This window comes from Flammeovirga aprica JL-4 (genome assembly GCF_012844305.1).
Taxonomy (GTDB): domain Bacteria; phylum Bacteroidota; class Bacteroidia; order Cytophagales; family Flammeovirgaceae; genus Flammeovirga; species Flammeovirga aprica.
In genome coordinates this window covers 1-50,159 of sequence record NZ_JABANE010000065.1, presented here as the reverse complement: position 1 = coordinate 50,159, position 50,159 = coordinate 1, and the positions used below count along the sequence as shown (strand labels likewise).

At 34.9% G+C, this 50,159-nt stretch carries 34 protein-coding genes; 18 read left to right on the top strand and 16 right to left on the bottom strand.

Going from position 1 to position 50,159, the window contains the following annotated elements; translation table 11 throughout:
- Positions 1-180, bottom strand: a 180-nt coding sequence (locus HHU12_RS21110) for a transposase (protein ID WP_169658724.1), incomplete at its 3' end; no start/stop codon positions are given.
- A gap of 197 nt (positions 181-377) precedes the next feature.
- On the opposite strand from HHU12_RS21110, the gene HHU12_RS21105 reads away from it, so the two are divergent.
- Complete coding sequence (locus HHU12_RS21105) at positions 378-1,238, top strand: Rpn family recombination-promoting nuclease/putative transposase (protein ID WP_169658723.1); 861 nt, start codon at positions 378-380, stop codon at positions 1,236-1,238.
- A gap of 58 nt (positions 1,239-1,296) precedes the next feature.
- Here HHU12_RS21105 and HHU12_RS21100 read toward each other — a convergent pair whose 3' ends face one another.
- The 3 genes from HHU12_RS21100 to HHU12_RS35845 form a co-directional block, all read right to left on the bottom strand.
- The gene (locus tag HHU12_RS21100; protein ID WP_169658722.1) at positions 1,297-5,121 is read right to left on the bottom strand and encodes a DUF3859 domain-containing protein; all 3,825 of its coding nucleotides are present in this window, start codon (positions 5,119-5,121) and stop codon (positions 1,297-1,299) included.
- 90 nt (positions 5,122-5,211) lie between these two features.
- Entirely contained in the window at positions 5,212-5,658 is a 447-nt protein-coding gene (locus HHU12_RS21095) for a hypothetical protein (RefSeq protein ID WP_169658721.1), read from the bottom strand.
- A gap of 8 nt (positions 5,659-5,666) precedes the next feature.
- On the bottom strand, positions 5,667-9,818 hold the full coding sequence (locus HHU12_RS35845) for a DUF3859 domain-containing protein (RefSeq protein ID WP_169658720.1): 4,152 nt from the start codon (positions 9,816-9,818) through the stop codon (positions 5,667-5,669).
- Between the two features lie 247 nt (positions 9,819-10,065).
- Here HHU12_RS35845 and HHU12_RS21085 point away from each other — a divergent pair, with 247 nt between their 5' ends.
- From HHU12_RS21085 to HHU12_RS21070, 4 genes are all read left to right on the top strand, one after another.
- On the top strand, positions 10,066-11,910 hold the full coding sequence (locus HHU12_RS21085; protein WP_169658719.1) for a histidine kinase: 1,845 nt from the start codon (positions 10,066-10,068) through the stop codon (positions 11,908-11,910).
- A 5-nt stretch (positions 11,911-11,915) separates the two neighbouring features.
- Positions 11,916-12,650 carry a LytR/AlgR family response regulator transcription factor gene (locus HHU12_RS21080; protein ID WP_169658718.1) on the top strand — a complete coding sequence of 245 codons (735 nt, stop codon included), beginning with the start codon at positions 11,916-11,918 and terminating at the stop codon, positions 12,648-12,650.
- A gap of 199 nt (positions 12,651-12,849) precedes the next feature.
- On the top strand, positions 12,850-14,319 hold the full coding sequence (locus tag HHU12_RS21075; protein ID WP_169658717.1) for a hypothetical protein: 1,470 nt from the start codon (positions 12,850-12,852) through the stop codon (positions 14,317-14,319).
- Positions 14,320-14,528: 209 nt separating this feature from the next.
- Entirely contained in the window at positions 14,529-16,067 is a 1,539-nt protein-coding gene (locus tag HHU12_RS21070) for a hypothetical protein (protein WP_169658716.1), read from the top strand.
- Between the two features lie 112 nt (positions 16,068-16,179).
- Here HHU12_RS21070 and HHU12_RS21065 read toward each other — a convergent pair whose 3' ends face one another.
- The 8 genes from HHU12_RS21065 to HHU12_RS21030 form a co-directional block, all read right to left on the bottom strand.
- On the bottom strand, positions 16,180-17,403 hold the full coding sequence (locus HHU12_RS21065; RefSeq protein WP_169658715.1) for a vWA domain-containing protein: 1,224 nt from the start codon (positions 17,401-17,403) through the stop codon (positions 16,180-16,182).
- Between the two features lie 10 nt (positions 17,404-17,413).
- Positions 17,414-19,669 carry a DUF5682 family protein gene (locus HHU12_RS21060; protein WP_169658714.1) on the bottom strand — a complete coding sequence of 752 codons (2,256 nt, stop codon included), beginning with the start codon at positions 19,667-19,669 and terminating at the stop codon, positions 17,414-17,416.
- A gap of 3 nt (positions 19,670-19,672) precedes the next feature.
- Positions 19,673-22,717, bottom strand: coding sequence for a DUF4132 domain-containing protein (locus HHU12_RS21055; RefSeq protein WP_169658713.1), 3,045 nt, complete (start codon positions 22,715-22,717; stop codon positions 19,673-19,675).
- Between the two features lie 41 nt (positions 22,718-22,758).
- A complete protein-coding gene (locus HHU12_RS21050; protein WP_062614956.1) occupies positions 22,759-23,841 on the bottom strand; it encodes an ATP-binding protein in 1,083 nt (360 codons plus the stop codon).
- Positions 23,842-23,877: 36 nt separating this feature from the next.
- Complete coding sequence (locus tag HHU12_RS21045; protein ID WP_169658712.1) at positions 23,878-25,527, bottom strand: DUF5691 domain-containing protein; 1,650 nt, start codon at positions 25,525-25,527, stop codon at positions 23,878-23,880.
- A complete protein-coding gene (locus HHU12_RS21040; protein ID WP_169658711.1) occupies positions 25,527-26,864 on the bottom strand; it encodes an SWIM zinc finger family protein in 1,338 nt (445 codons plus the stop codon). The genes HHU12_RS21045 and HHU12_RS21040 overlap by 1 nt, the downstream gene beginning before the upstream one ends.
- A gap of 204 nt (positions 26,865-27,068) precedes the next feature.
- Positions 27,069-27,437 carry a YraN family protein gene (locus HHU12_RS21035; RefSeq protein WP_169658710.1) on the bottom strand — a complete coding sequence of 123 codons (369 nt, stop codon included), beginning with the start codon at positions 27,435-27,437 and terminating at the stop codon, positions 27,069-27,071.
- On the bottom strand, positions 27,424-28,533 hold the full coding sequence (locus HHU12_RS21030) for a transporter substrate-binding domain-containing protein (RefSeq protein ID WP_169658709.1): 1,110 nt from the start codon (positions 28,531-28,533) through the stop codon (positions 27,424-27,426). Before HHU12_RS21030 ends, HHU12_RS21035 begins: the two co-directional genes overlap by 14 nt.
- A gap of 294 nt (positions 28,534-28,827) precedes the next feature.
- On the opposite strand from HHU12_RS21030, the gene HHU12_RS21025 reads away from it, so the two are divergent.
- From HHU12_RS21025 to lpdA, 6 genes are all read left to right on the top strand, one after another.
- Positions 28,828-28,965 carry a hypothetical protein gene (locus HHU12_RS21025; protein WP_205959945.1) on the top strand — a complete coding sequence of 46 codons (138 nt, stop codon included), beginning with the start codon at positions 28,828-28,830 and terminating at the stop codon, positions 28,963-28,965.
- 160 nt (positions 28,966-29,125) lie between these two features.
- Positions 29,126-30,508 carry a T9SS type A sorting domain-containing protein gene (locus tag HHU12_RS21020; RefSeq protein ID WP_169658707.1) on the top strand — a complete coding sequence of 461 codons (1,383 nt, stop codon included), beginning with the start codon at positions 29,126-29,128 and terminating at the stop codon, positions 30,506-30,508.
- A 325-nt stretch (positions 30,509-30,833) separates the two neighbouring features.
- Entirely contained in the window at positions 30,834-33,632 is a 2,799-nt protein-coding gene (locus tag HHU12_RS21015; protein WP_169658706.1) for a 2-oxoglutarate dehydrogenase E1 component, read from the top strand.
- Between the two features lie 10 nt (positions 33,633-33,642).
- On the top strand, positions 33,643-34,077 hold the full coding sequence (locus tag HHU12_RS21010) for a GNAT family N-acetyltransferase (RefSeq protein ID WP_062614948.1): 435 nt from the start codon (positions 33,643-33,645) through the stop codon (positions 34,075-34,077).
- Between the two features lie 34 nt (positions 34,078-34,111).
- Entirely contained in the window at positions 34,112-35,650 is a 1,539-nt protein-coding gene (gene odhB / locus HHU12_RS21005) for a 2-oxoglutarate dehydrogenase complex dihydrolipoyllysine-residue succinyltransferase (protein WP_169658705.1), read from the top strand.
- A gap of 153 nt (positions 35,651-35,803) precedes the next feature.
- Positions 35,804-37,198: a dihydrolipoyl dehydrogenase gene (gene lpdA, locus HHU12_RS21000; protein WP_169658704.1), complete on the top strand. Its 1,395-nt coding sequence runs from the start codon at positions 35,804-35,806 to the stop codon at positions 37,196-37,198.
- A gap of 75 nt (positions 37,199-37,273) precedes the next feature.
- Here the strand turns inward: lpdA and HHU12_RS20995 are convergent, their stop codons facing one another.
- Complete coding sequence (locus HHU12_RS20995; protein WP_169658703.1) at positions 37,274-37,867, bottom strand: hypothetical protein; 594 nt, start codon at positions 37,865-37,867, stop codon at positions 37,274-37,276.
- Between the two features lie 367 nt (positions 37,868-38,234).
- Here HHU12_RS20995 and HHU12_RS20990 point away from each other — a divergent pair, with 367 nt between their 5' ends.
- The 6 genes from HHU12_RS20990 to HHU12_RS20965 all read left to right on the top strand — a co-directional run bounded on the left by HHU12_RS20990 (position 38,235) and on the right by HHU12_RS20965 (position 42,444).
- Positions 38,235-38,657: a hypothetical protein gene (locus HHU12_RS20990; RefSeq protein ID WP_169658702.1), complete on the top strand. Its 423-nt coding sequence runs from the start codon at positions 38,235-38,237 to the stop codon at positions 38,655-38,657.
- A 75-nt stretch (positions 38,658-38,732) separates the two neighbouring features.
- On the top strand, positions 38,733-39,296 hold the full coding sequence (locus HHU12_RS20985; protein WP_169658701.1) for a carboxymuconolactone decarboxylase family protein: 564 nt from the start codon (positions 38,733-38,735) through the stop codon (positions 39,294-39,296).
- Between the two features lie 53 nt (positions 39,297-39,349).
- Positions 39,350-40,195 (top strand): helix-turn-helix domain-containing protein, encoded by an 846-nt coding sequence (locus HHU12_RS20980; RefSeq protein WP_169658700.1) that lies wholly within the window; start codon positions 39,350-39,352, stop codon positions 40,193-40,195.
- Positions 40,196-40,453: 258 nt separating this feature from the next.
- On the top strand, positions 40,454-41,251 hold the full coding sequence (locus tag HHU12_RS20975) for a YHYH protein (RefSeq protein WP_169658699.1): 798 nt from the start codon (positions 40,454-40,456) through the stop codon (positions 41,249-41,251).
- Positions 41,223-41,813: a toxin-antitoxin system YwqK family antitoxin gene (locus HHU12_RS20970; RefSeq protein WP_169658698.1), complete on the top strand. Its 591-nt coding sequence runs from the start codon at positions 41,223-41,225 to the stop codon at positions 41,811-41,813. The genes HHU12_RS20975 and HHU12_RS20970 overlap by 29 nt, the downstream gene beginning before the upstream one ends.
- Positions 41,800-42,444, top strand: coding sequence for an SCO family protein (locus tag HHU12_RS20965; protein ID WP_169658726.1), 645 nt, complete (start codon positions 41,800-41,802; stop codon positions 42,442-42,444). The genes HHU12_RS20970 and HHU12_RS20965 overlap by 14 nt, the downstream gene beginning before the upstream one ends.
- Before the next feature lie 71 nt (positions 42,445-42,515).
- On the opposite strand, the gene HHU12_RS20960 is transcribed toward HHU12_RS20965, so the two are convergent.
- The 3 genes from HHU12_RS20960 to HHU12_RS20950 form a co-directional block, all read right to left on the bottom strand.
- Positions 42,516-43,235: a hypothetical protein gene (locus tag HHU12_RS20960; RefSeq protein ID WP_169658697.1), complete on the bottom strand. Its 720-nt coding sequence runs from the start codon at positions 43,233-43,235 to the stop codon at positions 42,516-42,518.
- A gap of 88 nt (positions 43,236-43,323) precedes the next feature.
- Positions 43,324-44,112: a DUF3575 domain-containing protein gene (locus HHU12_RS20955; protein WP_169658696.1), complete on the bottom strand. Its 789-nt coding sequence runs from the start codon at positions 44,110-44,112 to the stop codon at positions 43,324-43,326.
- 33 nt (positions 44,113-44,145) lie between these two features.
- A complete protein-coding gene (locus HHU12_RS20950; RefSeq protein ID WP_169658695.1) occupies positions 44,146-48,276 on the bottom strand; it encodes a DUF445 family protein in 4,131 nt (1,376 codons plus the stop codon).
- 317 nt (positions 48,277-48,593) lie between these two features.
- Here HHU12_RS20950 and HHU12_RS20945 point away from each other — a divergent pair, with 317 nt between their 5' ends.
- Positions 48,594-49,922 (top strand): MFS transporter, encoded by a 1,329-nt coding sequence (locus HHU12_RS20945; protein WP_205959944.1) that lies wholly within the window; start codon positions 48,594-48,596, stop codon positions 49,920-49,922.
- The last annotated feature ends 237 nt before the right edge of the window (positions 49,923-50,159 follow it).

The window sequence follows — 50,159 nt, the reverse complement described above, 5'->3', positions numbered from 1 at the left end:
TACATCACTAAATAAACTAGAAACAGGTAATAAACGCCATTGTACTCCTGTTTTAAGTTTATATAAAATTGCATTAACCACTTCTGTTAGAGATGATTTAGTCTTAAATCCTCTTTTTGCAGTTGGCAAATGCGGTATTATTTCAGATTCAATGATATCTTTGTCAAGTACGCAGTACATAATGAAGGTTGTAGGTTAATATTTATGTTTGGCGACACAAATATCTACAACCTTTTTTTTAATTGTACAAGATATTTAAAAAAGGCTGTACAGCTTCATTGTATTATAAGTAGTAACTAGAGTTGAATTATTATTTTTGATAATAACTTTGATAAGTTTTACTTTGTGGGTGTATAATTGAACTAAAAGATAAAGGAATGGCTAACAGGAATTTGATTCGATTTGATTGGGCAATGAAACGCCTTTTGAGAAATAAAGCTGATTATACTGTTTTAGAAGGTTTTCTTTCTGAATTAATGAAAGAAGATATAATAATTGAGAGTATTCTTGAAAGCGAGAGTAATCAACAAATCGAAATCGACAAATATAATAGAGTCGATATTCTTGTGAAGAATGCCAAGGGAGAACTTGTTATCATTGAGGTGCAAAACCAATTGGAATATGATTATTTCCAACGTATGATTTATGGTTCTTCTAAAGCTGTAACTGAATATATTTCTTTAGGTGAATCTTATAAACAAGTCAAAAAAGTATATTCTGTCAATATTGTCTATTTTGACCTAGGTCAAGGTGAAGATTATGTTTATCATGGGAAAACGCATTTTTTAGGTATTCATAAAAAGGATAGCTTGGAATTATCAGCAAAACAAAAAATGCTAATGGGAAGTAACGTAACACCCTCTGATTTATTTCCAGAGTATTATGTCATTAAAGTAAATCAGTTTGATGATGTGGCTCGAGATACTTTGGATGAGTGGATTTATTATTTCAAAAACAATGAAATTAAAGAAGAATTCAAGGCTAAAGGATTACTTCAAGCAAAAGAACTACTCCGTGTAGATCAACTATCTGAAGATGAACAAGCAAAATATAAATTACACCTAAAGAATTTAAGAGATGAAGCAAGCCGACTTTTTACTCTAAAAGCTGATGCAGAATTTAAATTAATTGAAGAACGAAATATTGCTATTGCAAAAGGATTAAAGAAAGACGGAGTTCCTTATGAAATAATAGCTAAAAATACAGGATTAACGATTCCTCAGATTGAATCACTTTAATCAAAAAAAATAACCCCATCATTAAAACAAAAAGATAGATTTAATGATGGGGTATGTATTATAAAACACTAAAACTCTTACTCACCAACAAATTCCCCTCTTCATCAAAAGCACTCATCTTATATTCCCCTTCAATCAACTCTTCTTCACTTTCAAAATGCCACCCCAAGAAAATATTTGAATTGCTTAATCCGTTTTGCCTCCATGAAGATTGAGTGTATGAAATCTCTCCATTCTCATCTTTAATTGGATGATCAATGCGAACCATATGCTGACAAACCTTTGGAGCCTTATCATGATTTTTCACTGTAAATCGTAAACCGATATACTGATTGATTTTCGCTGAAATTTGATCAGTTTCTTCCATCAAAACAGGTTCATTTGCTATTTTACGTTCTGTACCTTCATCAGTATTTCCTAGCATCTTATAGATACCAAAATCCACGATAACGTAATCAATGACCTTCTCTTTTAATTGATATTTCTCAATCAACATCTTCACATGTTCTTTGATTTTAGTAGAGCTACTATTTTCCAAAGAAATGATATATTGATAATACATCGGTAGATGGGCCATGATGGAAAGCATTGGGATTTTAATCTCCGTTTTTTCACTTTCTATTAATGGAACACCATTCGTTTGTTTAAATATCTGTAGATAAATATTCGGATTTAAAAGTTTGGTTTGAGATAAAAAGTACCTGAAGATAGTTACATAATCTACCTTACTTATTTCTAGTAATTCGAAGTATTCTTGAGGTGATTTTTTTAAGTCTAGAGCCAAAGCCTCCTCAGAAATACAGCCTAGTAAGTAGAGAACCCTTTTTTGTAGAGCATCTGGAAGGTGATCAAAAAGGTCTTTGATTGAAGTTTCTGAATAATCATCTTCTTGATTAAATCTCCATTTATCAATTCCATATTGACCAATTAGCTCCACCTTTTCTTTGTCCCCGCCGAAAAGTAAAAATGATTTGATACTGTTTCGCCATATCTCTTCATAATTGAATCTTATGTCAAAAGAGAGTAATTCCTTTAAATAATCTGCAGGGCAGTTTTGGTCTATAATAATACAATGTGTGTGTGCGGAATAAATATTCTCTTGATCAAACCCTTGTTGTAACAATGATAACACTCGCTCACCATAAATAGGATTGTATTCTTCTCCATTTTTTTGAAGGATAATATAACGCCACCCTTTGATCTTCCATAATTCCTCTTGAGCCTCCTTTGGGTTCAGCTCATTCTCATGTTTGACTTTGATATCTTTTAAAATGGTTTGCATAAACTCTTTATGATGTTGCCAAGCGTCCCATTTGATGTGTTCACAAAAAAGATTTTCCCCTTCAAGTCTATTCTTTAAATAGATAGGGTAGTCATTGAAAATGAATTCTTTTTGGAGTTTACGATCAAAGTATTCTACAATAGACTTTTTGTAGTTCACTTCTAAAGGTGCATCTCCAATCACCTTTTTTGCTTCAGCCAATAATTTGTTTTGAAGTCTAAAAGGTAGTCTTTGAATTCCTTTCGTAAGATTGGATTGAGTAGGTGTACACTCACATTTTATACTGAAAGCCATGTTTCTTGTACCCTGCCAAATGCACAATATTTCTTTGTACTCAATACTATCTTCAGGATTTGAAGAATGGTAAAACTGTTCCATTGCATAGCCCCAATAACCTTCTTCTGTAAGACCAAATTGGACCAATATATCGAGCATATTCAAAAACTGCTGAGGAGTGTCGTATCGATAGGGATGTTCTTTGTAAACCTTGTCTAGGAAATGCACTGTTTTTACAGGTGCAATTTGAAAGGCCGATCTCAATACAAAACGTAAAGCCTTAATTTGATGGGTTTCTTCTTCAAAAATATAATGAATAGCCACTAATAGCTTTTGTGTTTTATCCGAAAAATTATCCATCCAATCAATATGAGATTGCTCCTTAGAGATAGGACTGTCTTCCTCTATTTTCAGGTGTTTTTCTAACAATTGAGTAGTCTCAATGCCTAAGTTTTCAGACTTTAAATGGTCAATAAAATGATGGTAATCATTTGCTAAAGTTTCATATTCCAGTCTTTGTTCTTCTTGATAATAATCAGGTGTTTTCTGAACTTCTCCTTTATCAAAAATTAAATCAGAGAAAGTCATAGATCGAGTCAAATCGCTCACTACTGAATCATATAAGTGCTTTTCAATGAAATCAATAGCATCTATAGTCAACTCATCTTGATATTTCTTTTTTCTATCATTATGAACTAAATATGAGGCAAGCACTAATACTTCTACATTGCCATAACTTTTTCGTGAACGACTCTTCTTTTGATTAAATAATGATTGATTTAAAAGTGAAATTGCCTCTGGACGATTTTCTTCGATTAATAAATAACCTTTCTCCAGTTGTTCTCTTGTAACAGTACTCGAATAGCCACCAAATTCGTTTAATACAAACTCAAGTTCTGAAAACCAATGCGCTTTATATCTCGATTGAAACTCTGACTCAGAACAAATCTGATGCTTTGCTATAATTGCTTTTGTATCATTTTCAAAAGGCTTTCTATTTAACCATCTAAAAATAAGATCTAAGAGTCGAAGAGCCATTTGTTTTTCAGCGTTTTTGATGTTTCCTTTTTTTCTCCAATGAATAAAGTGTGCCTTTAATACTCGATCAAGGTCTTCATATAAATCACCATTACTATGAATGTATTCTTGCTCAAACAGTAAGATCAAATCAGCATCATGATCATCAATTTTTTGATACAGATCAATGGCTTCAACTTCAGAAAAATCAAACACCTGCTCACCCGTTTTGATGTAGTTCCAAATTTGTATTCCATTAGAAAAGGAGTCCAGAATAAAAGGTTTCCAGCATCCTTCCAAATCAGTTTTAGGTGCTCGTTTTTCTTTGATGGATTGAAGGTAGGCTACATATTCTTTGTGACTAGGTACAATAGGTTGCTGATTTATGTCTTCAATGTATTTTGTGATTTCATCAATTTCCTCTCTAGCCGATTTATGAACAAAAGTGTGCTCTAGGTACTCTTCTTCATCAAAATCATCTCCCTCTTCCGGATGATGAACCATTAGTAGTTCAATGACGATTTCTTTGATTGGATTTTTGACATAATAACGTTCATCATCAGTATGCTGTAAAAATGGGAGAGTCTTAAATCTTTCTGCTAAAGTATTCTCGAAAAAATCATAAGAGGAAGGATCATTTCTGAAATGAGTGATTAAATCAAAATTACATTCATCCTCATCAATTAAATCTCCATAGATATCAAACCCGAGCATCACTTTTCTTGCAGAACTGTTGTCACAGTAACAGTAAGCTTTAATGGTATTTGAATTAATGCTAAATTGATCACTCCATGAAGAAAGTGATTCAAGGGAATCAGGCATATGTTCATCATCCCAATAAGGAATAAAAAAGCTTCCCAACAGATAACCGTATTTTGGATAAACTGACGTAAATAGCATCAACCATTCTAAAGCAAAAGGTTCTTCACAATTGATCCACATTTCAGAAGAATCATTCGTTTCCCTTGAGAATGTTACCACATCTTCTGCCACTGATTTTACAACTTTTTCTAGCTCTGGAAATCGTAACGCATTGGCAAAGAATAGTGTCTCGGTCAACATTGAATCTTCTAAGTTTTCAGTTGCTGTACCGTACTTTGACTTTACAAGTTTATTCAATTTGGCATGCTCCGCAAATACGTCTTTTGTAATTGCTTCTGAAGGTTTGAATTGAATCACACAATAGTCGTCCCTAAATCCTCTTTTTGAAAGGACCAAGTTTGCATACTTTTTTGATGCATCGATAATGGATTCTATATCATGTGGATTATAATCTAGGACATATTTTGCCTCGTATTCTTCGTACATTTAAATAGAGTAATAAATTGAGGCGTAGAGAAATACGCCTCATGATTAGAATTTAGTTATTTGTTGGATGTCTTCTAAAAATCTCTTGATTTAATAGGTCCTACATTCCATATCCTCTTTACAGTCTTCACTAACCCTCAAACCCTGAAGTGCTTCTTCTGACATGAAAAAGCTGAAAAGTTCACTTTCATTACGAAAGAAATGGATCTCATCTAGTTCAGGTTGCCCTTCAAGAATAAAAGTATTTTCATCAGAACTATCAGATTGTAAACTGTCTTCAGAAAGGCTGAAATTCATATAGGCATGACTTACTGTATCAACAATATCTCCATCTCTATCTTCCACTTTGGCAGGGGTGAGTTCGCAACCAACATAGAAGTGGATATTCTGCTTTAGCCTTCCATAATCAAATACAAAAAGATTAATATACGGTGTGAAATTGATCAACATTTCAGGTTCACAACCAAACATTCTTTGCGTTGCATCATCATAGAAATTGGACCAGTTCTCTTGATTTATTTTGATTATTTTTCTCATTTGGATATTTAGTTTGATGTTACCACTTCTAGTTTTTCTAGGATTTCCGAACCAATAATTTCTTGTAGTTCATCTCTGATCACTTTCTTAAATATTAAATTGGAAGTTTGCTTTTCAATAGTGAAAATGAGGGTGTTTTGATGAACTTCTGTTTCCTCCGAAACAAAATAAATAGTGGGTTTTATAAGGTAATAAGGAATCGATTTACCTTCCGAAGTATTGATGACGGCAGGGATGAAGAAACACCCAAATGGATGATGTTTTCCAATTGCTTTTACTACTTTTTCAGAAGCCAAAACATAATCACAAATAATGATATCGTTAAGGTCACCTTCCGTTACTCCATAACCATCAAATTCAACAGCTTTATTTGGTACAATGGGTTGATTATTTCTTAATAATTGCTCTCCTTCCTCTATAACAATTCCTTCTGTTTTTGGACTGCAGAAAGTGTAGTAGCCATCACTTTGCTCTTCCTCATTATGATCTTGTTTAAGTTGAGTAAGCACTTCAGATTCTATCAAAAATGACTTTTCAGCGATAAGATTTCTTCGCCAATCATAGATCTTAAAACTATACTCACCAGAGATTAATTCATCAGCAGTCTCAAAAGTCCAACCTGCAAAAATTGCTTGTCCATTCTTTCCTTGTTGTGTCCATTCACTGCGTTCCGATGTTTTGATACCATCTTTTATAATTGGATGTTGAACATGTACAGTGTGATTTATAATATCTCTATCATCATTTTTGCCGACGACAAAACGAAGACCAAATGTAGTTCCTATAATAGCAACAATCTTATCAGTTTGGTTTTGAAGTTTTATTTCAGAGGCAGAATAATCGTATACCCCAAAGTCATAGAGGTTTTCACATTCTTCTACTATTGGTTCCTGTATCTTGAGTTTTTGAAGAATATGACGTGCTTTGTCTTTAATTTTTCTAGAAGAATCATCTTTAAAAAGACCTACAAGCTGTTCTGCACCTGATTGGTCTTTAAAATGATCGATCAGACTATTCTTTCTAGATTTATTCAATTCAGAAACAACATCATCCAACTCACCTCTTCTTCCAAGTTTTCCTAGATAATCACCATAAGCTTTTTCCTCCTGATCAATACAGTATTTAATCAAACGGATTTTATCAGCACCTAACGAAAAAATTCTATTGATATAGTAGGCATGTGCTTGCTCTTTTATTTCATCATCTTTAAAGTCAGGATCAATGATATCTTTGAATTTAAGTTGTCCTTCTCTAACTAACTTTTCCTTATAACCTCTTTCTAAACCATTAAACAAAATGGAGAAAGAGGCAGAAGTGCCATTCGATAATAATTTAATCAGGCGGTCTTGTTTACTTTCGTGAAGTCCCCAGAAAAACTGTTCAAAAGAATAAGACTTATAGCTGTCCACATAAGTATTGAATTTCTTGCCTTTAATTTTTGACCAGAAAAGAGGAGCAAAAGTATTGAGATTCAAATTGCCTTCTATGTAGCCTTTCATTTTAGCGACCATATCAGAAACACCTTCTTTGGAATCTTCTTTCCAGTTTAATGTGAAAAAGACATGCAGATAATCATGAAATAAACTTTCCGTTTCCTTGTCAAAATTATACTCCTCATCAGAAGCAGACAGATCACGATGGAATTGAACTACATTAATGTCATCTGCATATTTCAAGCCCTCTTTCAATTGTTCAACTCTGTAATGAAGTGTATCAAACATTGCATCGTTTTTATCCATTTTCTGGACCATTTTAAATGCATTAATCCAAGGTAAATACCTTTTGAGGTCTTTTACAGTGCCTTTTCCATAACTATTTTGAGATTTGACGATTTCAAATGCAAATATTAGAGAATCGGGAACACTTACTTCAGAGAGAGATTGGAAGAACGCTTTTTCTTTTTGAGGTGATTCAAATTCCAAATCACCATAAGAGGAAGAGGCAGTTTTAAGTATTTTATTTAATACCCAAAAAGGAGAAAGTGCCAACATCAAGTTCCAAAATCTTTTAGCTCTTGGATCATCTTTAGAGTAAGAAAGCGTTTGAGCCCAGAAAGAGAAAATTAGAACCTTTGATATATTATCATCGAATCTTAAGATGTAATAACTTTTTTGTGTTTTTGAAAAATGATGTACTCTAGCCCCATTATGCTCTTCTTCATAAGGAACAAGTGTATCATTTAACAGTGTCATCATTTCCTCTTGACTTAGTAGAGGAGTATCTACAGAAGTGATATAATTGTTGATTTTCTCTTTGGTATCTTCAGAAATAGGATCTGAAAAACGATCTCTTTCAGTAAAAATAGAAGCTACTTTTTCCCACTGAAATGCCTGTAAATATTCTTTTAGTTGTAAGGTGTGTTGATCTTCGATTCCGTTTTGCTCATCCATTTTTAGCATATAGCTGGCGAGGGCAATATCACCCGCATTATGCTTACCTAAATGATCGGTATTATAACATCCTCTTGATGTAGAAAGACAATAATCTAGTTTTTTTAATAGATCAGTATCAATTGAATCTCTATCATAAGGAGTGGAGAACTCTTCTACAATAGAGGCCATTTGTTTCACCATAAGCGGAGGTAATTTTCCATTTTCTGCATAATTTTCCTCGCTATATCGATCATAAAATTCGGCAGTGGAGAGACAATACTCTTCCTTATCTTCAATGATACGCTCACATAAATCATCCACAAAAGTAGGTTTACCCAATAACACATAGAAGACATCCAACACTCTGAGTAGTTGCTGATATCTTACTTTACCTCTATGTTCAGGAAGTGGATTGAATGCTTGAGGGATATCATCTGCGTAAAGAGATTCATCATTAAATAATGTAAGATCATCAATGATTTCTCGTAGACAATGATCCATTTCATCCACCAACCCTTTGTTTTTATTCAATGGGTTACAATCATCTTCAAGATCTACACCAGGGAGGTGATAACTTATTTTGTGATAAAGTGCAGGACTACTTTTCAATGCCAATCCCATCACATCCACTTTTTCAAATGAATTAATAAGCTCAGCATTCTCTCCATTCTCCACATACTGCCATATTTGAGCACCATTTTCTAAGGCCATTACAAACGCCCTAAAATCCATAATACCTTCACCAGGAGTATAGGTATCTTTGTCAGTATATTGTCTTGCCTCTTTTTCTAGTTCTCCCTCACCATCTAATCGCATTAATGGCTGATCAGTACTGTTGGCAATGGCATTGTAAAGGTCTGTTGCCTCGTTTTCTATTGTATCAGAAATAAAGAATTCGGAGATAAATTCGTTCTCCTCATCGTGGATAGCATCTATACTTGCATTTAATGTATAATAAAGGCTTAATACGGGATTTTCACTATTATCTTCCCCTTTATAATACAACATAGGTTCATCTAATAACCTCTCTTTTATACTTTCTTTGAACCAAGTATATTCTTCTTGGTTTTCTTTTAAGAAATCAAATAAAGTAGGATTTTCATCTTGTGGGAGATTGCCATGATAATACCCTATTCTCATCATTCCAGCCCTGAAATTAGGGTTGTCACAATACAAATAGGCTTTGATTAATGGACGAGTCCAGCCGTGTTGTTTCACTAATTCAAAGAGGTAGCAATCATAGTCACATGTATAACGTTCATCCCAATATGGAATAAGGTATTGTGCCAAAATATATGCATAATTGAGATCATGACAAGCTAAAATATACAAGGCAACAGCACCATAAGCATTGGCATTGTAGGTCCACATTGACTCACTATTGTTATAATGACGGCTGATTTCTGCAATTCCTTTTGCTGTTTTTATTACCTCTTCTTTGAGTTCTTCGTGTTCCAAAGCAAGAGAAAACAATAGAGGTTCAGAGAGGAGTGAAGCTTCAAAATCATCTCTATATGAATCTTCTTGTTTCATTTGATCAAAAGAAGGACTTCGTACAGCAAATGCTTTTTTGAAGGTTTCAAAATCTTTTATATCTGATGTTTTCAGGTTTCTTGGTTCATCGCCAGAGTTTTCCATAAATTTCACATCCATTTCCATGTGAAATCCTTTATTCGAGATAGCCGTTCGGTTATTTAGTACTACTTGATATTTCTGTAGAGCATTTTTGATTGATGCAACGTTATCTTTCTGTAGGTAGATAACTTGGTTTTTGGTGTATTCTCCCACTGTAATTTATTTTTCAGATGTTATTTATTTAATGTGAGAGTGAATTTATACTGTTATCTACGGTAGTGAAATTATAATTGATAAGTGTATTTCAAAAATTGATAAGTGCATAATCACTTTATAACATTGTAAACGGTATAGTGTAATGTCAATAACTCATAACATATTTTTTAATGAAAAATTAGGCACGGATATTCGTTTCTTAAATACCATGAACTAGGGAAAAGATTGAAGAGATAAATGCTATATGAAGATTTTTTTAACTGTACTGCACTTATTTTTTGTATTGAGTTTATCGGCACAAACCTTAAGTGATTCTCAATTTGAAGCACTAAATGATAGTATAAGAAAAGGGGTAGCGAATGAAGATATAATTCGCAAGATTGACAGTTTATTTCAAATCAAAGAAAACACAGAACAAGATCAGGCTAGATTACATTATTTGAAGGGAATCTATAATATGGGTTTTGATAAAAATGAAGAAGTACTTTTTCATTTGAAAAAAGCCTTAACCTATTTCATTGATGCTGGCGACTTGACTTTTGAGGCACGTATTCGCTTGACTTTGTCAAGAATATATGCCGATGATAACCTTTTTGTAGAATCAAGTAAAGAATTGTTCAAAGCAAAGAATAATGCAATTAAGGTAAATGATAATGAGCTGACTGCTAAGATCATTGAGAGTCTAGCACATTTATATTATAAAAATGGAGATGTTGATCAATCATTAATAGAGTTAGAAAAAGTTATTCCTTATTATGTTGAATTTGATGATAGCGTAAAGCTTTCTAGGCTTTTTAATAATCTTGCTGTATTGTATAAAAATCAAGGTTCTTATCAGAAAGCAATTGCTCATAATATCAGATCAATGGAATATGGAGTTTCTTACAATAACAAATGGGAAGTTTCACAATCTTATAATAACATTGGGACCAACTACCTCAATCTCTTCTTGGAGACGGATAGTTTGTATTATGCTGACATTGCAATTTGGTATTACAATAAATCAGCTAACTTAAAAAAGTTATATCCTCATAAGTGGAATAATGCCTTAACAAATCTAGAAGAGGTGTACAATGCAATGGGAGAAGGAGACCTTGCGGAAAAGTATGATAAAGAACTGCTCAAGCATACATATAATGATCCGAAATACATGAAGGTGATTTATGGTAAGAGTTTGAAGTATGCTATAAAAAGCAAGCAAACCCAAAAGGCATTAATGTATTATGCTAAGTTGGATTCAGTGGAGGAAATTCTGAAAGAAAAGATTTCTTATGATTTTCAACAAATGCTTAGCACACAAGATCTGCTTTATGAAACAGAAAGGGAGAAAGAAAGAATTAAGCTAGAAGAGGAGGAGAAAAGGCTCGCTTCTGAAAGGGAATCAGAGAGAGTAATCTTAACGCTAACGGGGATCACTGTGATTGTTGTAATCTTATTTTTACTGTTTTTACTGTATTATAAAAATAGTAAACACAAAAATGAACAAGAACGTACGCATCTGAAAAATACAATTTTAAGAAATCAGATGAACCCACATTTTATTTTCAATGTACTTACTGCAATACAAAATACATTGTTTGATAATGACCCTTTGACCACTTCTTCATATATCTCACGTTTTTCAAAGTTGATCCGACAAAACTTCGATCTAACACATAAAGAAAAAGTAAGTTTGTCAGAAGATTTAAGTGCATTGACCAATTATATAGAAACTCAACGTATTCGTTTTGGACATAAATTTAATTATAGAATCTCAGTAGAAGAGCAAGTGGATTTGGAGCATTCAGAAATACCTCCGATGATGCTACAGCCACTTTGTGAAAATGCCATTGAACACGGGCTTCGTAAAATCAAGAAAGATGGATTTTTAGAAGTGAAAGTGACTAAAAATGAGGAGAAATTAAATTTTGAAGTCATTGATAATGGCATTGGTCTTCAAGGCGTTTCCGAAGATAAAAAAGAACATTCACTTTCTGTATTAAAAGCTCGATTGGCGATTATGGGTCATGGCGATGAGCATACACTTTCAATTAATAATAGAGATGACAGCACTGGAGCTGTTGTCAGCTTTTCACTCACACTAAACTAAAGGACATGTATAAAATAGTAATAATAGAAGATGAGTTCAACGCTCAAGAGGCATTAAGTAAGATGCTCAAATTGCTTTTTAGATCCATTGAAATAGTAGGTGCTTTTCCTTCCATTCAAGAGGGGGTTCATTTCTTAAATCGAAATAAGGAGGTTGATCTTATCTTTTTGGATGTAGAGTTAGAGGATGGAAATAGTTTTGAGCTCTTGCGTCAATTATCTTCTGTAGATTTTAAAATCATTTTTACCACTGGCCTAGAAAATTATGCTATTGATGCTATTAAACATAATGCCGTTGATTACCTGTTAAAACCCATCGATCCGAATGAGTTGAAAGTTGCTGTCGATAAAGCATTTACTCAAATAGAGGAAAAGAAAAAAGCGACTGCTATCATCTCACAGTTTGAGGAAGAACAGAAGGAAAAAGAACAAAAAATTATCGTTAAAACAGCTGATAATACCCATTTTATTGAAGTTAATTCTATTATACTTTTTGAATCTGAAGGGGCTTATACCAAGATTGTCTGTCAAGATCAGACCATACTAGCCTCAAAGCATTTAAAGTATTTTGAGAACATAGAAGAGTTACATTCATTTATTAGAGTGCATCATTCTTTCTTAATCAATCCTTCTCATGTGATCAATATTTCCAAAACAGGAATAGTATTGACGGATGGTTACTCAGCAAAAGTTTCTACTAGAAAATACTCTCAGGTTATACATCAATTGAAGGAGGTTTAATCCAATTTAACCCGTTATAAGAATACAAAGTTGATCATTTATTAAATATAATTCCACATTTATCAATTGCTTTTGTGTCGCAATGATCAGTCCTTCTATTTAGTGTTATCAATTTATCAACTACACTAAATTTATGGTCAAGCGATACATTTTTCTTTTAATTTCTTGCCTTTGGGCTTTATCATCAAATGCTCAAAAAATGGAGAATCCTTTATTAGAGAATATCCCTTCTGAAGGTATATCTTCTCTCCTTTATTTTGATGCAGATCGATTGTCAGAATGTGGATATATCAAAGATATCTTATCACGTCAATTCAGAAGAGACGCTTTCAAAATCACACTTGAGGGGTGTTTGGTGACTCAGGAAATAGATAATTATAATGTTGTTACTTTACGTTTTATACTCGACGATAAGATTAGTTTCGACTCTCTAAAATCAATGATTAATCGCACTAATTACTCAATAGTGAAGGATAAAGGTGATGTTATTTACATGGAAGGTGAAAAATATCAAAAACGTTATTGTTATGTTTTGGAGGGTGAAAAGTATCATACTGTAAAAGCATTTTGGCGTGAAGGTTTTATAGACCCCAAAGATGAAAAAGCTTACAATGAGAATTTAGCCAATTTAGAAAAATACCTACTGTCTTATGATAGATTTTACGCGATTGAAGATTCATTAAAAGATCAAGATGTTCAGAAAAAGGATTCGTTTTTTAATCGTCTAATGAAAGCAGACGAAAAGCGAACTAGAAAGAATAAGGCCTATGATGAGGTGGTTTCAATTCCCAATGAGATGATTGGACTTCCTTTTATTCTTCATATGAATGAAAGAAGTGGTGATGTTATTTATAAACTTATAGGGAAAAAGAAATCAGTTTTTGAATATATCACTAACTCAAATTCCGAACAGATAATAGACCATATCCAAAAGCTTCTATTGGTCAAAATGTCTCAAAATGATTGGTTTGGAGGAGATTTTGGTAAAGACCAATTACAGGTCACTACCTTAACACCTGCTATTGGACAAACTGAAACTACAAAACTAGACCAAGACCTAATGCAGTATATGCCTTCAGAATGTACAAGTTTTATGAATTATACCCTTGATCTTGAGATGTACAGAGAAAAAGTAATCAAGAGTAGAAATCTTAAAGATCATTCTGTAGGGAAGTTAAAACTAGGGTTGTTAGCCATGGATGAGGATCTTTTTAATTTTTTCAAAAGTGGAATGTTGTCATTAAATAAAACATCAATTCACAATGATAGAAACTATGACTTAAAGATCGTTTTTAAAATGCCTAATCCAACAAAAGGAGAATATTTGTTAGAAATACTGGAACATGATTTTGAGATACTCCAAAAAATAGAAGAAAATACTTATTCAGTCAAGCATCCAATTTTTGATGATAAAACGACCTATCTTGTGATAGAAAATAATATTTGGATTTTGGGAACCTATTCAATTGAAGAATTGAAAAAGAAAAACGAAAATGTATTGGTGAAATACCCGGAACTAGGAGGAGAGAAGACTTCAATGGTGACTAAGATCCAAAAAGGATTGATAGATACTTATTCAATATTTGATGATATTATTTCAAAATCAGAATACATGGATGATGGCATGATACGTAATGTCACTACATTCAAAATAAGAAAAGACCTTTAAAATAGCGATCAGGCATAAACCACTTTTTGTGATAAAACATCAAGTGGTTTTTATTTTTCTTGGGTTGTTTTTCCTCAGAAATCAAAAGGCAGTATCAATTATTAATTATACCTCTGCATTTATCAATTGTTTTTGGGAACAAATAAATAGACAGCCAAATTTGTGTCATCATTAAATACTAAAAACAAGTTTACTACTAAATATAAATTATGATCAAGAAATACTTTTTATTGATATTTTTTTTCATTTCAACTTTAAATATTAACGCAAGAAACCAACCCAATCAGCTTTTAGAAAATATACCATCAGAAGGCTTGTCATTCTTATTTTATTATGATGCGGAAAGACTAGCTGAAAGAGAATACCTACAGGATGTGTTAGCTTCAGATCTTAAAGAGGTTTTTGAGATCAGCAAAGAGGCAGTGGTTTATACACAGGATATTGATGCCTATTTTGGATTGACGGTAAGGTTTAAATTAAATGACGGAGTAGGTTTTAATAAAATCGAGGACATCATTGATCAGTCTAAATTTGAAATAAGTAGTGTTAAAGGAAATTTTATTTACATAAAAGAGGTCGAAGATAAAGTACGTTTTGGATATGTGATGAATGGTAAAGACTATCTCATCGTAAAGATTTTTTTCCAAAAGACAATGATTGATAAAAAACATCAAGAACAGTTTCAAGAAGTTTTGAGCGATTATCAATTCGATAAAATCAGTTATGAACAGTATAATGTGTTGAGGGATTCTCTTAATAAATTAGATGAAAAGAATATTGCTTCTTATTTCGAAAAATTAATAGCGAGTGATGAGAAAGCAATCCTCTCTGATAAAGCACTGAAGAATAAAACCGAGATTCCAGCGGATATCAATGGGATGCCTTTTATCCTTTACTTCAATGAAAAAAGCTTTTTCTCTCTGGCTCATATCTTTGGTTATAGAACGTCAGTAATGGATTTTATTTTGAAGGGATCACATAATAAAATGTCTGAAATGCTGAGTGATATTCAGAAGATGCAGTGGAATGAATCGACATGGTATGGTGGAGAATTTGGAGAAAAGAAAGCAGAGGTGATTAGTGTGATGACTTCAAAAGAAGAAGCTCAAAATATTGGGATTGACCAAACATTATTACAATATATGCCTGAACAAGTGACAAGTTTCATGGCGTATGGTGTAGACATGGAAGTAATGAAAAATCAGATCATTGACCATATCAGCTATGAACATGAGGAGGTCCTTACTCAAATGAAATTAGGTCTTTTGCTGATGGATGATGATTTTATGAACTTTTTTCAAAGTGGTTTCCTTGCAGTAGATGCGAAGCCTGAGCATAATTCAGAAGATTTTAATTTGAAGATGGCTTTTAGAATGCCTAATGAGAAAAAGGGGAAGCAATTTTTAAGATTGTTTATGCAACTTGGTTACATAGAGAAAATAGAAGAGAAGGAAGAAAACTATAGAATTACCCATCGTGATTTTAGAGATAAAGCTTATTTGGTACTTGATGGTGATGTCTGGATTTTAGGAACACAATCGCCAAAAGAATTAAGACAGAAGAGTAAGAAAATGTTGAAGCAATATCCTGAAATGGGTAAAAGTAAAACGGCATTAGTTTCTAAAATTCAAAGTGACATTTTTGGCCGAGAATCTAAGCTAGGAGAAATTTATTCTATTTCAGAATATATCGATAAAAAGACAATGAAAAATACGATTTCCATTGAATTCAAAACAAAAGAAATATAGTGTGTATACTCTGCTATATCAATTACCTAATCTTATTAGCCCATTAACATAAACTACAGAAGCCACCCTATTTTTGAGGTGGCTTCTTGTTTTTATAAAAGAGTATTGAAATTTATTGAAGTACAATATCATTTTCTGAAGCCCAAGTTTTAATGTCATTTTTCTGTATTGCGGACGCCATCATATCAGGAAATAAATCTGGGGTGCAGGCAAATACAGGAATGTTGTTATTGGCAAAGAATGTGGCGTTTTGTTTATCGTACCAAGGAGTGCCATTGTCATCTAAAGCTAAAAGACAAATCACTTGAACGCCTGATTCTACTAAGGATAAGGCACGCTTTTTCATTTGTTGCAGATCTCCACCCTCACATAAGTCAGTGACTAGAACCAAAATTGTATCATCAGGTTTTTCGACTAATGTTTCACAGTATTGAAGTGCTTTATTGATGTCTGTTCCTCCACCTAATTGCACGCCAAAGAGCAAATCAACAGGGTCTTCTAATTCTTCAGTCAAGTCAGCAATCTGAGTGTCGAATACCACCATTTTGGTTTTTACATTGGGAAGAGAAGCCATCACAGCTCCGAAAATGCCAGAGTAAATCACAGATTCACCCATTGAACCACTTTGGTCAAGGCATAAAATGATGTCTTTTAATGAGCGTTTTGATTTCTTCCCATAACCTACTTTCACTTCAGGGATGATCGTTTTGTATTCCGGCTGATAGTGCTTCAAGTTCTTTTTGATAGTGGCCGACCAGTTGATTTCATTGTGTCTCGGTCTGAAACTTCTGGCACTTTTATCCAAAGCTCCTGATAAACTAGCAATGGTCTTCTGTTCCAATTTATCCATCAACTCATCGACTACTTTTTTGACCACCATTCTTGCGGTTTCTTTGGTTTTTTCAGGAATCAATTTGCCCATTTCCATTAAGGAAGCCACCAAATGAACATCAGCTTCTGCTTTTTCCAAAATCTCAGGTTCCATGATCATTTTTTCTTTCAGACGCTCATTTTTCATCGCATCTGCTTGCATGACATTCACCACAGACTGAGGGAAATATTTTCGGATATCACCCAACCACCTCGCAATAGAAGGAGTACCTTTTCCTCTACCTCCTTTACGGCTTTTCTTTTTTTCATCAGGACCATAATCAAAACTTCCTTTACGTTCAAATTCATACAACGCACTCAAAGTTTGATCTAATTCAGTAAGTTCTTCAGATAATTGGTGACCTGTGCCATCAGCATCTTCACCCCCTAACATCAATCTCCATCTTTCCAAGTTCTGTTGCTTGCTTTCGGGAGTTTCAATTTCTATATCATTATTTTGGTTCATGTTTTTCAATTTAAATTCCCATCAATTCACTTAACACTGGAATGATTTGACTTGCTCTTTCTGTATCAAAATCACTGTCTTCATTATTGTCAGTAAATGAATCAGAAGTGACTAAACCTCTTTTGGCTTTTTGACCTATTTGTAGACGGTCTTCCGGTTCAAATTGAGAAAAGGCTCTTCTTAACATCGGCAACATTTCAATAAAAATGTCTTTTGTCAAAGACCCTACCCAAGTATAAAGCAAGTTCCATAAGTGGTTGTCGTAAATAAGAATACTGGCATTGCCTCTTAAAAAACCTTCAATCCAAGACGCTACTTCTTGTGGAGGATTTCCTACAGATAAATTGGTGGAAATCTCTTTTTCAGTCACTTCTTGTGTGAGGAATTGAGCATCTGAGAGCAAACGGCAAGTACAACCTCTGATAATAGCATGAACTCCAGATGATTGCATTACTTTGTGCAATGCCTGATACCACTGTGCCGTTAATTCTTTATCTTGATAGATTCTTACTGCATTATTGACATCTAAAATCAATTGGAACATCTTATTGGAATTCTCCTCATCCAATTGATAACAAGCATTCGGCAGGTTGATGTAAACTTTGATTAATAGATTATCAACGATATTACTCAACACCGTCAAGTCTGATTTTCTCACATTGCCATATCTGCTTAGATCCACTAACTGTGGTAAGGCAGACATCAAATCTTTGACATCAGAAGAAATAGCGGAAAGCTCATTGATGCGATCCAGTATAAATTCAATGGCTTTGAAAAGTTCAGCAGGTATACAAGCCTTGAGTAATGAAGCCGCATTGGAAATTTCATTGATCTGTTTGCCGTCTTCAATCACTTTACTTTGAGTGGCTGTTTCAATCGAATTGCCTAAGTAAGCATGCTCAATGATTTTGACCATGATCTCTGGCTCCCAGTTCAGTAACCATAATTCCTTAAAAGTACCCTTTGATGTGGCATGCGTTTTTTTGGCCCAAGGGACTTCCAGTAATTCTAAGCGGTGGAAAAAGATACTTTTTTTCAGATCATTTTCTTTACGGAGATCAAGTTTTACTTCTTTGGCAAGCGTATTTAATTTCAGTCTGAATTTCTTTACCCACTTCTCAAAATCCTCTTGTAATGGAACTTTAGGAACTGAATCTGGAACTTCACCAATTTTCTCAGCGAGCACTAATTTTTCCTTTATCAATTCCATTTTGATTTCATCTCCCATGCACATGACAGACAAAACCGCTTCATCTAAAGTTTGTTTATTGACAAAAGAGTGCCCTCTTAAAGTAGCCAATGCCACAGCAAGTTTGTAAGCTTCCATGATATGTGCAGTAGACATATCGATATCTTTCTTACGGTAGGTGTTTGCCACTTTTGTTAGCCAACTGATTTCAACATCCTTCTTGGTTTTCCATTGATGTTCGTACCACCCAGGCGATGTAATGCCTGCCCCGTATCCCGAAGCATAGCTCAATCTTGAGTTGGTCCATGGAATCCAAGTAGCTGAAATTTTTAGCTTACGTTTAGGAACCGTTTTTAATATTTTGTTGTCCTTTTTAGAATCAGAGAAATCGTCTTTTAAAGCAGGTCCGTGCCATGCACCACACACAATAGCAATTGTGTGGTGCATTTCATTTTTTGCTTCGCGAATAATATTTCGCATATAAGCCTCACGGATTTCATTTTCAGCTTCCATTGTAGAGGGAATACCTTCTTCACGCAATGCCTCCATGGCATACATTACTGCCTCAAAATGCTCTTCAGAAGAACCGGAGTTTTGCTCAAACTGTTGGTCCCACCATTCTTCCGAATTAGAATATCCAGCCGCATTGGCTAAATACCCCAAAGGGTCAGTGATGGGTGCTTTTGGTTCCTCCTCAAGTACATCTTCCAATTCGCTCTCCTCCAATTTTTTGAGCAGTTCTTCTTCTTTCTTTTTCTGCATCAAAAAAGAAGCTGCTGCAGGTAGATCCATTGCTCTTACCTCCACATTATTTTGTTGTCCATAATTTATGGTAACCCATTCTGGAGAGTAAGAAGCAAAAGGATAAAAGCTTGATTGTTTGGGGTCCGTAGTGTTGTACACCAACAAGGCCAATGGCGGTTTGAATGTTTTTTGATCCACCATTTTAAAAAGTTCACTCACTTCAGGAGGACCTTCAACTAGAATAAGGTCGGGTTGAAGTCTTTCTAACTCCTTTTGTACTTGTTTGGCAGAACCAACACCATGATGTCTTATACCTAAAATATGAACGCTCATAAATTATGCTTCTAATAGTTCTTGGATATCAGCAAGTACTTCTGAATAAAATACTGCTGGAACATCTTTTAATGTAAATTGTTTTTTTCCGTCTCCTGAAGAGCAAGAGTAGAAATGACGACCTTCAGGTCCAAAATAAATGGTTTCAACAGTAGCTTCTTCCTCACCCATATAGAACATTGCAGGACCTTCAATATACGGGTAAGCAGCAATTCCTTTTGTATGGTGAATTTTCTTAAATTCAGCACTACCTCCATCAGAAGCCTCTTTTCTCCAGCTTCTTCTCTCTAAGAAAGTGCCTACAAAAGAAGCTCCTCTTGGTACTTTTTGACCTTTAAATCGATCTGTTTTATTGCTTTCTAATTCCTCCTGTGTAGGGTGAATTATTTTTCTTTCAAGAATTGGGAAAACGGTTTTAATATCATTGTCATACACTACTTGTTTCCAAGCTTGTAATTGCTCTTCTGATAAGTAAATAGGGTGGAGGATACCAATAAAGTATTCTTCTTCTAATTCCACTTCATCACCTTCCGCATTGTAAAAACACATATCTTCATCACAATAAAAACTCTCTTGTAATGCTCCTTTTTCATCAAATGCTCCCCAAATCAATTGGCTGGCGTAGACAAATAAAATTGGGTTATTGAAAAAGAAAGATTGCCACTCTTCATTTTTCCATCTTCTTTCCTCAACAAGGTACCGTTCCAAACGAAGCGTTTGCCCCTTTGTAGCCTCTCTGATTCCTTTCTCAATCTCTTTTAGCTCTTTCTTGATTTCAGCAGAGATACCTTTTGGCATTGATTTACGCATCTTATTGTCTTCATTCAAATAGTTTAATTTGAAATCGGAATTAATAAATGCTCTATATTCTTCACCTTCTACCTCGAAGGTTTTAAAGTTATCTTCAAAATCAAAGTTCGGAATGATACGATCTGCTAAATCATCAAGCGTAATATCTAACTCATTTGCAGCAGCTACTAAAGAAGTTTTTGCCACTTCAGCTAAAGAAGGTTTTTTGTTCATATACTTGCGATACACTTGGTCAATCATTCTTAAAGCTTTATCAGTGCCAACCATAGCAAGTGCTCCTAAAATATATTCGCACATTTTCATTCTTGTGTCACGCATGCTTTGATTGAAAAGTGATATCAATTGTGCAGTAACCTGATCGTCTCCTAATAAGCCAGCCAATGTTAGATAATACTTGATTTTAGTATCTGCATTCGAATCCTTAAAAGTCTGAATTAATGTTTTCGCAAACTTATCCGCTTTTTGAAGGTCAATGAGCTGTAATAATTGTTTTGCTTCAATGTCAGAATTGATTCCTTTTGCTCTTTTCATTCTATAGAAAAGAAAACGAACCGCTTTTTCATCAAGTTCTGAACCGTCTTTATAATAGAGTTTAGGCAACGAGCTTTCGTCTAATTTTTTCTCACCCCATTTCGAGAGTTTCTTACGTAAAGCAGCTGCCTCAATCATTGCTTCTACTTTTTCTTTTGTAAAGGCCTTTTCAAAACGGATATGATGGATTTTTTGAAGAATACTATCTCTTGAATCATCATTCCCTTCTAGCTCTACAATTTCAGCTAAAGCAATTAATGATTTTTCTCCTTCTAGTTTATTTAAAACCTGAACAGCAATGGCTCTCTCTTTGGCTTTTTTACTTTTTGTCAATTCTAAACACCTCGAAATGCCCGCATCCGATTTACTGATTAAACCGCAAATCGCATCTTTAGGGTCTTTTAATGTGCATTTAAAAGCGAAGTCAAATAATTCATCAACGCATTCGTCTAAATTTGATTGTAGAAATGCTTCTGTCAGGCTTTCAAAATAAAAGCGACTCTCCTTATACGTTTGTTTGTCTTTTTTCAATCCTAAAATGAGAAGAGGTTGCATCTCTTCTTTATAATTTTTTTCTAGGAAGTCAAAATGATGTGATAGGAGGTAAGGTGATTCAACAAAGAACGTTGAGATTCTTTCAAATGCAGCCTCCTTATCCTGCTTCACTAAGTAATTAAAATAGGCTTCACTGATATATGGTTCTCTCTTATGAGCAAAAATCTCTTCTTTACGGCGAAGTTCTCCTTTTATGAATGTTGTTTCTAAATATCTTTCACCACATTGTTTTATCTCTTCATTATACTTTTCTTCTGCTTCATTGAATAACAAATACATTGTAAGCTGTTCAGCAATAGTTGATTTATTATCATCCATCAAGTGTTGTATAATGGTTTCTATGTACCCTTCTGTATCAAGTTTGATGAAGAATTTTAAGGCATCAAAATCAATATTCTTATTTCTGTAATTTTCATTTTCGATCGTAAGCCCTACAAAACCCTTTTCAAATACGTCTTTAAAATAAGCACGTAAGAAATAGATTAGTTCTAATTTATGTTCTCTAAATTCACTATAGTAAGCATCTTTCCCAATTAAAAAGTCAAATAGTTTATTAGTAGGAGTATTAGCTAAATAAGTTTTTAAAACTTGTCCAAATTTGGTTAAAGAAAGCTCTTGACCTTTGTCAACTAAAGTTGAGAACTCTCTACGATAAGTATATTGATATAAGAAATCATCATTAAATTGTTCGTAGATAAAATTAAATATATCTTTTTCACTATATCCTAATTCAATAATAAAATTAAAATTTTCAATTGCTTCCTTCGTCTCCAAATACTCCACATTTCGTTTTAAAAATACTTCAACTGCATCAGTTAAATAATACTTATCTGCTACAGTTTTTTCTAGGAGAGAAGCTAAAAATTGACGTTGATTCAAGACCCATGATAGCTCTGAATTAGTAAAGGCTTCATGAATTACTTTTGATAAGAAAGAGCGTGTTTCTGAAAGATAGCTTTTATTCACTTTATCCAGAAAAGCTGTATTTACCTTTTCGTTTTTAGGAATAAATGTAGCTAGTTCCCGGATAGTTTCCGCTTCCAAAGCTCTTGATTCATCATCTCTGCTATAGTAATAATCTTCGCTATTTAGACGAGTAATCACCTTATCTGTAAATTGATTTAAATTATGATTGATTTCAATAGTACTCATGATAATAATAGGTTTTTAGTTTAATATTTAATGGTTTAGTTTTAGAAGGATAGTTCTTTACAAGCTCTATAGATATCGCTCCACTCTTTTCTTGGTTTTACAATCACCTCAAGATACTCATTCCATACCGTGGCATCTTGAACAGGATCTTTGACAATGGCACCGATCAAGCCTGAAGCAATGTCGTGAGCATTTAAAGTACCATCACCAAAATGAGCGGCAAGTGATAAGCCATTGTTAACTACAGAGATAGCTTCAGCTGTACTGACTGTACTTGTAGGCGTTTTGATTTTAGTACGTCCATCTTCTGTAACACCATTACGAAGCTCTCTGAAAATGCTTACCACTCTTTGAATTTCTTTTAAAGTAGGTTCTGCAGCAGGTAAACCTAAGGCTTTGATGGATGAAGAAACTCTACTTTGAACAATATTGATTTCTTCTTTTGCAGTGGCAGGAACTGGAAGAATTACAGTATTAAAACGTCTTTTTAAAGCAGAAGAAAGCTCGTTGACCCCTTTGTCTCTGTTGTTGGCTGTCGCGATGATATTGAACCCACCAACAGCTTGAATTTCCGTATTCAATTCAGGAATCGGCATTGCTTTCTCTGATAAAACGGTCAGTAAAGTATCTTGAACATCAGAAGGAATACGAGTAAGCTCTTCAATTCTCGCTATTTTACCATTTTTCATCGCTCTCATCATTGGCGTTTCTACCAATGCACCTTCTGTAGGTCCTTCTGCCAATAATTTGGCATAATTCCAACCGTAACGAATAGCCTCTTCTGAGGTACCGGCAGTACCTTGAATTAACATTGTGGAATCACCAGTAACCGCAGCAGTAATATGTTCTGATACCCAAGATTTCGCAGTACCAGGAATTCCATATAATAATAAAGCTCTATCTGTAGTTAAAGTTGCTACTGCAATTTCCATTAGTCTTTGGTTGCCAATATATTTTGGAGTGATTTCAAAACCGTTGTCCAGTTTTCCACCCATTAGGTATTTTACAACAGCCTGCGGCGATAATTCCCAATTAGTAGGTCGGTGGGCTTTATCTTGACTTTTTAATGCTTCTAGTTCTTCAGCAAATTGTTGTTCGGCATGTTGTCTTAATACTGTACTCATTGTTTTAATATTTTTAGTTTGATTTTTTTATAAATGCTATTCAGCGACAAGTTCTTTTTCCTCTTCTAGGAGTGTGCGTATTTCTATCGCCTCTTTAATCGGTATGTACACATGATTTTTCCATACCTGTAAAGATTCCTGATACGAATCTTGGTCGGTTTGGAACATTGGTTTCTCATTTTCCACTTTCTTATTCAATACTTCCAAATCATCAAGTACCTCTTTAGAAAGTACCAAACCCAATACATCTGCTCCAGTTCTCCTCTGCCATTCATAGTATTTTGAATGGATTTTCAATAAGAACTTTTTGCTCATTTCATAAGAAAAATGCAAATCTGGAATGGAGTGATGATCATACCCAATGATATCAATAGTTGTTCTGAAAATGTTGTTTTGAACAATCAATTCCTCCACTTCATCTCGATCAAGCGTAAATAGTATGTCCCTTAAGTCATAAATATTTCGATTTCTTTTTTCAATAAAAGCATTGACTAGTTTTTTGGAAGTTGATGTCTTTTGGAATCTCGCTTTATGGGTCAACTCACTGATAAAAGCAGATTCTACAGTATCACCAAATCGAGTCTTTCTTTGCAGCTCTTTGCTATCAAAAAGGCAATTGATAATATGCTCTTCCTTAGTATTTAAAGCATCTGCAAAAGCACGGAATGGGACGTATTGGATAAAATAGGCCATCCAATCTTCTTCTTTAATAGAATGTACATAAGATGAAAATCCATTGGCGTCCAAACCATACTTCTGCAACATACTTTTTTCACTCCAGAAGCCTTCACTTTGTTCCTTGGGAAAGTTCAGCTTCCATTTCAGTTTGCTTATTAGTGCACGTTTAGTAAAGCAAGGAACCAGCTGTTGTATTGTTTCCTGACATAATTTGGATGACGGAAACGGTAGTAATATTTTAGAGAGAATAGCTCTGCCTTCTCTTTGTTTTTCTTTTTCACTTTCTTCAAAACAGTATTCTCCCTCATAAAGATGCTCTAAAAAAGGAAGTAATTCTTCTGAAGGGTTTTCATAAATACAATTGAGCAAGGAAACTTTTGTACTCAGTGTTTCCTGAGGCCATGTTTCTTCCAGCAACGTCAAAGCTAAACCAGGATCATTGGCTAAAACTTTCTCCAGAAAACGTTTCCTTTCTGCCATTTTACCAGTATACCATCCCTCTTTTGAAATAGGTGTAATAGCCCAATTTTTGTTGATTTTATTAAACTGAATGAAGGCCCTCAAGGTATTTTTAGACAGCACTTTGGTAATCTTATCCTTGATATCTGCTCCTTTTCGCTCACCAAAATCAACTGCCTCTTTGAATAAAGGATAGCCAATCACCTGTTCTTTTTCAATAATTCTGTCCAGCCAAAGGTGAATCAGCTTTGTTTTAACTGTTGAAGATTCAAGCTTGTTGATTCTTCTGTAAGTCAGTTCCATTTGAAGAGAGATTTCAGTTTTATGCTCCTCCAAAAAATCTTCCACTACTTCACCTTCATATTTATGAGCTACTTCTCCGCTTTCATTATAATAATGAGCCAAAGAAAGAGCGTTCAGAAAGAAATTTTCATTGTTATCCTCATTCACCTTTGTAAGAGAATTGAGTAATGTGTCTGGAAGCTGATCCTTTTGGATTTGCTTACGGTCAGTTCCTAAAAATCCGGTTTCTACAAGGTGTTTCCACATTATAATTTGAGGTATTTCTGTTGATTAAAAAGTCCAAGTGGTAATAGTTTACCATTCCTAAATAAGCCTACAATATGTGCAGGAGAGGAGCCTTCTAAAGCATACCAATTCAAGAGTACATCCTCAGGGCAGTCGTCTTCAATAGGAATATAGTTTTGAAAAGTATCACAAATTAAGTTGCCTTTTTCTTGAAGTACTAATTGAACAGATTTCAGACAGACTAATTGTTCTAATTCCCAAGGGTTTTTCTTTAAAGTTTCAGCTCTCAACTGATAGATTTCATTCATGTTATCCATGAAGTCAGGTAGTACTTTGAGCTCTTTCAGGTTAAAATTTTGCTTTGAAACCACAGCCCTCAACGGAGTGATGGAAGGAAAGAACTTCAGTGTTCCTTCAAACAGCATTCCTGTTGAAAGGGAGTGGTCAAAGTTAGAGTAATTGGTTTTAAAGCTAAGAATTAACGCATTTCTGTTAGTCTGCAAGCCCAATAACCAACTTTTTTGAGTAGTAATGCCGTCTCTTTCTGTAGTTTCCTGGCCTACTACTAACCAATGATCTTCCAAACTTTCAGCTTCTGGATCATTGATTAATTCTTTGGTTGATTGGTTCCACCCCACTAGCGTTTTAATAGTTTGCTGCCATAAAGGGGAAAGTTGATTATAGTTGTTAAATGTTTTGATCAGGAGAAACAACTTTGCTGTAGTTCGCATGGCTTCTTCTCTCCATACCTGCTCATTGTTGAAGTTCAGTTCCGCATAAGATCTAACCCAATTCGAGAGACGATTTGCTTTAGCATCAATCATTCTTTTAGATAATGCATCAATCTTCTTTCTTTGATTAGGTAATTCTAGAAAACCTATACGAACCATGTCTTTCAGCCAGAGTTCTAGTTCTTCAACACCCGATTGCACTTCTGCAAATCGCTTTGCTTCAGTTTTTAGTTTATTATTATTCTTTTTAGTAATGTCCTCTTCCGTTAGCTCTTCCTTTTCGGTTACTTTCTCCTTTTTGACGGTACGTTTATCCAGCCATTCTTTTACCCATTCGGGTTCATCTTTCTCCTCCACTTTTCCGTCTAAACCTACATATAAAAGCATTAAAGCTATTCCATGTTTGCAAGGAAACTGCCTCGAAGGACAAGAGCATTTGTATGCAAAATCAACCGTGTCGATTTGAGTTCTATATGGTTTTTTACCACTTCCTTTTAATTCTCCCCATAGCCCTCTTTCACTTTTTCCATAAGACAGCCACTTTGCAGGAATTGATAACTTTTTTCCCGCACCAAATGCTGTAGTCGTTGGAGCTATAGATTGAATATATTCTTCCGTTATATTCATGCTTTGAGTCGTTGCTTAGTGTGCTTTATTGCTGTATGGTATTTAAAATGTTTTATCCAGTATTATAGTTCAAAATAATAGTTTTAAAATGTATAACAAATGACTTTACCCGTTTGATAAAGGTGATTTGTATTTTTTTGATACTACAAAGTAAGAGGGGGAGAACGTAAAGTGATTACGTAGTTGAAATTTTTTCAAAAAAAATTAGAAGGCATCTTCTAAATGTAGAATTTCCAAGACTTCATTCTTGTTCATAATGAGGCTGATAATGTCATACCTTACCAGTAAAAAGGTACCACTATATTCATTTTGGTATTGAACTGAAGCTTTTTGGATACAATTGATTTGTTTTTTGGAGACATGTTCTTCGGGGTTGCCGAATGATTTACTTTTTCGTGTTTTAACTTCAACAAAGACTAAAAAATTACCTTTCTGACAGATAATATCGATCTCATTTCTTTTGTGCCTGTAATTACGTTCAAGGATTTTGTATCCTTTTTGAATTAAAAAATCGGTGGCAATATTCTCACCTTGGGTTCCAGTTTGCTGTTTTTGAGTTTTAGTTGATGTCATCCATATTGTATTTTTTCAGTAAGCGATGCCATGAATCCTTATCAATATTATCCACAATTTCGGAATTGATCTTTTTGTACATCTTACTGTTTCTTGGCATAAAGAAAGAATAGTAGTTTTGCTTGAAGTTGGCTGGAGAGATCTCAAATAAATTACTAGCACCTCTTTCTTTGATGACGTGACGCATAATAGGTTTGTCATGTACAAAAGCGATAATCTCACCATTATTCAAAGCATCTAGTCCTTCATCTGGATTGACAAAAGTGGCAGGGTTGATTTGATGTTTTAATAAATAACTCTCCGCACCAGAGTGAGCTGTAACACCAATTTGTCCTTTCATTTTTCTTAAATCAGAAATGGATTTAATTTGAGCTTCTAACTGATTAATTGTTAAAGTAGAGGTGATTGTTGCCGTAAAACTTGAAATCAAACTGATCGCGACAAACATCCAAACCATAGAAATTACTCTTCCTAAAGTAGTTTTTGGAGTTTTATCACCATACCCCACAGTAGTAATTGTTACCGTAGACCACCAAATACCATCCATTACGCCATCAATCCCATCTCTAAAATCAGAAGTATTGTATTTTTTCTCTACCCACCAAACCAGAGTCCCAAATAAGAATACAATCACAATCAACGTAAAGAATAGCTTCATAAAACCTATAGAAAAAAGGTTGCTGAAGAAAAGCGTGATTTGATCCTGTTCATTTTTTTTCACTACTACGCCTAAGGAAGTCGTCATAAAAGGATAAGTCACATCCAGCTGACGGATTCTTGTTGAACTAACAGGCATAGGATTGGCGGAAATATCAATCTGTCTTCTTGAAAGTGCTAAAATCAAGCCTGGCATATGCTTGTACTCTACGAATTCATATACTAAATGTAAATCTTCAGCCACCATATGCCAAAGGTCAATACTTAAGCCATAAAAAGATCCATCCACACTCTTGATAACAAAAGGAGGGTCCTCTCTTACGCCAACTCTCAAAATATGATTTTCAAGAATTTTCTTTCTATCACTGAGACCGTTTTCTTGAGCAATGGAAGAAGTAGATATAAATAGAATAAAAAAAAGTAGAAAATGACGAATCATTCAGGTGCTTTTAATGGTGATTATAGATTGAATAGATCTTACTAATTTAAATATAGAAAAGTATTTATTAAATATCACTCTTCTGAGTTGTTTTAAGGTTTAAATATTTTGTCAAAATAGAATTGCTATTCCTTTTTTTAAAAGTGAACTGACTTTATCAATTAATTAAGGGATTTAAGATTAGGACTTTTAAACTAGATAGAGTAAACAATTTACTCAATAGGTGTATTAACTGTAAATGGAGGTTCAAGAATTACATTGTCAATCAGACTTTTTGATCTGAATGGAAACCTAATGGATTATCTTTCTTTACCGGATTATGAGTCATCTGTTTACCAATATAAAGTACCTAATGCATTAAAGAGTGGGTATTATGTGATGAGCGTAATGATCGGGGGTAGAAAGCACAATGAAAAGTTGCTAATCAAATAATTTAACTATTACTGAAAATTACATAGTTAGAGATAATATAGAAGGTGCGGTGACATAATGTTACAAGCCGTTGTTTTGAGGGTTTGAAACTTTGTAAGAGGTTGATTCACATTTAGTTTAGAGGTTTTAAACTAAATGTGAATCAACCTTTTTTAAATTAATGAACGCCTTAAATCTAAATTGCTTGTACTTAATCACTGTACTTTTTATTTCATTTTCTCAAGCCGTTTCTGGTGCTACATTCAGACCAAATGCAGTAAATGAGGGAACTGCTTTTTTTTATGACTTTGATGATTGGAAGAATACCGATTGGGTAGTGATTGATGCGACTGATCAGAAAGAAAGTTATCCAACATCAGGTGATATTATTCAATTTGGTAATTCAGGTGAGTGGAAAAAAAATGCTGTAAATATTCAATTCGATCTTGTTTCGGAGGGGATTACAGGTTTGACTTTTACATCAAATAGTAACGGATCTGAACTTACAATTGGGTCAAGTGGAGTAGTAAATGCTACGACTATAAGTGGTAATAATAAAGTGACAATTACTGTTAGTAGTGGAGGGTCATTAACAGTAACCTCAGCTGTAAGTATCACAAATGATCAATCTGTTATAAATAACGATGGAACGCTTAATTTCCAAGGAGGATTAACTTTCCCTGGAGGTGGGTCAAAAACTTTTAATAATACAGGTAATACTTATATCACAGGTGATTTTACAATGTCATCTACAGATTTGAATGTTACTGCGGGTAGTTTTAATATTTCAGGTGATTGGATTATTCCTGATGCTAATGGTAATAGCTATAATGCTGTTGAAGTGGCAAGTGGTGCTTCTATGACAGTTGGAGGAAGTATTGATTTTGTAAACCAAGCTATTATTGGTGATTTGTCTTCCAAAATTCAAATTTCAGGGACCTTTACCGCAGGTAGTGGTTGTGATGATGGTGGTAGTTCTGTATGTGAGACAATTGAAGCAAGCGGAGGCCTTCTTCCCGTTGAACTGATCTCTTTATTCGGGCTTCAAACAGAAGATGGTTTTTTGATGAAATGGTCCACAGCTTCTGAGCAAAATAGCTCTCATTTTATAATCGAAGGATCTGATACCAAAAATAATTGGAAAGAATTAGCTGAAATTGACGGTCAAGGTAATACAACTGTTACGACTGATTATGAATTTTTAATTCAACCAAGTGAGTATAAATACTACAGACTGGTACAATATGATTTGGATGATTCTTATGAGATTTTAGGTGTATTGAACAATGAAATTTCTAATGGGACTTTCCAAATACAAGCTTTTCCAAATGAAGTTATACAAGGACAACCTGTGCATATTTTATTTTCAAATTCAAACGGTCTTAAATCAGTAGTTATTCAGTTATTTAACTTAAATGGTGAAATTTTAAAACAGGAAAGTTTATCCATTGAGGGCAATTCCCACCATCAGTTTATGATGCCAGTAGCTTCAAATAACGGATTTTATATACTTTCAGTGATGGCCGGGAAAGAAAAATTTAAACAGAAAGTTTTAATGAACTAGAAAGGAAACTTTTATCATAAATCAAGCACTCTTATCTATGAAAATAAGGGTGCTTTTTTGTGTGTGGAAAAATTAGTAATTGAAATATTTACTTATTTTCTGAATTTCAATAAACACCTCTTAAAAACAAGTCATGAGAATCTGTATAATTTTAAAAATTTGTAATTATTGCATAATAAATTGAAGTAAATAATGTGTATAGAAGTGAATAATAATTAAAATTATAATCAATAAGTAATATTTGAGTAATTGCTTAAACAAATATTATAAATAAAATTGTTTTAGTATGTTTGTCCCGGAGCAAGTAAATAACCTCAACAAACACATGGACAAGTATTCTTATATCGCTAACGCTCATGGAGACTACATCGAACAGATGTACGAGTCGTATAAGCAAGATCCAAGCTCAATTGACGAGTCTTGGAGCAGATTTTTTGAGGGTTTTGAATTTTCTATTGAGAAATTCGGAGAAAACCCTGAACTGGACAACAAAGCATCCCACTCAAACGGAGTAGCTTCTAAGGCTACTGGAGGTATTTCAGAAGAAATGCTTCAAAAAGAAGTTGCGGTAAGACAGTTGATTAACGCTTACCGTTCTAGAGCTCACTTGCTTTCTGATACGAACCCAGTTCGTAAGAGAAAGGATAGAAAAGCACTATTGGATTTAGAAGACTTTGGTCTTTCTAATGCTGATCTGAATACTAAATTCTCAGCAGGTTCTTATTTAGGAATGGGAACTGTTCCTTTGAAGGATATCGTAGAGAGATTGAAAAAAATCTATTACGGTAAAATCGGTTTTGAATTTATGTCGATTCGTGAGCCAGAAGTATTGGCTTGGATCAAAGACAAAATTGAAAACGAGTATCCTGGTCATGAGTTCTCACAAGAGGACAAGAAAAGAATTCTTAGCAAGCTAAACGAAGCTGTAGTATTCGAAAACTTCCTTCATACAAAATATGTTGGACAAAAGCGTTTCTCTCTTGAAGGTGGTGAATCAACAATCGCCGGATTAGATACAGCAATCTTTACAGGTGCTGATCTTGGAGTAGAGGAAGTAGTAATCGGTATGGCACACCGTGGTCGTTTGAATGTATTGACGAACGTCATGGGTAAGACTTATGAAGAAGTATTCAACGAATTCGAAGGTCAAGCAGTACCAGAAGAAACAATGGGAGACGGTGATGTGAAATATCACTTAGGTTTCTCTTCTCAAATTGAAACACATAATGGTAAGAAAGTACGTTTGGACTTATCACCAAACCCATCTCACTTAGAAGCAGTTGATCCTGTAGTTCTAGGTGTGGTACGAGCGAAAGTAGATTCTATCTACGATAAAGATTCAAAACGTATTCTTCCAATCTTAATACATGGTGATGCAGCAATCGCTGGTCAAGGTATTGTTTATGAAACAGTACAAATGTCAAACCTTGCGGGTTATGATGTAGGTGGTACAATCCACTTCGTGATTAACAACCAAGTAGGTTTTACGACTGACTTTGACGACGCTCGTTCATCAATCTACTGTACAGACGTTTCTCAATTAATTGAGTCTCCTGTACTTCACGTAAATGGTGACCACCCTGAGGAAGTTGCTTATGCAATGAAATTAGCGGTTGAATTCCGTCAACGTTACAACAGAGATATCTTTGTTGATATGGTTTGTTACCGTCGTCATGGACACAACGAATCAGATGAGCCTAAGTTCACGCAACCTAAGCTTTATAATATCATTGCGAAGCACCAAAACCCTCGTGAGATTTACATCAAGAAATTAGTCGAGCAAGGTGAAATGAACGCTCAGTTAGCAAAATCAATGGACAAAGAGTTCCGTCGTTTGCTACAAGATCGTTTAAATAACGTACGTCAAAATCCACTTCCATACAGACCTCAAGAATTAGAGATCCAATGGAAACAATTGAAAAGAGGTAAAGAAGCAGATTTCGATAACTCTCCTGATACTTCTATTTCAGAAACAACAATTGAAGCTGTAGGTCATGCTTTAACAACAGTGCCTGACGGTTTCAAACCATTAAAGCAAATCGACAAGTTAATTGCAGAACGTAAGGAGATGTTCTTCGATAAGAAGGAATTCAACTGGGCAGCTGCTGAATTATTAGCTTACGGTTCTGTGCTTTTAGATGGTAATATTGTTCGTTTGTCAGGACAAGACGTTCAGCGTGGTACTTTTTCACACCGTCATGCTGTATTGAACGATGCTGAGACGAATGAGAAGTACAATTCATTAGCGAACATCAGTAAGCTTCAAGGTCCTTTCTACATCTACAACTCATTACTTTCTGAGTACGGTGTATTAGGTTTTGAATATGGATATGCAATGGCCAATCCTGGTGCATTGACAATTTGGGAAGCACAGTTCGGTGATTTCTCAAACGGTGCACAAACAATGATTGACCAATTTATTACTTCAGGTGAAAGTAAGTGGGGTAGAAGTAATGGTATGGTGATGTTATTGCCACACGGTTACGAAGGACAAGGTCCAGAACACTCCAACGCTCGTCCTGAAAGATATTTACAATTAGCGGCACAGTCGAACATCGTAGTGGGTAACTTCACTACTCCTGCCAATTTCTTCCACGCAATCAGAAGACAGTTGACTTGGGACTTCAGAAAGCCATTAATCGTAATGACTCCTAAGTCAATGTTACGTCATCCGAAGTGTATTTCTTCATTAGAAGACTTTACAAAAGGAAAATTTGAAGAAGTTTATGATGATGCATCAGTAAAAAATGCCAAGAAAGTAGAAAAAGTACTACTTTGCACAGGCAAAATTTACTACGACTTATTGGAGAGAAAGGAAAGAGACAAGCGTGACGATGTTGCGATTGTAAGAGTGGAGCAAATCCATCCTTTCCCAGAGAAGAAAGTAAATGCCATTTTAAAGAAATATTCTAACCGTAAATCATTGAAGTGGGTTCAAGAAGAACCTGTGAATATGGGATACTGGACCTTTATTATGAGAGCATTTAGAAACGAGGAGGAGTTGATCAACTTGAAATTAGTTTCACGTAAACCTTCAGCATCTCCAGCGACTGGCTTCCCTAAAATACACAAAGAGGAGACAGAACGTATTGTTTCGGTTGCTTTTGACAAAGAGGACCTATAAACATTAAATTATGATTATTAAAGAAGTAGCTTTTAATTCTGCTGACCACAAATTAACAGTAGCATTACGTGACGAAGTTTTACGTAAACCACTTGGATTACAATTTTCAGAGGAGGAATTATCTGAAGAGTTCGATAGCTATCACTTAGCAGCTATGAACGATAATGATGAAGTTGTTGCTTGCCTAGTATTAAAACCGATTTCTCCAGAAGAAATTAAAATGAGACAAGTATCTGTTAGGGAAGATCAGAGAGGTAAAGGCTTAGGTTCTTTAATGGTCCAGTTTAGTGAGTTTTTCTCAATGGATCACGGTTTCGAAACGATGTCTTTGCATGCAAGAGCAGTAGCAAAGGAGTTTTATGAAAAAATGAACTACGAAGTAGTGGGTGATCAGTTTGAGGAGGTAGGAATCCCTCATTATAAATTTATAAAAAAACTAGTTTAGAACTCTCGCGAGGAATCGCAAAAAATATAAAATTATGAGCTTACAAATGAATGTTCCAGCTGTCGGTGAGTCGATCACTGAAGTAACTATCGCAAGATGGTTAGTAGAAAGCGGCGATACAGTTGAATTGGATGATGTCCTTTGTGAATTAGAATCTGATAAAGCTACTTTTGAGTTAGTAGCGGAAGCAGATGGTGTAATCACAATCGCAGATGGTGCTGAAGAAGATGCAACTTTAGAGATTGGTGCATTATTATGTACTATCGAAGAAGGTGCCGGAGGTGCTCCAAAAGCAGCAGCGACTGAAGAAGAAGCTCCAGCGGCAGCGTCATCAGAAGGTCCAAAAGCAACTGGTGAAGTAATGGAAATGGTTGTACCTACAGTAGGTGAATCTATTTCTGAAGTTACAATTGCTTCATGGGCAAAAGAAGACGGTGATTATGTAGAATTAGATGATCTTCTTTGCGAGATCGAATCTGATAAAGCAACGTTTGAATTGACAGCAGAAGAGTCAGGTATCTTAAGAATCATCGCTCAAGAAGATGAGACTTTAGAAATCGGTGCTCCAATTTGTAAGATCGAAGTAATGGAAGGTGGTGCTCCGGCGGCCGCTGCAAGTGCAGATGCTCCAGCAGCATCAGCTCCTTCTGCAACAGTTTCAGGTGACACTACTTATGCTACAGGTCACGCTTCTCCAGCGGCAGCGAAGATCTTAGCTGAAAAAGGTATTGATCCATCTACTGTAAAAGGTACAGGAGTTGATGGTCGTATCACGAAGGAAGATGCAGAGAAAGCGCAAAAGCCAGCTGCAGCTCCTAAGAAATCTGCACCGAAAGCGGCTGAAGCTCCGGCTCCAGTAGCAGCTCCAGGTGAAAGAGCTCAAAGAAGAGAGAAAATGACTGCTCTTCGTAAAACAGTTTCTCGTCGTTTGGTTTCTGTGAAGAACGAAACAGCTATGTTGACTACTTTCAATGAAGTAGACATGAAGCCTGTAATGGATCTTCGTAAGAAATACAAAGAGATGTTCAAAGACAAGCATGAGATTGGATTAGGTTTCATGTCATTCTTTACAAAAGCTGTAACTGTAGCCTTACAAGAGTGGCCAGCAGTAAACGCTTACATCGACGGAAACGAATTAGTATACAATGACTATGCAGATGTTTCTATTGCGGTTTCTGCTCCAAAAGGTTTAGTAGTACCAGTAATCAGAAATGCGGAGTCATTAAGTCTAGCTGATATCGAGAAAGAGGTAAGACGTTTAGCGTTAAAAGCTCGTGATAATAAATTGACTATTCCAGAAATGGAAGGAGGTACATTCACAATTACAAACGGTGGTGTATTCGGTTCAATGTTATCAACTCCAATTATCAATGCTCCACAGTCGGCAATCTTAGGTATGCACAACATTGTGGAACGTCCAGTAGCAATCAATGGTGAGGTGCATATCAGACCGATCATGTACGTTGCCTTGTCTTATGATCACAGAATCATTGACGGACGTGAATCAGTGAGCTTCTTGAAGCGTGTGAAAGAATTGCTTGAAGATCCAATCCGTTTATTATTAGACGTATAGATCTAAGCTATTGAGCGTTGTTGGAACAGCTCTAACCGTAGATTTAATTACTTTAATTAAACTACACAAAACAAACTTACTAAAATAAACACTAAGGAATGCTGGAAACATTTCTAGCATTCCTTTCTTTAAAATACCTTTTTAGGATCAGATATGACATATGATTTAACAGTGATCGGTTCAGGTCCCGGCGGTTATATTGCTGCCATCCGTGCTGCTCAATTAGGAATGAAAGTAGCATTAATTGAAAAATACTCTACTCTTGGTGGAACATGTTTGAATGTTGGATGTATTCCTTCAAAAGCATTGTTAGACTCTTCAGAATTGTATCATCAGGCGGTTCACCGTTTTGCTGATCACGGTTTAGAAGTAGAAAAGCCAAAAATTGACTTTGGTAAAATGATCGCAAGAAAGGGTGAAGTAGTAAAACAAACTACGGACGGTATCGCTTTCTTGATGAAGAAAAATAAAATTGACGTTTACGAAGGTTTTGGTTCATTTGTAGATAAAAATACAATCAAAATTGACGGTGAAGAGTCAAAAGTAATCAACACTCAAAAAACAATTATTGCAACAGGTTCTAAGCCTACAATGCTTCCTTTTATTGAGTTTGATAAGAAAAGAGTAATCACTTCAACTGAGGCTTTAAAACTAGAAGAAATTCCTAAGCACCTTATCGTAATTGGTGGTGGTGTAATCGGATTGGAATTAGGTTCAGTTTATGCACGTTTAGGTGCTGAAGTAACAGTAGTAGAATATGCTGATTCTTTAATCCCTACAATGGACGTTTCTTTAGGGAAAGAAATGCAAAAGGTATTGAAGAAAGAAGGTTTCAAATTCAACTTGAAGACTAAAGTTGAGTCTGTAAAAGTTGAAGGAGAAGAAGTTGTAGTTAAAGCAACAGACAAAAAAGGTAAAGAGATTGAGATCAAAGGTGATTACTGCCTAGTTTCTATCGGTCGTCGTCCTTACACTGATAAATTGAATTTCGAAGAAATCGGTGGTAAAATGGATGATCGTGGTAGAATTGATGTCAACGAGCACTTACAAACTTCTGTAGAAGGTATCTACGCTATCGGTGACGTTGTGAAAGGAGCAATGTTAGCACACAAAGCAGAAGAAGAAGGTGTTTATGTTGCGGAGCACATTAATGGTGAAAAGCCTCATATCAACTATAAATTAATTCCTGGTGTGGTTTACACTTGGCCAGAAGTGGCTTCAGTAGGTTATACTGAGCAGGAGTTGAAAGAATCGAAGCGTGCTTACAAAGCAGGTTCATTCCCATTCAGAGCATCAGGTAGAGCAAGAGCTTCTATGGATATTGATGGTTTGGTGAAAGTTTTAGCGGATAAAGAAACAGACGAAATCTTAGGAATGCACATTATCGGCCCAAGAGCGGCAGATATGATTTCTGAAGGTGTAGTAGCTATGGAATACAGAGCGTCAGCGGAAGACATCTCAAGAATGTCTCATGCTCACCCAACGTATTCTGAAGCAATCAAAGAAGCTTGTTTAGCTGCTACAGGTGACAGAGCATTGAATATGTAATAACAACTCACAGTTGTTCATCAAAAAAGCCATCAGGATTTAGGTCTTGATGGCTTTTTTTGGTGGTTACTTTTTCTACAAGTAAAAAGATACACCTATCTTAGGTGAATTTAAGGCTGTTTCAATAGTGAAATCTTGATAGTGCTCTTCGTCAAAGTATTTACCCTCACTTGCATAATTAAACCTTAAGTCATTTAGATGAAGGTTTAAACTAAACTTAGGAGTGAAGAAAAATAAGAGACCAGTACTTGTTCCTATATTTAGTTCATAATATTCACCTCTTATATTATCATTTATTTCCGATTTACTAAAATAAGGTTGAATATACAATGTCAACTTTTCCATTAATTTGACATGAATTCTAGTATAAATACCATAATCTAAAGTATGAGTTCTGTAAGCGTATTTACGATATCGATCGTCTTCATTTGAATATACTTGATATCCTAAAAACGCTCCTAAAGCTACTCGATTACCCAACATTATACCTGCCGAATGTGAGAAGCTTAAAGTAGATGTTCGTTCTCTATCCATGGAGTTATGGAAAAAGGAATTATTAGATGTATAACCCAAACTGCCTTCCAGAATTATTTGATTTTTTTCTTGAGCGAATAGAAAATTGAGACCTGATAAAAGTGTTACTAGTATTATGCTAATAAATTTCTTCATGATATATTAATAGTTTGAAAAGTTTTAAAAAGACTATAACAGTATATAATTTGCTTTAGGCAGGGTTTGGAATTTAATATTGAAAAAGCAGTCTAACCTAAAATAGTTTGCTAAAGAAGAAATATATAGTTACAGTCACATCTTTTCAAAGGTACAGCAATATAATTTATCATATATGAAATTTTTCAAAAATCCTCAAAAGAGGAATATGAGTTTGGTGTAGAGGGTGATTAGCTATCAAATTGAATCTTTACTCTTGCTTTTTATCCATTTCTGAAAAGTCCATATCCTTGAACGTTTTGTCCATTTTCTTAAAAGTTCTATCCATGATATTTGTATCATAAGAAAAAACAAAAAAGAAAAGAAGATGAAAGTTTCAGAAAAAATATCGACCGCATTTATAGCCTTATTTTTATTTATGCCGGGCTTAGTGAAGTTTACAGATCAGTTTTCTTATAATTTTGCTACGCAGATTGAAACAGTAGGATTGCCATTTCCAAAGTTATCCTTCTTCATAGGTCAAAGTAGTGAAATTATAGTGGGGGCAATTGCTCTTCTATTACTCTTCTTTTACAATAAAATAAAACCCGAATTGGCAGATAAGCTTTTTTATGGTATGAGCATTATGGTGCTTCCTATTATGATTGTAGCCTTATTTGTGCACTCTGATCCCAATGTGCCCGTAGAAGTGTTGCCTTTTGAAAGTAGACCGCCTGTATTGGCTGTTTTATTAATCCTGGCTTCAACACTGAATCTATCAGTCCATAACCGAAAGATCACATTATTTTAATTCATTAATCAATTTCATTCTGAAGGCCTTCATGAAGTAGGTCTAGGAATCTAACACCCTAAATTTTATTAGATCATGGCAAATTTTAAAATCCACAATTCAGAAACAGCTCCTCAAGAAAGCAAAGAATTATTAGAAGGAAAGAAAAAAGCATTTGGTTTTGTACCGAACTTAATTGGTACATTGGCTGATTCTCCTCAATTAGCGAAAGCTTATGATTATTTACATGAGGCATTTGCAAGCACGTCTTTCAATAATGATGAACTGACAGTTGTATGGCAAACCATCAATGTAGAGAATGAATGCCACTACTGTGTTCCCGCTCACACCGCTATTGCTAACGCTATGAGTATTGCTCCTGAAATCACAGAGGCATTGAGAAATGAAACGCCTTTGCCCAATGAAAAATTGGAAGCATTGAGAACATTTACAGTAGCCTTGGTTCGTGAAAGAGGTTTCGTAAATGAAGAGCAATTAGAGGCGTTTTTTAAGGCAGGGTATTCACAAACGAATGTATTAGAAATTATACTAGGACTGGCGCAGAAGACCATTAGTAATTATACGAATCATGTGGCTAAAACACCACTAGATAATGCTTTTCAACCTTTTGCATGGGAAAAGAAAAGCTTAGCAGTTTAAATTTTATAAAAGAGGTGGTTTATTGATCACCTCTTTTTTTATATCTTCACTCTATGAAAATGCAAGAATCCATTAGCTTTAATTATCAAGGAAGGCCTCTGATCGAGAAAAATACTTTTAAAGTGCCTTATACAAAAGAGAGAATTTTTCAGAATGAAGGATGCTTTTTGTATATGAAAGATGCTCATATAAAACTACGTTCTCCTCAAGACAATGTGGAAGTAAAGAAAAAAGAAGCAATTTTATTAAGGTGTGATACTTACTTTTTAGAGTTTTTGCATAACCAAAAGGATAAAGAAAGTGTGGAGGTGATAGCAGTTCATCTTTTTCCTGAATTGCTGAAAAAACTGTATATCAATGAGCTTCCAAAACTGATTGAGAAACAGATGACGAATCCCAAAACAAGAATTGTAGAGGATGAGGCAATCATTGCTCGTTTTATTGATTCTTTAGAATTCTACTTTGATAACCCGTCTTTGGTCAATGAAGATTTGTTGGAATTGAAAATCAAGGAATTAGTATTGCTGTTGATTCAAACCAATAATGTTTCATCGGTGTTGGAATTAATCAATGACTTGTATTCTCCGAGGGTTTCTCAACTTAAAAAGGTCATAGAATTACATACTTTTTCCAACTTGTCATTAGAAGAGTTAGCCAAATTATGTCATCTGAGTTTATCATCTTTTAAAAGAGAATTTCAAAAAATATATGAAGAGACACCTTCTAAATATCTTTCTGGACAGAGAATTAAAAAAGCCAAGGAACTATTGCAATCCACTTCGTTACCTATCAATGAAATAGCTTATGATATAGGATATAACGATCCATTGTATTTTACAAGAATTTTTAAAAAGAAAGAAGGAGTGTCACCTTCGCAGTATAGGCTCTCAAAATCATAAATAATTGTATTTTAGTGAAGTTAGTGCGAATTATAGGTGTGTGTATGGTTATAGTAATAGGAATATTTTGAAGTTAGGGAGATGTTTTCTTAACTTAATATATCAATCCTTAGAATATTTTTTTTAAAAATCCAGATGTATTGAGTACAAAAACAATGTAGCTCCCTTTAATGGATAGATATTGATTGAAAATAACCATTACACCTACACACTATGAAAAAGACTTATTTCGTTACTTTACTTTTATGTATTTTTTTGATGAATTGTTCTACTAGTAATGAAGACGATTCGAACGTAACGCCTCAAGATCAAGATCCTATCGCGAATGACGATGACACTAATGACGACGATACTTCAAATGATGATGACTCCAATGATGATAATTCAGACGATGATAACACGGTAGACTTATCTGTCTATCAAAAAATATATGCAGCAACGGACATTTATGTTGACGGTGATTTTGTAGTGATAGAAGTAGACGGCACGCCAGATCATGGTAGCCCATATTATCAAGACACACAATGGAGCAGTCGTTATGAGGCTTATGATGATAAAGATTTTCATCTCAACCCTAATAGAATAGCTTCATTTGATCGTAAAGTAAGAATTCCTTTAAATCCAGAAAAAGCAACGAATCACCAAGCAACATCTTTAGGCACAATGGGAATTGCTTTAAATGGGGTTTCTTTTTATAACCAATATGCAGGTCCAAATAATCAACCACTTACGGATGAAATTTTCAGTTTCGATCAGTACAATGGACATCCTCAGAAATCAGGAGAGTACCACTATCACTTAGAACCTGTGCACCTGACAAGTCAGGATTCTATAGGTACAGATGGATTAGTTGGGTTTTTATTAGATGGTTTTCCTGTATATGGTCCGAAAGAAAATGGAGTAGCGGTTACGAATGATGATTTAGATGATTATCATGGTCACTCTCACGCCACTGAAGATTACCCTGACGGTATCTATCATTATCACATTACAGCAGAAGACCCTTACATTAATGGAAACGGATATTATGGAACGCCAGGTACTTCAACTAATTAGTATATCACTCTTCATAGTAGTTTTCTCTTTTTCTTGTGAACAAAAGCAGGAAAAAGAGAAAGTTTTACCATTAGAAACAGTTCTTGTGGATACCGTCAAAGTAAAGTCATCAAAGGGTGTTTTTTATGTCAATGGAAAACGTTTCAGTGGCACAATTTACTGGAATTACCCTAATGGTTTGGATACACTTCGTGTTAGAAGATACTATGATGGTTTGAAAGAGGGGACATGGTCAAGGTACTACCCCAATAAAATGTTAGAGGAAGTGAGAACTTATAAGGAAGGGAAAAAAGAAGGTACGCAAGTGGGGTATTTTCCCGATGGTAGAACTCGATTTATCACTCATTTTAAAAATGATCTTTACGAAGGGAATGCTCAGGCTTGGAGTGTCGCGGGAAGATTGATCAGAAATCAGAACTATCATGAAGGGCAGGAGACTGGAGTACAGCAGGTGTGGTATGACAATGGAAAAGTCAAAGCCAATTATGTCATCAAAGATGGTAGAAGGTTTGGATTGTTGGGAACAAAAAATTGTATTAATGTATCAGATGAAACGTTTTAACTGGATTGTAGTATTGACTTTTGTAGTGGTCCAAATGGGCTGTTCAAAAACTGAAAAACAGCTGCCATTTTATAATACACCAGATTTTACACCTCACTTTTTAACAACAGATCAGGAAGTAAATGAAAATATCACCCATTCAATCGGTGATTTTGAAATGAGAAATCAGCATAATCAAGTTGTGACTCAGAAAGCTATAGAGGGGAAAGTACATGTGGCCAACTTTATTTTTACAAGTTGTGGTAGCATTTGCCCTGTGATGACTGAAAATATGAAAATCATAGATGATCAATATGCGAATGATGAGAATGTACAGTTGATGTCTTACACAGTGACTCCTTGGATTGATAATGTGGAAGTGCTTCAAGAATATGTAACGGCCAAGGAAATCACTTCAAAAAACTGGTATTTTCTGACGGGAACCAAAGGAGAAATTTATCAGTTGGCAAGGCAGTCTTATTTTGCGGAAGAGGACTTAGGTTTTACCAAAGACAGTACAGAGTTTTTACATACCGAACATTTTATTTTAGTAGATCAGAATAAAAAAATCAGAGGCATTTATAATGGTACACTCAAATTGGAAATGCGTCAATTGGTCAAAGACATTCAAACGTTAAAAGAAGAAGTATAAAAAAGTCCAATTTCTTGAGGAAAATACACCTGCGGAAATTAGACTTTTTGGTTGTTAAGAAATTAGTTTAACTAATCTTGTTCACTGCACAGTTGGTCATAAACATAAACATGCTCAGCAAAATCTCTCCAATTGAAGTTGTCTTCACCATAATATTTATTGAAAATATCAGGACACTTGCTGAAGATGACACTTTGAGCTTCTTTTTTATATTTTTTCTTTTGAAGAAGAACAGCCCTGTTAGAACCCGTATCACAAACTAAATAAGACTTATCGATTCCTCCAGTTACTTTCACTCCTGAAATACTTAAACTCCCCGTTTCGTTGGCATTCGGATCTTTATAAACCTTCACCACATGATCAAATCCTGGGTTTAACAATTGCATTAAAGCAAATTTATTTTTCTTGCCAGGAAGAATCGCTTGCTCATAATACACGTACTCTTGATCAACAACCTGATCAAATTCTCTTCCTATTAATTCTTGGATAGAACCGGCAGTCATAGATTGCTCAAATTGAAAAACATCCGTTGGCTTGACAGCAAGAATTTTAATGTCTACGGCCTTGAATTTGTATTTTACACCATCCTTTGATTTGATATTTACACTTTTCAAGATGTCGTTGACCAAAGTGGCAGAACTGATTTTTCCTTCTATTTTAGTCCCATCGTTTTTGATCACATACACCTCTTTAGAGGCGGTCATTCCATCTACAGATAAAACTGGAACAAAAGATTGCCCAAAACAGATTGAGCTTAAAAGTAGCAAGTAAATAAGCGTGAAAGTTCTCATAGTATATTAAAATGTTAATTCGGGCACTAGGACAGAAGTAATTTTTCATTTCAAAGCCCTAATGCCTATTTGCGATTAAATACAGGATTTAAAAGGCGTATCCCACTTGTATGACAAACCGGAGTCCGCCGGTCCATGTCCGGAAATCTCCATTGGTATTTATTTCTTCTCCATCTAATAAGCCATCAAGCACAGGAAATTTATTGACAAGTCCATTTTTAATTTCCTGTAATACTTCTGCTTCTTCTGGTATAGTAACGTCACTATTAAGCTTCAATGTGCCGCTGTACATTCCCCATCCAGGGCCAATCATAATAAGGTCAACAGCGATCCTCTTTTTGATTACGAATTGATACCCCAGCTCAACGCCAATAGTGACAATATCCGCACTGCCTTCCATCTTCGCTTGGATAGGATCTCCTTGCACGGGCATTCCTCCTAAACTATCAAAAGAGACATTGTTGCTCAAATTGTATCTATAGTAAGCAACATAAGGTCCCCAATACAGACCGTCAGGGGCAAATCCTCTATTTCTTTTCTTGAAATAGCGTCTGTAGTCGATAGCAAAACTGTAACCTGTGTTTTTAAAATCTCTCGCGACTCCACTTCCGAGTGGGAGATTGACCAATTTGGGAAAAGTCAGACTTCCTACATTCAATGAAATGGTTTGGAAATCATTAATTCTTCTTTCATAGCCAAAAACATAATTGCCACTTCCCCATAGTAAATAAGGCGTCAAATTGAAGCGGACAATATTATTACGCATCATAGTGATGGTAGAATCATGCTCTATTGTTTGTACTGATTTCTTTTTTTGAGCGAAAGAAGTATTGAAAAACAAAAAGAGAGATATCAATAGAAGATAAGTAGCTTTCATTTTTAAAAAAGATATTGGTTTTGTATTTATAATTTACTCTTTAAATACAAAAGAAACTAATTGAATCAGTCCGAAATCTAACATTGCGCCAATTGGCAATCCTAAGAAGAAACCGTAGATAATTAGCCTTCTAAAATACATGCCTGCAAAACCGTAAAATAGTTCTTCAATCTTGGCAGGGTCCATTTGATTGATCTCATTGACCACAATTCCTTGAAAATCGATGGTTCTGATCAAGGCTCCTGTGTGAGGAGAAGCCGATTCCATCAGTCCATCTAATATCTTGCTCAGCAGATAGTTTTTTGTCTCCGTTGTAAGACATTTATTGAAATCATTCAAAAATATTACAGACAGGTTCTTGATCAACTCTCGGATCACCTCCTGATTTTTATTGTTTTCAAGTGATTTTGCAATGCCTTTTTCTACATCGTAGATCAGTTGTTCATGATTTACAAGCTCAGCAAAGCCATTTTCTTCAAGATAAGTGGCAATATGATGTGCTATACTGCTGACGAATTTCTGCGAAGATCTTGAATTGAGTAATATGGTGAATGTGCTTTGAATACCATCCCTTAGTTCCTCTTCGTCCGTATTTCTGAAAATATCTTTTACTTTCTTAGAGAGAATTACCTTTTTGGAGATTTCCTTAATGATATCAGAAAGTTCAGTGACGATTTTCTCCTTCTTCTCTTCGTTCGAAATTTGTTCTGAAAGATGACTACGAACGATCTCTATTTCAGGGGCCAAGTTCTGACTCAGTTGATCATAAAGTTCGCCCTCAGAGATTGAACCTACACTTAATATTTTTTCAATTTTGGTTTCAAAAACTTCATCAACAATTCTATTCAAAACAAACTGAACACTGGTCAATAGTCTTTGATTTTGGAGCAGACCAATAACTGTTTCTTTCAGTGGTTCATTATTGATAGCAACATTCAGGTCTTTGATTTTTGTTTGTTTTGAGATAATAGAGATTCTATCCTGAATTTTCTTAGTAATAGAAGGTAATCCTCTCAATAACAAATCAGGGATTTTACGGTCCGTCAGTGCCAAAGAAGTTCTCTTGATGTTTCCTTCATACAGCGTAGCTATTCTTCGTTTTTTTACAACAGAAGCATATACATCTTCCGCAATTTTTTCATTATTTTCACTCAGGTGATGGATCACCCTTTGTATCAATTGCTCTACGATTTTAATACTGTTGGCCTGCAGTGCCTCATAAGGTTTTCCTCCAAAAAGTGTTCTTATAGGTTGTTCTTGATTGGAAATATCAAGCAGTTGTTTTTCAAAGAAATGAAGGACTCTATTTTGAAAATCTTCTTTTTCTATGGTTTCTGCCATTACCCTCCAAGTACTTTCTTTAATTTTGACTTTATTGTTGGCGAAAATAGGAATTTCGTTGAGGGATTTGCTTCTGTATTCCATCAGCTTATCCCTGAATACTTTCTTCAATTCATCAAACAGGTCGTCTTTCAAAATCCACTGATGCGCTTTATCCAATTGCTTTCTCAGAATTTGTTTTACAGCATCAAACATCTGATCTACAAATTTGTCAGGAATAGCATCATTAAGCATCAAGTCATTATTGAAAAGGTCGATCACCTTGTTTGTCATAAACTTTGACAAGGTTTCATAGACCGTATCTCTGTGTGCTAAGTCAATAAATCTTGTTTGTAAAGAACTAGAAGGGAAAGAATTGATTTTTACCAGCTCTTCCTCAATTTTATTGGCGAAGGTTTGGGCGTATTCATACCTTTTCGAAAACAGGTTATGAGTGAAATCCTTACTGACCTTCTTTGCAATACCTTTCTTCTCTGTTTCCAGCAGAATATCCAATGTATGGTAATCTGTTTCCACAAAAGTATTATAGATATTTTTCTTCAGGGTAGATAATTTTCCTTGAATATCATTACCAATAGATTCTTCATTGAGAAGCTGTTGCCCCACAAATTTCCCCATATTATTAGCGAAGTTTTGTTTGTTGGCAGATACCACACTAGGCGTAAATGGCACTTTTATGCCCATTATATATTTAGCCTGATAAGGTCTGAAGATCATTTTGATGGCAATCCAGTTTGTCGCTAAACCAGTAACACCATATACTAAAGCGATACTCAACCCTAAGCTTAAAGGATTTTCGCCCATAGGGACAAAAAATGTCAAACCTCCGGCAATAGCTCCTAAAAAAGCACCGAAATAAGTGATAGGTTTCATGTTCTGTCCCATAAACCCTTTCACCATTTCTGGCAATTTATTGTGTTTGTTCTGCAAGTTGTCAGCTACAATACGGCTCACTTGTCCTTTCATCAAGCGGTTGATATTTCTATCGATATAGCCGATAATGCCCGATGTAAGTTTTTTAGGGAGGGAAGTACTGTTCTGCGCAATTTTCACTAGATCATGGATTGGGCGTTTTTTCCCTTTCTCAAATTCATCTCTGATAAAGGAAACAGAAAGCTTCTTCAACTTCGGAGTCCATTTTTCAACCGTATTTGCACCAATCAACGCTGAAAAAGGTTTTTGAGTGATTTCTTTATCTAGAATGCCCTCCAGCGTTTTGGAAATAGCGACTTTCTCTGAATGCAATATTTTTTCAGAAAAATCTTGTGTTTTGGTGCCAAACTTTGAAATTGTAGCGTCCGTAAACAAAGTGTACAAAGGTTGATCTTTGATACGATCTAAACGCTCACTGACTATACTTTTCGCCTTTTCAGTTGATTTTTTCTGATAAATGAATTTTGAGATCAATTGTTCATCAATCAAGAAATTGAAAAGCTTGGAAAGATCCTCATGCTGACGATCGGATGACCATATGCTTTCAATTTTTCGATCCATAATAGAAGACATCGATTCCGCTCCTTGCCCTAAAAGCTTTTCGTCAACCAATGTTTTTAATAGAGCATGAATCGTATCAATCAGTCCTTTCTGATCAAATTTATGAATCAGACTTCCAATACTATTTTTCTTTAGATAGTCCAGTATAAATTCAGCACCTTGTTCTGCAAGTGCCTTAGAGTTTTGTTCAGTTTTCTGATCATTGGCAATATGAATGATCTCATCCACCACCTTAAAACGTTCGCTAACACTGTCCACGAAAAGGCCCATCAGCCAACGACCAATTAAAGAAGCCTCTTCTTCAAAGGCCTCATTTACCAAATGATTGATTTCATCCCTGTTTTCCTGAATCCATTCTACAACAGCATCAAGAATTATCGGCATATTCTTTCTCAGAAATTGCTCAAAATTATCAGCGATTGTAGGAGGGAGAAGATCGAAAATGGTCGTCTCTTCTTGGCTTACCACATCAATCAGAATATTGATCAGTCTTTTGATAGGTGCGTTGTCGCTTTGATCCTGAAGTTCTTTGTCTAAAATACGGTGTACTTCCTTGGCAATATGAATATGATCGCCAGAACCCAATAACTCACTGATGCTTTTTTGAGAGATGGACTGACTGAGTTTTAAAATCAATTCATCATTCTCAATTTGCTTTAAGAAATTATCAATGAAATTATTCAGTGGAAGTTCATCGTTTTTGATCAGTTCGTGGAGTTCATCAAAAAAGTCACCCGTATATTGATCAAGGGCTTCAAAAAGAATAGGGGAGACAACACTCTTCACTCGCTCTCTTTTGAATTCATGCCATATATCATTTGTCAATACTTCAATAAGACTCTCTTCCTTCAAAATGGAGAGGATAATATCAAAGGATTGATCACAGATATAACGGATATGTTGTTTGGAAGTGAAGTCTGCGATGTTGGAATTCATCAAAAGTCCATTCAGCCCTTTTCGGATGGTCTCTTTGGACTGTTCATCTATCAGTGCCAGGAATCGATCAATGGAAGTGCCAATTTCAGGAATTTCATCGATTAGCTCATCTTCACGGAAAGCTTCTTTCAGATGAGTTTCAATAAACTCAGTCAACATGATATGTAAAGCGTTTTGGAAAGCCTCTTTTTTCACTTCCTCGCTTATATTATCATGTCTGATGATTTCAGATTCAACTAATTGACTGATATTTTTGATAAATTCCTCCTTAGTCTGTTCCACAATACTAGGAATCCCCATCACTTTTTCGAATAACATTCTAAGTGCGAGATCATTGGTTGTGTAACCAACAACAGAACCTGAAATTATTTTTAATAGTACTTCACTGATCATATATAAAGTTGCAACAAACTCCCATTAATACAAATATTTTTTGATTCCAATTGGAAAAAAAGAGATATATTTCCAACGAAAAGGGGTTTTAGTGGAAATTATAACAAATGTTTTTATTTGTTAAAATGTGACTCTAAAATGATGATATTGGATAAAACTGATAAGTGTCATTCTTACTTTCAAAATTCTAAATCTATATTGCAAACGGTTTAGGTTTTTTAAGGGATAATGAATTGAAGTATTATTCGTCCTATTATTTTGATCAGCTAATCTGTCCACTTAAAACACTTTTTAATTAACAATTTTGTCTCAAGAAGATGAGTGAAACTATAGAAAAAACGATTGTGAAAGACGTTCAAACTAAAAAAAACCATACAGGTCCATTCCTGATTATGGTAGCACTATTCTTTGTAGTTGGTTTCTTAACTGTAGTCAACCAACAATTCCAAGTGCCATTAAAAGGTGCATTTTTAGGAAATGCAGGTGAAATTAAAGATGCATTAGCAACAATGTTGACTTTTGCATTCTTCCTAGGTTACCCTGCAACTTCAGGTATTGGTGCAAAGTGGGTAGAAAACAAGGGTTATAAAATGACACTTGTAAATGGTTTAATCATGTTAGTGTTTGGATTAGGTATTTTTGAATTATCAGCTTGGTCTAACAGCATGTTGCCATCAGTAAGTCTTGCAGGTGGAGAAGTACCATTGGCATTCTTCGTATTCCTTATTGGTTCATTTGTAGTAGGATGTGCATTAGCAATTCTTCAAATCGTAATCAACCCTTACTTAACTGCTTGTATCGTTCCTGGTACTACAGCCGTAACTAGAATGAGTATTGGTGGTTCTTCAAACTCTACAGGTACTACTTTAGCACCTTTATTTGTAACTTATATCGTATTTGCAGGTGCTGAAGCATCAGATGTTCAAATCGGTGATATCTACATTCCACTAGGAGCTTTATTAGCTTTCGTAGCAGTTTTAGCGTTCATTATTCCTAAATTGAACTTACCAAACATTGGTTCACAAGAGGAAAAAGAAGATGCTGAGCCAGTAAAATTAGACAAGTCAGTGTGGAGCTTCAGCCACTTAAAATTAGGTGTTGTTGCGATCTTCATGTATGTTGGTGTTGAGGTTTGTGTTGGTGCAAACTTAGGTTTATATATTGAGCAATTAATCGAAAAAGGTGAATTCCCAGACGCTGTTAAGTTATTATGGTTTGACGGTAAATCTGTGGCGATCTTACCAGCTATCTACTGGTTCTCAATGTTAGTAGGTCGTTTATGTGGTTCATTCTTAAGCAAAATTGCAGGTACAACTCAGTTATTAGTTACTGCAGGTGGAGCTACAGTATTGGTTATCGCAGGTATGTTAACTGCTAATCCTTGGTTATTAGTAGCTGTAGGTTTATTACACTCAATCATGTGGGGTGCAATCTTCGCATTAGCAATCGACAAATTAGGACCTTATACTTCTAAAGGTTCAGGAGCTTTAATGATCGGTGTAGTTGGTGGTGCTTTAATGCCATTATTCCAAGGTATCTTAGCTTCATCATTAGGATCATGGGATATGACTTGGTTCTTAGTAATCGCAGGTGAATTATACTTAGTATACTACGCTTTAGTTGGATACAAGCATAACTTAGACTAAGACAGTCTGGTTATTATACAGATATAAAAACACCTTGTCAGCAATGGTAAGGTGTTTTTTTGTGCCATTTTCATTACAACGTCCTCTGATCCATAACCAGAACCATTTTTTCTACACTCAACATTCTTCCCTCAAAACATCCCTTTTCTTATGTCTTAGTACTTAATACATTGTAAACTAAATTATCGTAAATTATAGGTCTAAATTTTATAGAGATGAAAAAAGACCATATTCAAC

Excerpts from the sequence above, each read along its gene's own strand:
- HHU12_RS21040 (WP_169658711.1), bottom strand. The coding sequence starts at position 26,864 with ATGAATATAACGGAAGAATATATTCAATCTATAGCTCCAACGACTACA.
- lpdA (WP_169658704.1), top strand. The coding sequence starts at position 35,804 with ATGACATATGATTTAACAGTGATCGGTTCAGGTCCCGGCGGTTATATT.
- HHU12_RS21075 (WP_169658717.1), top strand. The coding sequence starts at position 12,850 with ATGGAGAATCCTTTATTAGAGAATATCCCTTCTGAAGGTATATCTTCT.
- HHU12_RS20990 (WP_169658702.1), top strand. The coding sequence starts at position 38,235 with ATGAAAGTTTCAGAAAAAATATCGACCGCATTTATAGCCTTATTTTTA.
- HHU12_RS21050 (WP_062614956.1), bottom strand. The coding sequence starts at position 23,841 with ATGAGTACAGTATTAAGACAACATGCCGAACAACAATTTGCTGAAGAA.
- HHU12_RS21020 (WP_169658707.1), top strand. The coding sequence starts at position 29,126 with ATGAACGCCTTAAATCTAAATTGCTTGTACTTAATCACTGTACTTTTT.
- HHU12_RS20995 (WP_169658703.1), bottom strand. The coding sequence starts at position 37,867 with ATGAAGAAATTTATTAGCATAATACTAGTAACACTTTTATCAGGTCTC.
- HHU12_RS21060 (WP_169658714.1), bottom strand. The coding sequence starts at position 19,669 with ATGAGCGTTCATATTTTAGGTATAAGACATCATGGTGTTGGTTCTGCC.
- HHU12_RS21045 (WP_169658712.1), bottom strand. The coding sequence starts at position 25,527 with ATGTGGAAACACCTTGTAGAAACCGGATTTTTAGGAACTGACCGTAAG.
- HHU12_RS20975 (WP_169658699.1), top strand. The coding sequence starts at position 40,454 with ATGAATTGTTCTACTAGTAATGAAGACGATTCGAACGTAACGCCTCAA.
- HHU12_RS20970 (WP_169658698.1), top strand. The coding sequence starts at position 41,223 with ATGGAACGCCAGGTACTTCAACTAATTAGTATATCACTCTTCATAGTA.
- HHU12_RS21035 (WP_169658710.1), bottom strand. The coding sequence starts at position 27,437 with ATGACATCAACTAAAACTCAAAAACAGCAAACTGGAACCCAAGGTGAG.
- HHU12_RS20945 (WP_205959944.1), top strand. The coding sequence starts at position 48,594 with ATGAGTGAAACTATAGAAAAAACGATTGTGAAAGACGTTCAAACTAAA.
- HHU12_RS21025 (WP_205959945.1), top strand. The coding sequence starts at position 28,828 with ATGGATTATCTTTCTTTACCGGATTATGAGTCATCTGTTTACCAATAT.
- HHU12_RS20980 (WP_169658700.1), top strand. The coding sequence starts at position 39,350 with ATGAAAATGCAAGAATCCATTAGCTTTAATTATCAAGGAAGGCCTCTG.
- HHU12_RS21100 (WP_169658722.1), bottom strand. The coding sequence starts at position 5,121 with ATGTACGAAGAATACGAGGCAAAATATGTCCTAGATTATAATCCACAT.
- HHU12_RS20950 (WP_169658695.1), bottom strand. The coding sequence starts at position 48,276 with ATGATCAGTGAAGTACTATTAAAAATAATTTCAGGTTCTGTTGTTGGT.
- HHU12_RS20955 (WP_169658696.1), bottom strand. The coding sequence starts at position 44,112 with ATGAAAGCTACTTATCTTCTATTGATATCTCTCTTTTTGTTTTTCAAT.
- HHU12_RS20985 (WP_169658701.1), top strand. The coding sequence starts at position 38,733 with ATGGCAAATTTTAAAATCCACAATTCAGAAACAGCTCCTCAAGAAAGC.
- HHU12_RS21010 (WP_062614948.1), top strand. The coding sequence starts at position 33,643 with ATGATTATTAAAGAAGTAGCTTTTAATTCTGCTGACCACAAATTAACA.
- HHU12_RS20965 (WP_169658726.1), top strand. The coding sequence starts at position 41,800 with ATGAAACGTTTTAACTGGATTGTAGTATTGACTTTTGTAGTGGTCCAA.
- odhB (WP_169658705.1), top strand. The coding sequence starts at position 34,112 with ATGAGCTTACAAATGAATGTTCCAGCTGTCGGTGAGTCGATCACTGAA.
- HHU12_RS21030 (WP_169658709.1), bottom strand. The coding sequence starts at position 28,533 with ATGATTCGTCATTTTCTACTTTTTTTTATTCTATTTATATCTACTTCT.
- HHU12_RS21095 (WP_169658721.1), bottom strand. The coding sequence starts at position 5,658 with ATGAGAAAAATAATCAAAATAAATCAAGAGAACTGGTCCAATTTCTAT.
- HHU12_RS21055 (WP_169658713.1), bottom strand. The coding sequence starts at position 22,717 with ATGAGTACTATTGAAATCAATCATAATTTAAATCAATTTACAGATAAG.
- HHU12_RS21085 (WP_169658719.1), top strand. The coding sequence starts at position 10,066 with ATGAAGATTTTTTTAACTGTACTGCACTTATTTTTTGTATTGAGTTTA.
- HHU12_RS21065 (WP_169658715.1), bottom strand. The coding sequence starts at position 17,403 with ATGAACCAAAATAATGATATAGAAATTGAAACTCCCGAAAGCAAGCAA.
- HHU12_RS21080 (WP_169658718.1), top strand. The coding sequence starts at position 11,916 with ATGTATAAAATAGTAATAATAGAAGATGAGTTCAACGCTCAAGAGGCA.
- HHU12_RS20960 (WP_169658697.1), bottom strand. The coding sequence starts at position 43,235 with ATGAGAACTTTCACGCTTATTTACTTGCTACTTTTAAGCTCAATCTGT.
- HHU12_RS21015 (WP_169658706.1), top strand. The coding sequence starts at position 30,834 with ATGGACAAGTATTCTTATATCGCTAACGCTCATGGAGACTACATCGAA.
- HHU12_RS21070 (WP_169658716.1), top strand. The coding sequence starts at position 14,529 with ATGATCAAGAAATACTTTTTATTGATATTTTTTTTCATTTCAACTTTA.
- HHU12_RS21105 (WP_169658723.1), top strand. The coding sequence starts at position 378 with ATGGCTAACAGGAATTTGATTCGATTTGATTGGGCAATGAAACGCCTT.